Annotated in this window: 47 protein-coding genes and 1 pseudogene (2 of these 48 running past the window's edge); 15 read left to right on the top strand and 33 right to left on the bottom strand. The window is 65.8% G+C overall.

Going from position 1 to position 56,938, the window contains the following annotated elements; all coding sequences use genetic code 11:
• The 3 genes from ACQR1D_RS28800 to ACQR1D_RS28790 form a co-directional block, all read left to right on the top strand.
• On the top strand, window positions 1–128 hold the 3' portion of the coding sequence (locus tag ACQR1D_RS28800; protein WP_315802849.1) for a hypothetical protein. It extends 121 nt beyond the left edge of the window; the window shows 128 of its 249 coding nt (coding positions 122–249); the start codon falls outside the window, past its left edge; its stop codon occupies window positions 126–128.
• Window positions 129–244: 116 nt separating this feature from the next.
• On the top strand, window positions 245–751 hold the full coding sequence (locus ACQR1D_RS28795; RefSeq protein WP_315802848.1) for a tyrosine phosphatase family protein: 507 nt from the start codon (window positions 245–247) through the stop codon (window positions 749–751).
• A gap of 188 nt (window positions 752–939) precedes the next feature.
• Entirely contained in the window at window positions 940–3,621 is a 2,682-nt protein-coding gene (locus ACQR1D_RS28790) for a DUF2339 domain-containing protein (protein ID WP_434840433.1), read from the top strand.
• Between the two features lie 12 nt (window positions 3,622–3,633).
• On the opposite strand, the gene ACQR1D_RS28785 is transcribed toward ACQR1D_RS28790, so the two are convergent.
• Window positions 3,634–5,322: a methyl-accepting chemotaxis protein gene (locus tag ACQR1D_RS28785; RefSeq protein WP_434840434.1), complete on the bottom strand. Its 1,689-nt coding sequence runs from the start codon at window positions 5,320–5,322 to the stop codon at window positions 3,634–3,636.
• A 221-nt stretch (window positions 5,323–5,543) separates the two neighbouring features.
• Between ACQR1D_RS28785 and ACQR1D_RS28780 the strand changes: the two genes are divergently transcribed.
• Window positions 5,544–5,741: a hypothetical protein gene (locus ACQR1D_RS28780; protein WP_315802844.1), complete on the top strand. Its 198-nt coding sequence runs from the start codon at window positions 5,544–5,546 to the stop codon at window positions 5,739–5,741.
• Between the two features lie 170 nt (window positions 5,742–5,911).
• Here ACQR1D_RS28780 and ACQR1D_RS28775 read toward each other — a convergent pair whose 3' ends face one another.
• The 4 genes from ACQR1D_RS28775 to ACQR1D_RS28760 all read right to left on the bottom strand — a co-directional run bounded on the left by ACQR1D_RS28775 (window position 5,912) and on the right by ACQR1D_RS28760 (window position 9,400).
• On the bottom strand, window positions 5,912–6,145 hold the full coding sequence (locus ACQR1D_RS28775) for a DUF6894 family protein (RefSeq protein ID WP_015668557.1): 234 nt from the start codon (window positions 6,143–6,145) through the stop codon (window positions 5,912–5,914).
• 176 nt (window positions 6,146–6,321) lie between these two features.
• Window positions 6,322–6,987 (bottom strand): hypothetical protein, encoded by a 666-nt coding sequence (locus ACQR1D_RS28770; RefSeq protein ID WP_315802843.1) that lies wholly within the window; start codon window positions 6,985–6,987, stop codon window positions 6,322–6,324.
• A gap of 114 nt (window positions 6,988–7,101) precedes the next feature.
• Window positions 7,102–8,088 (bottom strand): acrylyl-CoA reductase (NADPH), encoded by a 987-nt coding sequence (gene acuI, locus ACQR1D_RS28765; RefSeq protein ID WP_434840435.1) that lies wholly within the window; start codon window positions 8,086–8,088, stop codon window positions 7,102–7,104.
• Between the two features lie 64 nt (window positions 8,089–8,152).
• A complete protein-coding gene (locus ACQR1D_RS28760; RefSeq protein ID WP_434840436.1) occupies window positions 8,153–9,400 on the bottom strand; it encodes an MFS transporter in 1,248 nt (415 codons plus the stop codon).
• 356 nt (window positions 9,401–9,756) lie between these two features.
• Here ACQR1D_RS28760 and ACQR1D_RS28755 point away from each other — a divergent pair, with 356 nt between their 5' ends.
• Window positions 9,757–11,355, top strand: coding sequence for an L-aspartate oxidase (locus tag ACQR1D_RS28755; protein ID WP_315802840.1), 1,599 nt, complete (start codon window positions 9,757–9,759; stop codon window positions 11,353–11,355).
• Here the strand turns inward: ACQR1D_RS28755 and ACQR1D_RS28750 are convergent.
• The 3 genes from ACQR1D_RS28750 to ACQR1D_RS28740 all read right to left on the bottom strand — a co-directional run bounded on the left by ACQR1D_RS28750 (window position 11,352) and on the right by ACQR1D_RS28740 (window position 16,487).
• Entirely contained in the window at window positions 11,352–12,833 is a 1,482-nt protein-coding gene (locus ACQR1D_RS28750) for a cell wall hydrolase (protein WP_434840437.1), read from the bottom strand. The two genes, ACQR1D_RS28755 and ACQR1D_RS28750, sit on opposite strands and share 4 nt — an antisense overlap.
• A 441-nt stretch (window positions 12,834–13,274) precedes the next feature.
• Window positions 13,275–16,238, bottom strand: coding sequence for a pyruvate, phosphate dikinase (gene ppdK / locus ACQR1D_RS28745; RefSeq protein ID WP_315802838.1), 2,964 nt, complete (start codon window positions 16,236–16,238; stop codon window positions 13,275–13,277).
• A gap of 93 nt (window positions 16,239–16,331) precedes the next feature.
• Window positions 16,332–16,487, bottom strand: a complete 156-nt coding sequence (locus ACQR1D_RS28740; RefSeq protein WP_012042558.1) for a DUF3096 domain-containing protein — start codon at window positions 16,485–16,487, stop codon at window positions 16,332–16,334.
• Window positions 16,488–16,736: 249 nt separating this feature from the next.
• Here ACQR1D_RS28740 and ACQR1D_RS28735 point away from each other — a divergent pair, with 249 nt between their 5' ends.
• Entirely contained in the window at window positions 16,737–17,090 is a 354-nt protein-coding gene (locus ACQR1D_RS28735) for a DUF1236 domain-containing protein (protein WP_315717233.1), read from the top strand.
• A 170-nt stretch (window positions 17,091–17,260) separates the two neighbouring features.
• Here ACQR1D_RS28735 and ACQR1D_RS28730 read toward each other — a convergent pair whose 3' ends face one another.
• The 7 genes from ACQR1D_RS28730 to ACQR1D_RS28700 form a co-directional block, all read right to left on the bottom strand.
• Entirely contained in the window at window positions 17,261–17,854 is a 594-nt protein-coding gene (locus ACQR1D_RS28730) for a class I SAM-dependent methyltransferase (RefSeq protein ID WP_434840438.1), read from the bottom strand.
• 2 nt (window positions 17,855–17,856) lie between these two features.
• Entirely contained in the window at window positions 17,857–20,064 is a 2,208-nt protein-coding gene (glyS, locus tag ACQR1D_RS28725; protein WP_434840439.1) for a glycine--tRNA ligase subunit beta, read from the bottom strand.
• Window positions 20,065–20,297: 233 nt separating this feature from the next.
• Window positions 20,298–21,236: a glycine--tRNA ligase subunit alpha gene (locus tag ACQR1D_RS28720; protein WP_434840440.1), complete on the bottom strand. Its 939-nt coding sequence runs from the start codon at window positions 21,234–21,236 to the stop codon at window positions 20,298–20,300.
• A 129-nt stretch (window positions 21,237–21,365) separates the two neighbouring features.
• On the bottom strand, window positions 21,366–21,557 hold the full coding sequence (locus ACQR1D_RS28715; RefSeq protein WP_315802833.1) for a hypothetical protein: 192 nt from the start codon (window positions 21,555–21,557) through the stop codon (window positions 21,366–21,368).
• Window positions 21,558–21,664: 107 nt separating this feature from the next.
• Window positions 21,665–22,567 carry a S49 family peptidase gene (locus ACQR1D_RS28710; protein WP_434840441.1) on the bottom strand — a complete coding sequence of 301 codons (903 nt, stop codon included), beginning with the start codon at window positions 22,565–22,567 and terminating at the stop codon, window positions 21,665–21,667.
• A 243-nt stretch (window positions 22,568–22,810) separates the two neighbouring features.
• Window positions 22,811–23,575 carry a tRNA1(Val) (adenine(37)-N6)-methyltransferase gene (locus ACQR1D_RS28705; RefSeq protein WP_434840442.1) on the bottom strand — a complete coding sequence of 255 codons (765 nt, stop codon included), beginning with the start codon at window positions 23,573–23,575 and terminating at the stop codon, window positions 22,811–22,813.
• Window positions 23,568–23,795: a DUF2007 domain-containing protein gene (locus tag ACQR1D_RS28700; protein WP_315802830.1), complete on the bottom strand. Its 228-nt coding sequence runs from the start codon at window positions 23,793–23,795 to the stop codon at window positions 23,568–23,570. The genes ACQR1D_RS28705 and ACQR1D_RS28700 overlap by 8 nt, the downstream gene beginning before the upstream one ends.
• 155 nt (window positions 23,796–23,950) lie before the next feature.
• Here ACQR1D_RS28700 and ACQR1D_RS28695 point away from each other — a divergent pair, with 155 nt between their 5' ends.
• Window positions 23,951–24,961, top strand: a complete 1,011-nt coding sequence (locus ACQR1D_RS28695; protein WP_315717243.1) for a polyprenyl synthetase family protein — start codon at window positions 23,951–23,953, stop codon at window positions 24,959–24,961.
• Window positions 24,962–25,246: 285 nt separating this feature from the next.
• Here ACQR1D_RS28695 and ACQR1D_RS28690 read toward each other — a convergent pair whose 3' ends face one another.
• From ACQR1D_RS28690 to ACQR1D_RS28680, 3 genes are all read right to left on the bottom strand, one after another.
• Window positions 25,247–26,149: a 4-(cytidine 5'-diphospho)-2-C-methyl-D-erythritol kinase gene (locus ACQR1D_RS28690; RefSeq protein ID WP_434840443.1), complete on the bottom strand. Its 903-nt coding sequence runs from the start codon at window positions 26,147–26,149 to the stop codon at window positions 25,247–25,249.
• A gap of 167 nt (window positions 26,150–26,316) precedes the next feature.
• Window positions 26,317–28,113, bottom strand: coding sequence for a tetratricopeptide repeat protein (locus ACQR1D_RS28685; RefSeq protein WP_315802828.1), 1,797 nt, complete (start codon window positions 28,111–28,113; stop codon window positions 26,317–26,319).
• 241 nt (window positions 28,114–28,354) lie between these two features.
• Window positions 28,355–30,013, bottom strand: a complete 1,659-nt coding sequence (locus ACQR1D_RS28680; protein WP_434840444.1) for an electron transfer flavoprotein-ubiquinone oxidoreductase — start codon at window positions 30,011–30,013, stop codon at window positions 28,355–28,357.
• 304 nt (window positions 30,014–30,317) lie between these two features.
• On the opposite strand from ACQR1D_RS28680, the gene ACQR1D_RS28675 reads away from it, so the two are divergent.
• On the top strand, window positions 30,318–31,136 hold the full coding sequence (locus tag ACQR1D_RS28675; protein ID WP_434840448.1) for a uracil-DNA glycosylase: 819 nt from the start codon (window positions 30,318–30,320) through the stop codon (window positions 31,134–31,136).
• Between the two features lie 148 nt (window positions 31,137–31,284).
• Here ACQR1D_RS28675 and ACQR1D_RS28670 read toward each other — a convergent pair whose 3' ends face one another.
• The 12 genes and pseudogenes from ACQR1D_RS28670 to ACQR1D_RS28615 all read right to left on the bottom strand — a co-directional run bounded on the left by ACQR1D_RS28670 (window position 31,285) and on the right by ACQR1D_RS28615 (window position 44,641).
• Window positions 31,285–32,793, bottom strand: a complete 1,509-nt coding sequence (locus ACQR1D_RS28670) for a glycosyltransferase family 39 protein (RefSeq protein ID WP_434840445.1) — start codon at window positions 32,791–32,793, stop codon at window positions 31,285–31,287.
• 208 nt (window positions 32,794–33,001) lie between these two features.
• Complete coding sequence (locus ACQR1D_RS28665) at window positions 33,002–33,814, bottom strand: ribonuclease HII (protein ID WP_434840446.1); 813 nt, start codon at window positions 33,812–33,814, stop codon at window positions 33,002–33,004.
• Window positions 33,815–33,908: 94 nt separating this feature from the next.
• Entirely contained in the window at window positions 33,909–34,937 is a 1,029-nt protein-coding gene (locus ACQR1D_RS28660; RefSeq protein WP_316217301.1) for a sialate O-acetylesterase, read from the bottom strand.
• Between the two features lie 4 nt (window positions 34,938–34,941).
• On the bottom strand, window positions 34,942–36,837 hold the full coding sequence (locus ACQR1D_RS28655) for an HAD-IIIC family phosphatase (RefSeq protein WP_316217302.1): 1,896 nt from the start codon (window positions 36,835–36,837) through the stop codon (window positions 34,942–34,944).
• A gap of 218 nt (window positions 36,838–37,055) precedes the next feature.
• The gene (locus ACQR1D_RS28650) at window positions 37,056–38,726 is read right to left on the bottom strand and encodes a radical SAM protein (RefSeq protein ID WP_316217303.1); all 1,671 of its coding nucleotides are present in this window, start codon (window positions 38,724–38,726) and stop codon (window positions 37,056–37,058) included.
• On the bottom strand, window positions 38,723–39,220 hold the full coding sequence (locus ACQR1D_RS28645; RefSeq protein ID WP_316217304.1) for a MaoC family dehydratase: 498 nt from the start codon (window positions 39,218–39,220) through the stop codon (window positions 38,723–38,725). The genes ACQR1D_RS28650 and ACQR1D_RS28645 overlap by 4 nt, the downstream gene beginning before the upstream one ends.
• Window positions 39,221–39,482: 262 nt before the next feature.
• A complete protein-coding gene (locus ACQR1D_RS28640; protein WP_042340243.1) occupies window positions 39,483–39,725 on the bottom strand; it encodes an acyl carrier protein in 243 nt (80 codons plus the stop codon).
• A gap of 23 nt (window positions 39,726–39,748) precedes the next feature.
• Complete coding sequence (locus ACQR1D_RS28635; protein ID WP_316217305.1) at window positions 39,749–40,951, bottom strand: hypothetical protein; 1,203 nt, start codon at window positions 40,949–40,951, stop codon at window positions 39,749–39,751.
• A 53-nt stretch (window positions 40,952–41,004) separates the two neighbouring features.
• Window positions 41,005–42,573 carry an MBOAT family O-acyltransferase gene (locus tag ACQR1D_RS28630; RefSeq protein ID WP_434894213.1) on the bottom strand — a complete coding sequence of 523 codons (1,569 nt, stop codon included), beginning with the start codon at window positions 42,571–42,573 and terminating at the stop codon, window positions 41,005–41,007.
• A 138-nt stretch (window positions 42,574–42,711) separates the two neighbouring features.
• Window positions 42,712–42,938 (bottom strand): annotated as a pseudogene (locus ACQR1D_RS28625) (ribonuclease HII); the annotation flags it as partial.
• Complete coding sequence (locus ACQR1D_RS28620; protein WP_434894214.1) at window positions 42,925–43,125, bottom strand: hypothetical protein; 201 nt, start codon at window positions 43,123–43,125, stop codon at window positions 42,925–42,927. The gene ACQR1D_RS28620 and the pseudogene ACQR1D_RS28625, both read right to left, overlap by 14 nt.
• Window positions 43,126–43,462: 337 nt before the next feature.
• On the bottom strand, window positions 43,463–44,641 hold the full coding sequence (locus tag ACQR1D_RS28615; RefSeq protein WP_315802880.1) for a PA0069 family radical SAM protein: 1,179 nt from the start codon (window positions 44,639–44,641) through the stop codon (window positions 43,463–43,465).
• Window positions 44,642–44,829: 188 nt separating this feature from the next.
• Here ACQR1D_RS28615 and ACQR1D_RS28610 point away from each other — a divergent pair, with 188 nt between their 5' ends.
• From ACQR1D_RS28610 to ACQR1D_RS28585, 6 genes are all read left to right on the top strand, one after another.
• Entirely contained in the window at window positions 44,830–47,247 is a 2,418-nt protein-coding gene (locus ACQR1D_RS28610) for a phosphoketolase family protein (protein WP_434894215.1), read from the top strand.
• A gap of 106 nt (window positions 47,248–47,353) precedes the next feature.
• Complete coding sequence (locus tag ACQR1D_RS28605; RefSeq protein WP_434894221.1) at window positions 47,354–49,279, top strand: hypothetical protein; 1,926 nt, start codon at window positions 47,354–47,356, stop codon at window positions 49,277–49,279.
• An 8-nt stretch (window positions 49,280–49,287) separates the two neighbouring features.
• Window positions 49,288–50,892, top strand: a complete 1,605-nt coding sequence (locus ACQR1D_RS28600; RefSeq protein ID WP_315802822.1) for a PEP/pyruvate-binding domain-containing protein — start codon at window positions 49,288–49,290, stop codon at window positions 50,890–50,892.
• Between the two features lie 128 nt (window positions 50,893–51,020).
• The gene (locus tag ACQR1D_RS28595) at window positions 51,021–51,593 is read left to right on the top strand and encodes a glycosyl transferase (RefSeq protein WP_434894216.1); all 573 of its coding nucleotides are present in this window, start codon (window positions 51,021–51,023) and stop codon (window positions 51,591–51,593) included.
• A gap of 66 nt (window positions 51,594–51,659) precedes the next feature.
• Window positions 51,660–52,589, top strand: a complete 930-nt coding sequence (locus ACQR1D_RS28590) for a bifunctional helix-turn-helix transcriptional regulator/GNAT family N-acetyltransferase (RefSeq protein ID WP_316217310.1) — start codon at window positions 51,660–51,662, stop codon at window positions 52,587–52,589.
• A gap of 138 nt (window positions 52,590–52,727) precedes the next feature.
• The gene (locus tag ACQR1D_RS28585; protein ID WP_434840451.1) at window positions 52,728–53,141 is read left to right on the top strand and encodes a hypothetical protein; all 414 of its coding nucleotides are present in this window, start codon (window positions 52,728–52,730) and stop codon (window positions 53,139–53,141) included.
• Window positions 53,142–53,181: 40 nt separating this feature from the next.
• On the opposite strand, the gene moaB is transcribed toward ACQR1D_RS28585, so the two are convergent.
• Window positions 53,182–53,742 carry a molybdenum cofactor biosynthesis protein B gene (gene moaB, locus ACQR1D_RS28580; protein WP_434840452.1) on the bottom strand — a complete coding sequence of 187 codons (561 nt, stop codon included), beginning with the start codon at window positions 53,740–53,742 and terminating at the stop codon, window positions 53,182–53,184.
• 12 nt (window positions 53,743–53,754) lie between these two features.
• Window positions 53,755–54,675 carry a KPN_02809 family neutral zinc metallopeptidase gene (ypfJ, locus tag ACQR1D_RS28575; RefSeq protein ID WP_315802817.1) on the bottom strand — a complete coding sequence of 307 codons (921 nt, stop codon included), beginning with the start codon at window positions 54,673–54,675 and terminating at the stop codon, window positions 53,755–53,757.
• A gap of 386 nt (window positions 54,676–55,061) precedes the next feature.
• Between ypfJ and ACQR1D_RS28570 the strand changes: the two genes are divergently transcribed.
• Window positions 55,062–56,195 (top strand): site-specific DNA-methyltransferase, encoded by a 1,134-nt coding sequence (locus tag ACQR1D_RS28570; RefSeq protein ID WP_316178181.1) that lies wholly within the window; start codon window positions 55,062–55,064, stop codon window positions 56,193–56,195.
• Window positions 56,196–56,198: 3 nt separating this feature from the next.
• On the opposite strand, the gene ACQR1D_RS28565 is transcribed toward ACQR1D_RS28570, so the two are convergent.
• Window positions 56,199–56,938, bottom strand: partial view of a hypothetical protein gene (locus ACQR1D_RS28565; protein WP_316238236.1) — the 3' portion only. Its footprint extends 274 nt past the window's final position; only the last 740 of its 1,014 coding nucleotides appear in the window; its start codon lies beyond the right edge, outside the window; the stop codon is at window positions 56,199–56,201.

Genomic DNA, 56,938 nt, shown 5'->3' with positions numbered 1-56,938 from the left:
CATCACAGGCACGGCGTGAGGGTCTGCGCGACGGTCTCGTGGACCACATCGAGCGGCTCAACGCGGAGATCGAGGGCAAGGCCCATCTGGTTCGCCAGGAGCTGCGGCAGCTCAAGAACACGCGCTGAGGGCTGTCGGCGCACACATGCGCCAGCCCGACGGCAGACATCCAAAACGCGCTTTTGCAAAACGCGCTTTTGCCCTTGTGCCCCCATTCGTATAATCGGGCGTTCAAAGGCTCGCCATGATCCACGTCTGCTCACTCGCCGCCCTGCCCGAGACCGTGCGCCTGACCGGCGCCAGCCACGTGCTGACCATCATGGCCAATGTCGAGCAGGTGCGGCGGCCGGAGACGATCCGCCCCGAGAACCATCTGCGGGTCTCGGTCGACGACATCACCGAGCAGCTGCCGGGCTTCATGGCGCCGAGCGAGGATCACGTCGCCCAGGTGCTGGAGTTCGTGCGCGGCTGGGATCGTGCGGCGCCGCTGGTGATCCACTGCTATGCCGGCATCAGCCGCTCCACCGCGAGCGCCTTCGCCGCGGCCTGCGCGCTCAACCCCCATCGCGACGAGCTCGATATCGCCTGGGCGATCCGGCAGGCCTCGCCGATCGCCTCGCCGAACCGGCTGATCGTCAGCCTGGCCGACAGGGCGCTGGGCCGCAACGGCCGCATGGTGCGCGCGCTGGACGCGATCGGGCCCGGCGCCATGATGGTCGACAGCGCGCCGTTCCGGATCGATCTGGACTGAGTTGCGGCGCTGCGTAGCCGCATACCGGCGCGCTTTGAACTTATGTTCCGCGGTTTGACACAGAGGGAACGACGGCCATCGTGCGGCCCGCCGGAGCAGTTGGCCGATTCGCCGGGGTCCGCAAGGGCTCGCAGCTTCCCTCCACCCGTGACGCCTCCCGGCGGCATCGATTTCAGGATTTCCGCGTGATGTTCGATTGGCCCCTGGATTGGATCGCCCTGCTGGTGGCGTTCGCGGCGCTCGCCTTCGCGCGACGGACGTCCGACCGATTGGCCGAGGTGCAGGCACGGCTGGCCAAGCTCGAGGCCGCCCCCCCGATCGCGGCCGCGCCGGTGGTCGCGCCGCCGCTCAGCCCGCTTCAGGAGCCCGCTGAAGCCCCGCCAATGCCGCCTCCATTGCCGGAGCTGACCGAGCCTGCTCTCCAGCCCGCGGCGCTGGCGAGCGACGCAGCGGCCGATCAGCCGCCGCTCGTGTCCCCACCACCCGTGCCGCAGCCCGCGGCCGGCTTCGAGGAGCGCATCGGCACCCGCTGGGTGGTGTGGATCGGTGGGCTGACCCTGGCGCTCGGCGGCTTCTTCATGGTGCGCTATTCGATCGAGGCCGGCCTGGTCGGCCCCGAGGTGCGCGTCGCGCTCGGCGCGCTGTTTGCGGCCGCGCTGCTCGCGGCCGGCGAATGGACGCGGCGAAGGGAGAGCATCTCGCAGATCGCGGCGCTGCCGATCGCCAACATCCCGGCGATCCTCACCGCGGCCGGCACGGCGGTCGCCTTCGCCACCATCTACGCGGCCTACGCACTCTACGACTTCCTGCCGCCCGCGATCGCCTTCGTGCTGCTCGGCGTGGTCGCGCTGGGCACGCTGGCGGCGGCGCTGCTGCACGGCCCGGCGCTGGCCGGGCTCGGCCTCGTCGCGGCATTCACGACGCCGGTGCTGGTGTCGACCGGCGAGCCGAACTACTGGGCGCTCTACATCTACCTCGCCATCGTCACCGCAGCCGCGTTCGCGCTGGCGCGCGTGCGGCTGTGGCGCTGGCTCGCGATGACCACGATCGGGCTGTCGTTCCTGTGGACCCTGCCCGGGCTCGACGCGGGCGTCGAGACGGTGGCGCCACACGTCTTCCATGTCGTCGCCGGCTTTGCACTGGCCGCGCTGATCGTGGTCTGCGGCTTCATGTTCGGGCCCGCAGCCGACAATGACGAGGTCGAGCCGATCTCGTCGGTGGGGCTCGCCGTCTATCTGCTCGGCGCCATGCTGGTCGTGCTGGCGAGCTTCCATGACGGCCTGGCGCTGATCGGCTTCACGGTGCTGGTCGCGGCGACGCTGGCGGTCGCCTGGCGCGCGCCGAGCGCAGCCGGCGCGGTGGCCGCCGCCGCTGCGACCGTGTTCCTCGTGTTCGCCGAATGGGCGCTGCGCGACAATCCGGACCTGCTGGTGCTGCCCGGCGGCGCGCTGCCGGGAATGGGACCGAACCCGCTCGGCGCATCGGTCACCTCGCATCTGGTCACGGCGGCGATCTTCGCGCTCGGCTTCGGCGGCGCCGGCTTCCTGGCGCAGGGGCGCTCGCACAACGCCGCCGTGCCGGTGGTGTGGTCGGCGGCCGGCGTGTTCACGCCGCTGGCGCTGCTGGTCGCGCTCTACGCGCGCATCGCCCATCTCGACCGCTCGATCCCGTTCGCGATCGTCGCCGTCGTGCTCGCCGCCGGCTTTGCCGTCGCCACCGAGGCGCTGACGCGGCGCGAGGAGCGTCCCGGCCTCAGTGTCTCGATCGCGCTGTTCGCGACCGGCACGCTGGCCGCGCTGGCGCTGGCGCTGACCTTCGCGCTGGAAAAAGGCTGGCTGACGATCGCGCTGGCGCTGATGTCGCTCGGCACCGCCTGGATCTACGAGAGCCGGCCGATCCCGTTCCTGCGCACGCTCGCGGCCGTCTTTGCCGGTCTCGTGGTGCTGCGCATCGGCCATGATCCGCGCATCGTCGGCGCCGATGTCGGCACCACGCCGATCGTCAACTGGCTGCTGTGGGGCTATGGCGTGCCGGCGGCGTCGTTCTGGGGCGCGAGCTATCTGATGCGCCGCCATGGCGACGACGCGCCCTTACGCGCGGTGGAGGCCGCCGCGATCCTGTTCACCACCCTGCTCGCCTTCCTGGAGATCCGCCACGCCGTCAATGACGGCGACATGCTGGCGGTGCCGTCGCTTGCCGAAATCGGCCTCGACGTCTGCGTGGCCCTGGCGCTGGCGATCGGGCTGGAGCGGTTGCGGGCGCGCAGCGGCAGCATCGTGCACAACATCGGCGCCGTGATCCTGACCGGCGTTGCCGGCGGCGCCACCGTGCTCGGTCTGCTGATGTTCGAGAACCCGATGATCTCGGACGTCGCGATCAAGGGCGGCCTGCTCAACATCCTGATCCTGGCCTATGCGTTCCCGGCGGTGCTGATGCTGCTGCTGTCCTACGCGGTCGCAGGCCGCCGTCCGCCGGCCTATGGCAATACGCTGGCCGCGGGCGCGCTGGTCATGGCGCTGTCCTATGTCAGCCTCGAGATCCGCCGGATCTATCACGGCCCCGATCTGACGGCAGGGCCGACCAGCGCCGCCGAGCAGTACACCTATTCGATCGCCTGGCTCGCCTTCGGCGTGGTGCTGCTCGGGATCGGAATCGTCGTGCAGTCGCAGCGCGCGCGTCTGGCGTCCGCCATCGTGATCGCGCTGACGATCCTGAAGGCCTTCCTGGTCGACATGTCGGCTCTGACGGGCGTGTGGCGCGCACTGTCGTTCATCGGACTCGGCCTGGTGCTGGTCGCGATCGGCTGGCTGTACCAGAAAGTGCTGTTCCGGCGGCAGCAGCAGGTGCCGCCGGCTCAGCCGGCGGCGTAGTCTCGCGAATGCTTACGCCGCGCGGACCGACTGCAGGAACGAGGCAACCTCGCGCTTGAGGCGGTCACTGTCGACGGCCAACGATTGCGCCGCGGACAGAACATGGGCCGACGCCTGGCCCGTCTCCGACGCTCCGCGCTGCACGTCAACGACGTTCGACGACACCTCCTGCGTGCCTTGCGAGGCCTGCTGGACGTTGCGCGAGATCTCCTGGGTCGCCGCGCCCTGCTCCTCCACCGCGGCGGCGATCGCGGACGAGATCTCCGACAGTTTCTCGATGGTCGTGGAGATCGCCCGGATGGCGCCGACCGATTCCTGCGTCGCCGCCTGGATACCGGACACCTGCTGGCCGATCTCGTCGGTCGCCTTGGCGGTCTGCTCGGCCAGCGCCTTCACCTCGGAGGCGACGACCGCGAAGCCGCGGCCAGCCTCGCCGGCGCGGGCCGCCTCGATGGTCGCGTTCAGAGCCAGGAGGTTGGTCTGTCCGGCGATCGTGTTGATCAGCTCGACGACGTCGCCGATGCGCGCAGCCGCCTTGCTCAGTTCGCTGACGCGATCGTTGGTCATGCGCGCCTGGTCCACGGCCTCGGTGGCCATGCGGGCCGATTCCTGCACCTGGCGGCTGATCTCGGTGATCGAGGACGACAGCTCCTCGGTCGCCGAGGCGACCGACTGCACGTTGGTGGAGGCCTCCTCGGAGGCCGCCGCGACCATCGTGGAGATCTCCTGCGAGCGCGTCGCGGTGGATGACAGCGCGCCGGCGGAATGCTCGAGCTCGGTCGAGGCCGAAGACACCGTCTGCACGATCTCGCCGATCGTCGCCTCGAACTGGCGGGTGATGTTGTCGACGCGACGGCCGCGTTCGATCTTGGCCTCGGCATCGTGAGCCGCGAGCTCGTCGGCCTCCTTCTTGGCGATCAGCGCCTCCTTGAACACCTGCAGCGTATCGGCCATGGCGCCGATCTCGGTCGGTTCGCCGCGATGCGTCACCTCCGCGCCGAGATCGCCCTTGGCGAGCTCCTGCATCGGCTTGATGATCGAGGCGATGCCGGACGAGACGTTCTGCACGAGATAGAATCCGACGCCGATGCCGGCAATGACGGCCGCGGCAATGATCGACACCACGAGCCAGATCGCACGCGTGAAGCTCTCGGCGGCCTGCCGCGTCGCGTTGTCGGCGCCCTTGTTGTTGAACTCGATGTCCTGGATGAAATACTTGTCGGCATCGCGCGCGATCGCGGCGGCCGATTTTTCCAGCATTTCGGTGGCTTCGTGCGGGATCTTTCCGACGCTCTTGTTGGATTCGTCCATCACCTGCTTGACCGCGACGACATACTTCTCCCAGGACTGCACCCAGTTGTTGTAGATCGCCCGCTCCTCGGTCGAGGTGATCATCGGCTCGTAGGTCTTGCGGTCCTTGTTGATCGTCTCGAGGATTCCGTTGACGCGCTTCTCCGCGCCCTGCTTGGCCTCGGCCGTCTCCGACATCACATGCGCGCGCAAGGCGATGCGCAGCAGGTTGATGTCGGCGCGCAGCTCGCCGATTGCGCGCACGCTCGGCAGCCAGTTTTGGGCGATGTCGACCGTGTTGGCATTGATCGACTGCATGCTGGTGACGGCGAGCACGCCGAGCCCGCACATGGTGACGAGCATGAAGGCGATGACCGATATGATCTTCGTACGGATGGACATTGTTGACACGGAGGACCCCAGCTGACTGCGTGGTTCGGCCGCGTTCTGCCAGCGCCAGGGACGGCCCGAACATCCAGGTCTGCGCTGCGCTGCGCGGTCGAAGGTCAGGAGATCGGCAGACTCCGAAAATTCCGGACCCGCACGTCGTCGCTGACGGAACTCATTGGGCGCGAAACAGGCTTATCGGAGGTTAATGCGGGAACCGTAAGATTACGGACAAACCGCATAAAATGATCATCGTGCGCAACGACGCGGTGCTCCGAAACCGGCCCGCGCTGGACCAGGTCTCCCGATACCGTTGCAGGATTGCGTCGAAGCAGGAGCTTCAAACGGTGCGCCGGGCAAAGGGCGATCACTGCCGCCACCCGCACTGGCAGGCGCCGCAGCTACCGACGACGCTGATCATCGTGCGTATCTATCGGAGATGAGGTGGCCGCGGCACGACGCGGAGCCAGGGCCGAACTCTACCGGGTTGCGGCCGACCCGCCCGGAGTGGACGCAGACTTCATCGAAAGATGCCCCGCACGAGCGATCGGCGCCACGGCAAACCGGACCGGGCTCCGACGGCCCACAACCCAATCACCCGGACAGCCGGACCTCAGCCGACCGCTTCGGACACGAGGCGAATCCGGAACACCGGTTGCTTGGCTTCGTCGAGCAGTTCCATCTGCCACTCGGCCCCCTGCTGCAACGACTTCGAGATCCCACCGATCAGGTCGGAGCAGACAGCCGTCAGCTCGTTCCAGGCGGTTTCCCGGTTGGCGAATTCATAAGGCTGGTCAGCAGCGCCAGAATAGCGGCCCTGGCTGATCCGGAAGAAATAAAGCGACATAACGACCCTTTCTCATGGGCCACCCCCCTGGTCGCAAACTGCACACGAGTCGCTACCGAGGCATGAATTTAAGATTCCGTACGACTACGGCGCAATGACCACTAACGTGCGGTCAGCTTAAAATATTGCTCTATGTTAATAGGGAGCTGGTTTTTCAATGATCGGTGAACTAACAACTAATCGGTCGAGCGACGCAGCTCCGGCGCCGCATCCGACTTCGCGTTATCGGATTTGGTCATCTCAGCCTTCGCGTTTTCGGCCTTGATGTTCTCAGTCTTGGAACTGTCCGCCTTGGCGGCCTTCGCAGCATCTGCCTTCAAGGGTTCAACCTTGCTGCGCTCCACCCGCGGCGTCTCGACCCGCGCCGCGACTTCGGTGTGCGAGCCGTCAGCCGCGGGCGCAGCAGCGCGTGCGCGCGGCCGCGCCACGGCGCGCGCCATCAGCATGGTGGCTCCGCCCTGGTGCTGGAAATCGCAATAGGCGAAGGCGCCGAGCCCGGAGACCGAGCCGCGGAAGCTGCGGTCGTCCTTCTTGTCGAGGTTGAAGCACGGCTCGAACGGCATGCCCTTGATGGCAGCGCAGACATTCTGGCCGCGAATCTGCAGGGTATTGCCGGGCAGACGGATGTGACGCACCGGGCCAGAGCCGGAGAACTGCACCGCGCCGGCGGCGCCCATGTCGTCGAGGATGCGGCCCGCGCCACGGGTGCCGTCGACACAGGTGAAGGCGAACACCTTCCCGGCGACGAATTTGCGGGCCTCGTCGGCGGTCATCGAACCCGCGATCGCGGGAGCAATCACGGCACCGGCAGTCACGGTCCCCAGCAATATACGCGCGAGCATGCATCAAACTCCCACTTAACCCCACGCAGCGGGTAAGGCGGTATCTTTACCCCATGCTTACCATACCAACCATGGCAACAATGGAGCAGCATGGTTTGAAAAGTCTGAACGTCCTCAGGATATTCTTACCACCGTACGGCCGCGGACCTGGCCCGCGAGGATCTGCGGACCCAGCGACGCCACCTGGTCCAGGGCAATTTCGTGAGTGATTTCAGCTAGTTTTGCGCGATCCAGATCGGTCGCGAGGCGTTGCCAGGCCGCCTTGCGCGCCGGCAGCGGGCACATCACCGAATCGATGCCGAGGAGGCACACGCCGCGCAAAATGAATGGCGCCACCGACGATGGCAAATCCATGCCGGCAGCGAGGCCGCAGGCGGCGATGGCGCCGCCATATTTGGTCATCGCCAGCAGGTTGGCGAGCGTATTGGAGCCGACGCTGTCGATGCCGCCCGCCCAGCGCTCCTTCGCCAGCGGCTTGGCCGGCCCGGACAGCTCGTTGCGGTCGATGATCTCGGCGGCACCGAGCGACTTGAGATAGTCGGCCTCGGCCGGCCGGCCGGTCGAAGCGATCACGTGGTAGCCGAGCTTGGCGAGCACCGCCGTCGCCACCGAGCCGACGCCGCCGGCCGCACCCGTCACCACCACCGGCCCGCTCGCCGGCGTCAGCCCGTGCTTCTCCAGGGCGAGCACCGCGAGCATCGCGGTGAAGCCGGCGGTGCCGATCGCCATCGCGTCGCGGGCCGACAGCCCCTGCGGCAGGCCGACCAGCCAGTCGCCCTTGACCCGCGCCTTCTCGGCATAGGCGCCGAGATGGGTCTCGCCCATGCCCCAGCCGGTGCAGATCACGGCATCGCCCGGCTTCCAGGCGGGATGGCTGGACTGCTCGACCGTGCCGGCGAAATCGATCCCCGCGATCATCGGGAAGCGGCGCACCACCGGCGCCTTGCCGGTCAGCGCCAGCCCATCCTTGTAGTTCAGCGCCGACCACTCGACCTTCACGGTGACGTCACCGTCCATCAGCTCGGCTTCATCGAACTGCGTCAGCGTCGCGGTCGTTCCCTTGTCCGCCTTGTCGATCCGGATCGCCTTGAACGTTCCCACTGCCGCACTCCCTGCGCTGTCTTCGTCTCACGCCATGTTTAGCCGATCGGATCGGCCGCGCAACTCAGGTCGCGGGAACGGCACGCGCGACCGGCTTCTCGACGATCGGCAGGTTGATCAGCGCCGACAGCACGCCGAACAGGATCGAGAGCCACCAGATCGGCGTATACGAGCCGTAGCGCTCGAACACGATGCCGCCGAGCCAGACGCCGAGGAAACCACCGACCTGGTGGCTCACGAAGGCGAAGCCATAGAGCGTGGCGAGCCAGCGGGTGCCGAACATGATCGCGACCAGCGACGAGGTCGGCGGCACCGTGGAGAGCCAGGCCAGCCCCGACACCGCGCCGAACGCGATCGCAGTCGCCGGCGTCACCGGGAACGAGATGAAGGCGAGCGTCGCCAGCGCGCGGGTGAAATAGATGAAGGACAGGATGTAGCGCTTCGGCAGCCGGCTCTGCAGCCAGCCGACGCTGAGCGAGCCGATGATGTTGAACAGCCCGATCGCCGCGATCACCCAGCCGCCGGTCTGCGCCGACAGGCCTCGATCGACCAGGAATGCCGGCAAATGCACGGTGATGAAGGCGAGTTGGAAGCCGCAGGTGAAGAAGCCGAGCACCAGCAGCACGTAGGAGCGGTGGCCGAACGCCTCCATCAGCGCCGTCGTGAACGACTGCTGCTCGGCCTCCGTCGGCTTGGCCTCGGCGGCCGGCGGCGTTGCCACGGCGAGCGAGAGCGGGACGATGAACAGCATCAGGCAAGCGAACACCATCAGCGCGCTCTGCCAGCCGAACTGGTCGATCAGCGCGACGCCGAAGGGCGCGAACAGGAACTGGCCGAGCGAGCCGGCCGCGGTGCCGGCGCCGAGCGCGATGCCGCGCCGCTCCGGCGGCAGCAGCTTGCTGAAGGCCGACAGGATGAGGTTGAACGAGCAGCCCGACAGGCCGAAGCCGACCAGCACGCCGGCGCCGATGTTCAGCGACAGCGGCGAGCTGGAATAGCGCATCATCAGCAGGCCGCCGGCATAGAGCAGCGCGCCGACACAGATCACGCGCATCACGCCGAAACGGTCGGCGATCGCGCCGGCGAGCGGCTGACCGAGCCCCCACAACAAATTCTGCACCGCCACTGCAAGGGCGAACACGTCGCGGCCCCAGGCGAACTCACGGCTCATCGGCTGCACGAAGAAGCCGAGGCTGGAGCGCGGACCGAAGCTCAGCAGCGCAATCGCGCAGCCGCACACGATGATGACCACCGGCGTGCGCCAGCCCTGGCTGCGGGACACCGTGCCGAGATCGCCTGCCTGTACCGACATCCGTGTCCTCCCTGCCGCGGTCGCTGTCCGCCGCGCCTCTCCGGTTAATGCATCTGCATTGAACTCCCAAGCTCAAAAGCGGAACCCAGCCATGAAAAATTTCGATGTGGCGGCCAGCCATGAGCAGGTGTCATCCGAAGCAAGTTCCGGCAGCGGAACTCGCTCCTGCGTCTTTGTCCCGGCGGGAAACGTCCTGATACGCGAGTCGCGAACGACGATTCATCCTGCGCGGGAGCGACCTTCAGAACGGCCGCTATTTGTCGCCAAACACCAATAAACAGCGAAGGAAGTCTCTGAAGAAGAACTAACAGGTACCGCGGTACACATGCGCACGGAATGTGGAATTTGGACAGCACATGGACCACGATCAGATCGAGACATCCGGCCACGTCGTGATCGTCGGCGCCGGAGTTGCCGGACTGTTCTGCGCGCTGAAGCTCGCCCCGCAGCCGGTCACGCTGATCTCCGCGACCTCATTGGGCGAGGCCTCGTTCGGCACGACGATGCAGGCCGACATCGCGGCAGCGGTGTCATCCGGCGACAGCCCCGATACCCACGCCGCCGACATGATCGCTGCAGGTGGCGGCCTGGTCGACGCGACGGCTGCGCTGGCGCTCGCGCGCGATGCTTCGGCCGCGATCGAGGACCTGGTCCGCCTCGGCGTGACATTCGATCGTGATCACGGCGGCAGGCTGGCGACGTCTCGTGCGGCTGCGCACGCCGCGCGACGGATTCTCAGCGTTCGCGGGGACTTCACCGGACAGGCGATCATCACCGCGCTGTCGCAAGCCGTGCGCGCGACGCCCTCGATCCGCATCATCGAGGGCCATGTCGCCGACGCGCTGCTGACGGAAGACGGCGCGGTGCGTGGCCTGCAACTCCGGCCGACCGATGACGACGCGGCCGCGCCGATGCTGATCGCGGCGCCGGCAATCGTGCTGGCCACCGGCGGCATCGGCCGGCTGTTCGCGGCGACCACGAATCCGCCGCACGCCACCGGCATCGGTCTCGCCATCGCCGCGCGCGCCGGTGCGGTGATTGCCGATCCGGAGTTCGTGCAGTTTCATCCGACCGCGATGATGACCGGTCGCGATCCGGCGCCGGTTGTGAGCGAGAGTCTGCGCGGCGCCGGCGCGATCCTGGTCAACCGGCGCGGCCAGCGCTTCATGCTGCCGCGCCATCCGCTGGTCGATCTTGCCCCGCGCGACACGGTGGCCCGCGGCGTCATGGCCGAGATCATCGCCGGACGCGGCGCCTTTCTCGATGCGCGCGACGTGCTCGATGACGACGTCGCCGAGCGCTATCCGATGCTGCATCGGGCCTGCGCCGCCGCGGGGCTCGATCCGACCCGCCAGCCGATTCCAGTGGCGCCGGCGGCGCATTTCCACATGGGCGGGATCGCGGTCGACGCGCGGGGCCGCAGCACGATCGAGGGGCTCTGGGCGGCAGGTGAAGTCGCCGCGACGGCAACGGATGGCGCCAATCACATCGCCGGCAACGCGCTGCTCGGCGCGCTGGTGTTCGCCCGGCGGATTGCCGACGACATCTCCGGCCGGACGTTCACCGCCTCCTCCACCCTGCAGCACGTTGCGTTCGCCGATCCGGCCGGATCCTGTGCGGGCGCTGCCGAGGTGTCGCTGCGCGAGATGATGACGAGCCAGCTCGGCGTCATCCGCGACGAGGAGCGGCTGGCCGAGGCCATCGCCGCGATTGCCAGGATGGAGCGCGACGCCGGCAGCCCGAGGCTGCGCAACATGGCGAGCGCCGCGCTGCTGATCGCCACCGCGGCCTGGAGCCGGCGCGAGAGCCGCGGCGCGCATTGCCGCGCCGATTGCCCGGCCGAGAATCCGGGCTTTGCGCAGCGGACGATGACGACGCTCACGGCGGCGCGCGAAATCGCCGACGAGCTCAGCGCGCGGCCGACGGTGCGCCTGCCACGCTCGCTCAGCGCCTAGCGCCGCGTCCAGTTCGGATTGATCTCGGCCTCGCTCTTGGCGGCCTCGGTCAGCTCGGCCGAAATGGCCGCCGTCTGCTGTGGCGTGCCCCAGCTCGGCGCGTCGCTGCCGTCGCCCCACTTCTTCGGCCGGTAGAAGGTGTGGACGCCGAACTTGTACATCCGCTTCATCTCGGCGACCCAGGATGGCCGCACCCAATAGGCATGATAGTGGGTCGACTTGCCAACCTCCGGCAGCCAGATCTGGCCGTCGAGCATGGCCTTCGCGATCTTTCTGGCGCGGTCCCACATCTCGGGCTCGCGAATGACCTCCGGATTGTTGTCGCAGGCGAAGGTGAACTGGCAGGCGAAGTGGCGGTATTTGTTCTGGTAGACGACGCCGCACACCGTGGTGGGATAGTAGCCGGAGAACGCCCGGTTCAGCACGACCTGCGCCACGGCCATCTGGCCGCGCACCGCCTCGCCGCGGGATTCGAAATAGACCGCTTCAGCGAGGCACTTCTCGGACTTGAAGCGCGCCTTCTCGTCGGTGAGCCCCAGGCGTTCAGCCGGAGTCCTGTCGCGCTGATTGTCGGCGTTGACCTCGCCTTTCGGCGCGATGCTCTCGCCGCCATCACCGGCCTTGGCAGCAGCCTCGGCCGGCTGTGACAGCACCGCCATCGGCTTGAGGTCCGGATCCGGCATCACGATCAGTGGCGCCTCGCCTGGCAGCCATGTCTCCATGGTGCCGGCAGCACCGCCCAGCGACGACGTGCCGAAATAGAGATTGGACGTCTTGACGTTGAGGCCGTCATAGCTGACGGCGCCGTCCACCAGGATCTGATCGGCTGCAGGCTTCAGCTCGCCCGAGGGCTGGATCTCGGACTTCGTCGCGTCGTACTGCGCGAGCGGCGGCGCGCTCAGCGCCTCCTGCAATTCGGGATCGAGTGCAGCGCGCTGCGGGAGCGGCGCCTGCGCCGGCGCTTCCGTCGTCTTGGCGCCGAACACGGAGGAATTCGAATCGGGTTGAGTCGATGGCGTGGGTGCGGGCTCGGAGGGTGCGGGCTCGACGGGCGCGGCCGATTCGGTCGGCTGCGCCGGCGGCGTCGGCGGCCGGACGACGAGACGATCGCCCTTCAGCGTGCGATCGACCTTGGGAAAATCGGAGGCCTGGTAGCGCGGCGGAACCTGCAGCACCGGATTGCGCGGCGTCGACCCGGTGATGTCGAGGCCGCGGCCATCGAGGCTCGCGAGGCGGATGCTCCCCGCCTGCGGCGCCGAGGTTCCGATCGGACGGCCGAAACTGTAGGTAGCGAGCTGAATGGAGGCCGCAGCCGAGAACACGCGCTTCTGCCAACGCTCGGCGACGCCCGGCTGGCGGGCGAGCAGAGAAGCGATGTCTTGATACCCGGTCTCTGTCGGCATCAGAGCGAAGACGCAGAGACCGAGTCCGAAGGACGCATATCGCGCGCCCTTCGGACCGGGACGCAGAACTAACATCGGTACGCTCAACGCAACGCTTACTGGATCGACCGAACAACAGTGCTTCCGTGCAATTCGATCTTCTCTCTTCGTATCGGGTTTAGGTTGCCGAGGAGTTAATCCGCGTTGCAATCGTGAGACAGGCAAGCGGGGAAGTTGCAGAGCGTTTTGCGATCGATATGTGTGGTAAACAGCGCGCCGACGAGAACGGTGAACATTCGGTCAACGAACGCGGTGAATGAAAATCATCTGCGCATGATTGACGGCGGCGGAGTGTTCCATCGGACCTGCGCCGTTGCTCTCTCCACTCGTCATTCCGGAGCGCCCCCAGAATGACGGCAGAGTCGGAGAAGGAGTGCGCCTTGCGTCACGTGCGCACCCCATCGTGACGAACCTCACCAATGAAAAAGGCCGGCAACATGTGCCGGCCTTCATCAGATCAGATCGATCGCAGCAAGATCAGGCCTGGCTCGCGATCTCCTTGCCGAGCGCGGATTGCGCGGCGGCGAGGCGCGCGATCGGCACGCGGTAGGGCGAGCACGACACGTAGTTCATGCCGACCTTGTGGCAGAACGCCACCGAGGCCGGATCGCCGCCATGCTCGCCGCAGATGCCGACCTTGAGCGTGGGCCGCGTGGCGCGGCCGCGCTCGACGCCGATCTTGACCAGCTCGCCGACACCCTCGCGGTCGATCGAGATGAACGGATCGATCTCGAGGATGCCCTTGGCGACGTAGGCGCCGAGGAAGCTGCCGGCGTCGTCGCGGCTGATGCCGTAGGTGGTCTGCGTCAGATCGTTGGTGCCGAACGAGAAGAACTCGGCGGCTTCCGCGATCTGGCCGGCCATCAGCGCGGCACGCGGCAGCTCGATCATGGTGCCGACCTGGTACTCCAGCTTGGCGCCGGTCTCGCGGATCACCGCCTGCGCCATCGCGTCGATGCGCGCCTTGACCAGATCGAACTCGGCCTTGGTCGCGATCAGCGGCACCATCACCTCGAGGCCGACGGCCTCGCCGGTGCGCTTCTCGGCCTCGACCGCCGCCTCGAAGATCGCGCGCGCCTGCATCTCCGCGATCTCCGGATAGGCGATCGCCAGGCGGCAGCCGCGGAAGCCGAGCATCGGGTTGAACTCGGAGAGCTCGCGGGCGCGGTCGGCCAGGCGACGCGGATCGGTGTTCATCGCGCGCGCGACTTCCTCGACCTCGGCCTGGGTGTGCGGCAGGAACTCGTGCAGCGGCGGATCGAGCAGACGGATCGTGACGGGAAGCCCCTTCATGATCTCGAACAGCTCGACGAAGTCGGCGCGCTGCATCGGCAGCAGCTTGGCGAGCGCGGCGCGGCGCTCCTGCTCTTCCTCGGAGAGGATCATCTCGCGCACCGTGCGGATGCGCGTCTCCTCGAAGAACATGTGCTCGGTGCGGCACAGGCCGATGCCCTCGGCGCCGAACTTGATGGCGGTGCGCGCATCCTCCGGGGTGTCGGCATTGACGCGCACGCCGGTCTCGCGCACGGCGTCCGCCCAGCCCATCAGGGTGCCGAACTCGCCGGACAACTCCGGCTCGATCATCGGCATGCGGCCGGCCAGCACCTGGCCGACGGAGCCGTCAATGGTGATGACGTCGCCGGTCTTGAAGGTGCGCGAGCCGATGCTCATCGTGCCCCGGCCGTAGTCGACGCGGATGGTGCCGCAGCCGGAGACGCAGGGCTTGCCCATGCCGCGCGCGACGACGGCGGCGTGCGAGGTCATGCCGCCGCGCGTGGTCAGGATGCCCTCGGCGGCATGCATGCCGTGGATATCCTCCGGCGAAGTCTCGATGCGGACCAGGATCACCTTGCGACCGTCGGCCTGCAGCTTGGTGGCTTCGTCCGAGGAGAACACGATCTCGCCCGAGGCCGCGCCCGGCGAGGCCGGCAGGCCGGTCGCGACCACATCGCGCTTGGCGGCGGGATCGATGGTCGGGTGCAGGAGCTGATCGAGCGAGGCCGGGTCGACGCGGAGCACGGCATCGTTCTCCGAGATCAGGCCCTCATTGGCGAGCTCGACGGCGATGCGCAGCGCCGCCTTGGCGGTGCGCTTGCCGCTGCGGGTCTGCAGCATCCACAGCTTGCCGCGCTCGACCGTGAACTCCATGTCCTGCATGTCACGGTAGTGCTGCTCGAGCAGCGTGTAGATGCGGGTCAGCTCCTTGAACGCGTCGGGCATCGCGACTTCCATCGACGCCTTGTCGGAGCCGGATTCGACGCGGGCATCCTCGGTGATGTCCTGCGGGGTGCGGATGCCGGCGACGACGTCCTCGCCCTGCGCATTGATCAGGAACTCGCCGTAGAGCTTGCTCTCGCCGGTCGAGGGATTGCGGGTGAAGGCGACGCCGGTGGCCGAGGTGTCGCCCATGTTGCCGAACACCATGGCCTGGACGTTGACGGCGGTGCCCCAGGATTCCGGGATGTCGTGCAGCTTGCGATAGGTCACCGCGCGCGCGTTCATCCAGGATGAGAACACCGCGCCGATGGCGCCCCAGAGCTGGTCATGCGGGTCCTGCGGGAAGTCCTTGCCGGTCTCGGTGGCGACGGCTTCCTTGTACTTGCCGACCAGCATCTCCCAATCCTCGGACGAGAGATCGGTGTCGAGCTGATAGCCCTGGGCGTCCTTGAAGCTGTCGAGGATATCCTCGAAATGATGGTGCTCGAAGCCGAGCACGACATCCGAATACATCGTGATGAAACGGCGATAGCTGTCGAAGGCGAAGCGGCGATCGCCCGACAGCGACGCCAGCGCCTCCACCGTCTGGTCGTTGAGACCGAGATTGAGCACGGTGTCCATCATGCCCGGCATCGAGGCGCGGGCGCCGGAGCGCACCGAGACCAGCAGCGGGTTCTCCGGATCGCCGAATTTCTTGCCGGTCAATTTGCCGATGTAGTCGAGCGCCTTGTCGACCTGCGACTGCAGCTCCTTCGGGTAGGTCTTGTCGTTGGCGTAGAAGTAGGTGCAGACCGAGGTCGGGATGGTGAAGCCCGGGGGCACCGGCAGGCCGAGATTGGCCATCTCGGCCAGATTGGCGCCCTTGCCGCCGAGCAGATCGCGCAGACCGGCCTTACCTTCGGCCTTGCCGTCACCGAAGGTGTAGACCCACTTGTTCGGCTTGATCGCGGTGGCCGCGCTCTTGGCCGGGGCCTTTGCCGCCGACGCCTTCGCGGCCTTGGCGACCGGCCTGGCAGCCGTTTTGGCCGGCTTCTTCGGAGCGGTTTTCACTGGCGCTTTCGGTGCAGACCTGGGCGCGACCTTGGCCGGGGCCTTGGCAACGGGCTTCGACGCCGTCTTGAGCGCCTTGCGCGGCGGAGCGAGTGCTGCGGTCTTGGCCTTGCCCGGCTTGGAAGGCTTTGATTTCGCTGTAACTTTCTTAGACTTCGCTACCGCTTTGGCCATGAGGTGCTTCGATCCGCAAATGGGAGGAGAAATCGCGCGCCTTACACCACTTTGGGCGCTGCGGCGCAAGCTCGGGGGTTCCCGACCTTGGGACTAGAAGTGCAGCCACTTCAGCAGGCCCATGCCGATCAGGCCGTTCAGGATGAGGAAGATCGCGACGATCAAATTCAAGAGGCGCGGCATGATCAGGATCAGGACGCCGGCGATCACGGACATGATCGGCGAGATATGGGCAACGGTCAGGGTCATCGACGAGCTCTGAATGATTGAAGGACGAGGCTGGGGCGATTCGATTTGGCCGGACTTTATCCTGGCCCATCGTGGCGGAATAGGAGACGCACGGCACGAGTTCCGGTTCCCCCACCACTCGATCTGCCGCAAAAATGCCGCCGGTTCCACCGTCCTCCGCGCGGAACGATGATCTGCTGCGGGCATTGGGAAGCAGGTGCCGGCACGCGCCGGTCTCTCTCAGCGATCAACAGCTCAGGAGTCCCGTCCATGCGAACCCATCTCACCCTTGCTGCCCTCGTGGCCGCACTCGTGATTCCGGCGGCCGCACAGGCGCAATCCTACACCACGGGCGTCGGCCGCAGCGTCGTGGTCGAGGAGGACGCTCCAGTGATCACGGTCGAGCGGCGGCCGGAGTTTCGCGAATATGTCGTCCGCGAGCGCGTTCCCAACTATGTGATCCCCGATCGCGTCGTTGTTGGCACCGTGCTGCCAGAGTCCGGTGTTACATATTACGACGTCCCGCAGCGCTTCGGTGCGACACCTTACCGTTACACCGTAGTCAACGGCGAAACTGTTCTCGTCGAACCGCGATCCCGGCGGATCATTCAGGTTGTCGAGTAGTTATAGAGCTGCATTTGGTCGCCAACGCCCCCGCAAGCGGCCAGATGTAAAAGGCCCTGCCCGGTTCCCCCCGCCGGGTGGGGCTTACTTTTTTCACCGTCATCGCAAGCGTCACGACGCGATCCAGGGGCGGTCGACGACGCCTGCTGTGAGCCAGGGCGCAGTGGCGCTCAGGCAGCCGTCTTCACCACTAGGCGATGGATGACCTTGCCCGAGGAGGCGCTGACCACATCCTCGTCGAGCAGGCTCGTGTCAGCTTCGAAGAGTGCGCGGATGGTTGCGAGGTCGACCACCGCATAGAGCCGGCCGTGGGCATCGCGCTGATCGGCCTGCTTTGTCACCCGCCAGCTCAGATACAGGACACCGCCGGGCTTCGTGATCGCGCGCATCCGCCGCACCGACGGCACCACGTCGCTGCGATCGAGATGCATCAGCACGGTCTCGCACAGCAAATTGTCGAAGCTTGCATCTGCGATGTTGGCGAGGGCGGGCAGTTCGGCATGCGTGAACGACGCGTTCGGATAGCGCGTGCGCGCTTCAGCCAACAGTCCCTCCGACGCGTCGAAACCTTCCGCAGGATACCCGTTGGCATTCAGCCAGCCGACCTCGCGGCCGCTGCCGCAGCCGATGTCCGCGGTGCGGCCACCGGACACGAAGAAGCGCCTGATGATGGCGTGGAGATCGGCCGGCGCCGGCTGCGCATGCCAGTCGGCCGCGAACGCCGCCGCCTCACGGTCATAGGCGGCGAGCGTCGGGCGGTCCATCCTCAGCCCTCGATCTTGGAGAAATCCGCGACCGCGCGCGTGGCGCTACGGATCTCGTTGAGCAGCCTGAGTCGGTTCTCGCGGATCGCTGCGTCGTCGTCGTTGACCTTCACCTTGTCGAAGAACGCATCGACCGCCGGACGCAGCTTCGCCAGCGCACGCATCGCCGCGGCGAAGTCCTCCTTGGCGACGGCGGCGCCCGCGTCCGCAGCGACCTCGCCGATCGCCTGGGCCAGCGCCTTCTCCTCGTCGAGCTTGTAGAGCGCGGCATCCGGCGCACCCTCGAACTTGCGCTTGTCCTTCTTCTCCTCGATGGCGAGGATGTTGGAGGCGCGCTTGGTGCCGGCGAGCAGGTTCTTGCCGTCGTCGCTGTCAAGGAACTTGCCGAGCGCCTCGACGCGGCGGACGACCATCAGCAGGTCATCCTGGCCGCCGAGCGCGAACACGGCGTCAACGAGATCGTGGCGGGCGCCCTGCTCGCGCAGTTGCACCTTGAGGCGGTCGGCGAAGAAGGAGAGGAGGTTAACGGCCCTCTCATCCAAGAATCGCCCACCGAAAGAAACCTCACTGCGGTGTCCGCCGCTAGCAATCGCTCCAATGGTGATGCCAAGTTTTTTTGAGGCCTCGTCTCGAGCCTGTATATCCCGCATGATATTGGCGAGATCTATCTTCTCAAAAAGCGGACTAACAAGAGTACCAATTGATATGCGAAGATCGCTTTCCAAGACTAGCCTGATCACGCCCAGCGCCGCGCGCCGCAGCGCATACGGGTCCTTCGAGCCCGTCGGCTTCTCGTCGATCGCCCAGAAGCCGACCAGCGTATCGAGCTTGTCGGCGAGGGCCACGGCCACCGCGACCTTGTCGGTCGGCACGCGATCACCGGGCCCCTGCGGCTTGTAGTGCTCCTCGCAGGCGGCGGCGACCGAGGCATCTTCGCCCTGGGCCAGGGCATAGTACTTGCCCATCAGGCCCTGCACCTCCGGAAATTCGCCGACCACTTCGGTCAGCAGATCAGCCTTGGCGAGCTTCGCCGCACGCACGGTCTTTGCGGCGTCGGCGCCCACCAGCGGCGCGATTTCTGCGGCGAGCTTCTCGATCCGCGCGATGCGCGCGGCCTGGGTGCCGAGCTTCTCGTGGAACACGATCTGCTCGAACTTCGGCAGCCGGTCCTCGAGCTTCGTCTTGAGGTCGGTCTCATAGAAGAACTTCGCATCCGACAGCCGGGCGCGGATGACGCGCTCGTTGCCGGCGATGATGGTCTTGCCGCCGTCGGTCGCCTCGATGTTGGCGGTCAGGATGAACTTCGGCGCCAGCCCGCCGGTCTTGGGATCGCGGACCACGAAGCATTTCTGGTTGTTGCGAATGGTGGCGCGGATCACCTCGCCAGGGACCTTCAGATACTCCGGATCGAAGGAGCCCATCAGCACCACCGGCCATTCGACCAGGCCCGCGACCTCATCGAGCAGCACGGGGTCCTCGACCAGCTCATAGCCTTGCGCAAACGCGAGCTGCTTGGCGTCGGTGACGATGGTGTCCTTGCGGCGGTCAGGATCGAGCACGACCTTGGCGTCGAGCAGCTTCGCCTCGTAATCCTCGAAGCGGCGCACCGAGATCGGCGCGGGCGCCATGAAGCGGTGGCCGAACGTGGTCTGTCCCGCCTCGATGCCGTCGACGGCGAAGCTGATCACGTCGGGCTCCTCGGTCTCCAGGCCGAAGGTCGCGGTGATCGCGTGCAGCGGACGCACCCAGTTGAGCGCACCCGGCTTTTCCGAGCGCTTGCCCCAGCGCATCGATTTCGGCCACGGGAATGTGCGCACGATCACCGGCAGCATCTCGGCGAGCACGTCCAGCGTGGCGCGGCCGGGCTTCTCGATCAGCGCGACGTAGAAGTCGCCCTTCTTCGGATCGCGCTGGATCGTGGCCTCCTCGATCGAGGACAGGCCGGTTGCTTTCAGAAATCCCTGGATCGCCGCGTCAGCGCCGCCGACGCGCGGACCCTTGCGCTCCTCTTTCAAGTCGGCCTGCCGCGCCGGGATGCCGTGCACGGTCAGCGCCAGCCGCCGCGGCGTCGCGAACGCCTTGGCGCCTTCATAGACGAGCCCCTCGGCGACCAGCTTGTCGGTGACCATGCGGCGCAGATCGTCGGCCGCCTTGGCCTGCATGCGCGCGGGGATTTCTTCGGAGAACAGTTCGAGGAGAAGGTCGGGCATGTCTCAGGTCTCTCTGCACGAAGAACCACCTTCCCCTGGAGGGACAGGCCATCGCGAATTGCTAAACTCGTGGAAAGCAGCTTGCCTCCCACCGTCCTTCGAGACGCCCGCCGAAGGCGGGCTCCTCAGGACGAGGTCTGATTTTGCGGCGAGATCCGAAAGACCGTCATGGTGAGGAGCGCCGCAGGCGGCGCGTCTCGAACCATGAGGCCCCGGACGCAGCCGCGTTCGTTCTAACCAGCGCCCGCCCCGCCCGCTTCCGTATGCAGCCAAGCTTCACCGCAGGCCTTGGCGAGCTCGCGGACGCGCAGGATGTAGCTCTGGCGCTCGGTGACGGAGATGACGCCGCGGGCGTCGAGCAGGTTGAAGACGTGGCTGGCCTTGATGCACTGGTCGTAGGCCGGCAGCGCCATCAGATGCTCCTTGCGATTGCCGTCACGCCAACCGGCGTCGAGATATTTGCGGCAGGCGCCCTCGGCCATCTTGAACTGCTCGAACAGCATGTCGGTGTCGGCATGCTCGAAATTGTGCCGCGAATATTCGCGCTCGGCCTGCAGGAAGACGTCGCCATAGGTGACCTTGGCGTCGCCGTCGCGGCCGTTGAAGTTGAGGTCATAGACGCGGTCGACGCCCTGGACGTACATCGCCAGGCGCTCGAGGCCGTAGGTGAGCTCGCCCGCGACCGGCGCGCATTCGAAGCCCGCGACCTGCTGGAAATAGGTGAACTGCGACACTTCCATGCCGTCGCACCAGCACTCCCAGCCGAGCCCCCAGGCGCCGAGGGTCGGGCTCTCCCAATCGTCCTCGACGAAGCGGATGTCGTGCACGGCGGCGTCGATGCCGATCGCGCCGAGCGACTTCAGGTACAGCTCCTGGAGGTTCGGCGGCGACGGCTTCATGATCACCTGGAACTGGTAGTAGTGCTGCATCCGGTTCGGATTCTCGCCGTAGCGGCCGTCCTTCGGCCGCCGCGACGGCTGCACGTAGGCGGCATTCCACGGCTTCGGCCCGAGCGCGCGCAAGGTCGTCGCCGGGTGGAAGGTGCCAGCGCCCATCTCCATGTCGTAGGGCTGCAGGATCACGCAGCCCTGCTCGGCCCAGAACCGTTGCAGGGCCAGGATGAAGCCCTGGAACGAACGTTCGGGGCGCATGTGCAGAGGCAGCGAGTCCATCGTCGGTATCGGTCTTTCGCAGGCGTCGGAAAAGCGCGCGGACCGTATCGGCGGGGCCATCAGGAATCAAGGCAATAGGGCCCTCGAAACGACGGCGACGTCCCGTCGTTCGAAGGTCGGCGGAGCGTGTCAGCCCGGCCGGTAGGCGCCGGTGACGGGATCGCGGCGCAGAGTCTTGATCTCGGCGGCCCGCGCGGCCTCGGCGACGCGTGACAGCCGCGCCTCTTCGAGCTCGCGGTTGATCTTCTGCGCGGCCTTGTAGGCCCAGCGAACCACGGCTAGCCCGCCCAGCATACCCGCGAAAGCAACGAACGGCGGCATTGGTCGATCCTCGTTCATGAACAGAGCCACCCCGATTCCCATTGTCGCCGATCCCGGTTCCCCCCGCAATCGGATTGCGAGGGGCGAAATGGCGCGCCCCCCGGGTTCTAGAACCCGAAACGAGCCCAGATCGCCCGGGTTTCGACCGCGGAGATCAGCTCCTCCGCTAGCCCGGTCCAACCGATCCCCAGGCTCCCGGCGCCTGCCGCCCGCCGTCCGAGCAGCCCGGACAGCAGGCCGCCGGCCGGCGCCACCACGGGCGTCGCGACCTTGTCGCCGAACCGGGCGCGCAGCACCGCACGGAGGTCGCCGATGGCGTCCGCCAGCCCCAGCGTGACGGCGCTGTCGCCGGCCCAGTACTCGCCGGTGAACAGCACATCGTCGGCGCCCTTCAGCCGGGTGGTGCGGCTCTCCTTGACCAGCGAGATGAACAGCGCGTGGATCTCGCGCTGGATCTTCTTCAGCCGCGCCACGTCGTCGGGATTCTCCGGCAGGAACGGATCGAGCATCGCCTTGTGCTCGCCGGCGGTATAGAGCCTGCGCTCGATGCCGATCTTCTTGATCAGGTCCTGCAGCCCGAACGAGCCGCCGACCACGCCGATCGAGCCGAGGATCGAGGACGGATCGCAGAAGATCTCGTCGCCGGCGCACGCAATCATGTAGCCGCCGGACGCCGCGACGTCCTCGACGAACACCAGCACCGGCAGCTTCTTCTCCGCCGCGAGCTGGCGGATGCGCAAGTAGATCTGGCGCGACTGCACCGGCGAGCCGCCCGGCGAATTGATCACCAGCGCCACGGCCTTGGCGTTGCGCATCGAGAACGCCCGCTCCAGCACCTTGGCGACGCCCGCGAGCGTCAGCCCCGGCCGCAACGGCGTCACCGCGCCGATCACGCCGGACAGACGGACGACCGGCACCACCGGGACGCCGCGCAGCCGCGCCGGAAGCAGCGCCTTCAGCCGATCGAATAGCCCGGCTGCATCGCTGGGTTGTGTCAAATTGTCCACCATTCAGTTACCTCGGATTTACCATTTTTTATCGCGCCGCTGCCATCCAAAGGGCTGGAACGAGCCTTGCAATGCCCTGGGCAATTGCACGGCGAGCACAAGGTGCAGAGTGCGGCGGAGGAATACATGAAGGTCTACCTGTTGATGCTGCTGATCGGTACTCTATTGACTGCGATCCGTTTCACGACGGTAACCGAACGCCAGTCGGAAGCTCAGACGCAATAACGCCCGACCACGATCAACCGTTCAGGGGGTGCTCAAGGCCAGCGCCCCCTGCCCCGACAGCACGCGCACGGCCTCGTCATTCGGCACACCTGCCACCTCATTCAGCACCACTCCGGCGAGAATCTGGGTCGGCGCCCGCCCTCCCTTAACGGCCCGGACCAGGAGACGGATCGCCGGCTTGCCCGCCTGGCCATGAACCGGTTGAACGGCAAGACTGCCGAAGCCGCGCGCCAGCGCCGCGACCACCTCGCTCAAACCATCGGCCCGCCAGATCAAGGTCAGCACGCCGCCGGATTTCAGCATCCGCCGCGCGGCATGCGTCCAGATCTCCAACGTCGTCGCCGTTGCCATGTGCGCGGTCGCGCGCGCGGCGTCGGGCGAGGCACGGTGACGGGCAACATCGTGGAACGGCGGATTCATCAGCACGACGTCGACACTATCGGGCCCGAGCCCTGCGGCAGCGAAAGCAGCCGCGTCCGCGGCGACGTCCAGCGCCACGACCTCCGCCGGCAACGCATTGGCGCGTGCGTTGTCGCGCGCGAGCCGCGCCAGATCCGGCTCGCGCTCGACCAGCGTCAAGCTGAGACCGCCCACGCGCCGGGCCAAGGCCAGCCCGGCCGTCCCCACGCCGGCACCGAGATCGACCACGCGATCGCCCGAACGCGCGGCCGTCGCCGCCGCCAGCAGGATTGCGTCGTGGCCGGCGCGATGGCCCGTCGTGGGCTGCCGCAGGCGCAATTGGCCGCCGAGCACGGCGTCCTCCGAAATGTCGACAGCGTCACTCATCAGGGCGCAGTTCATGCGCCAGACCGGCGTCGGTGAGAAGCCGCCGGGCCTGGAGAATGTCGTCCTCATGCACGAGGATCCGCCGCGGCAGGATGCCGAGCGAGCCCTCGATGATGCTCATGTTCTGATCGAGCACGAGGTGATGGATGTCGGCGCCGTCGAGCAGCGCCCCTATCGCCGAAACCAGCACGATATCATTGGTCCGAACCAATTCCTTCAATCGTTATGTCTCCATGCGGGCCTGGGTCAAGAAGGGCTTGGGTCAAGAAGAAGGCTTGGGTCAACAAGGCCTGGGTCAAGGTTCCGTGTCTGCCCTTGCCGCCTGCGGCCGCAGTTTCTATTGTCGTTTCGAGCATAGCAAAATCGGAGACCAGAGTGGCGGTTATCGTACCTTTCGAGAGTCCATCGGGAGCCTCCATCGATGGGCTGGTCGCGCTGGTCGCAGCCGACATGGAACGGGTCAACGCTACGATTTTGTCGCGCACCGGGTCGGACGTCACGATGATCCCGGAGGTCGCAAACCACCTGATCTCCTCCGGCGGCAAGCGGCTGCGGCCGATGCTGACGCTGGCGATGGCTCATCTCACCGACTACACCGGCGACGGTCACGTCAAGCTCGCCGCGGCCGTCGAGTTCATGCACACGGCGACGCTGCTGCATGACGACGTGGTTGACGAGAGCGAAATGCGCCGCGGCAAATTGTCCGCGCGCATGCTGTGGGGCAACGAGGCCAGCGTGCTGGTCGGCGACTTCCTGCTCGGCCAGGCGTTCCGCATGATGGTCGAGGTCGGCTCGCTGCGCGCGCTCGACATTCTCTCCGCCGCTGCCGCCACCATCGCCGAGGGCGAGGTGATGCAGCTTGCCGCCGCCAAGAACACCGCCACCACCGAGGACGAATATCTCGCCGTGATCCGCGGCAAGACCGCCGAGCTGTTCGCCGCGGCCTGCGAGGTCGGGCCGGTGCTCGCCGATCGGCCCAAGGCCGAGCAGACCGCCTCGCGGTCCTTCGGCATGAATCTCGGCATCGCCTTCCAGCTCGTCGACGACGTGCTCGACTATGGCGGCAAGGCCGCCAAGCTCGGAAAGAATGTCGGCGACGATTTCCGCGAGGGCAAGATCACGCTGCCGGTGGTGCTCGCGTTCCGCCGCGGTAGCGACAGCGAGCGTGCCTTCTGGATCAAGGCGCTGGAGCGCGGCGAGATCAGCGATCACGATCTCGACCATGCGATCGGGCTGATGAACAAGCACCGCGCCCTGGAGGACACGATCAGCCGCGCGCATCACTATGGCGCGATGGCCGTCGATGCGCTGGCGCTGTTCCCGGCCTCACCGATGAAGACCGCGCTGGAGCAGGTGGTGGCGTTCTGTCTGGCGCGGTCGCATTAGTTGCTTCTAGCGACTGCCGCTGCGACTGCGGTGCTCGTGAATGCGCCCTCGCCCCCAAGGCGAAGCGAAGCTTCGCCAGGGTGGGAGAGGGCATCGCCGGCCCATCCACGTGCTCGGCTGGGTGAGGGGTATTTCTCCGCGAACATCGCGCGTGCGGAAGCATACCCCTCACCCAACCGATCTTGTCGCTCCGTCCTAAATGCCCTCTCCCACCCTGGCGAAGCTTCGCTTCGCCTTGGGGGCGAGGGCGCTGTATTGGGCAGTCGTTTCGCAGATGCTGATGAGTTAGCTCAGCGTCCCCGCATGCACCCACCATTCGGGATGCGCGGCGGCGATCGCGGCGCCGGCGGCCTTGGCGTCGGCCTTGCTGCCATAGATCGCAAAGCACGTCGCGCCGGAGCCCGACATCCGCGCCAGCAGCACGCCCGCGCTCGTGCGCAGCGCCTCGAGCACGGTGCCGATGATCGGCTGCACCTTCAGCGCCGGCGGCTCGAGGTCGTTGTGCACCTGATCGAGTGCATCGACCCAGCCGCCGACCGAGGCTCCGGCCTTCGGCCAGGACGGCGCGGTGAGAACATCCGTCACCCCGATCAGCAGATCGCCCGGCTTGAGACCAAGCGCCTGGAACACGTCCTTGGTCGCCACCGGCACGCGCGGATTGATCATCACGCAGGGCAGGACGGGAAGCGCGAGCGGCTGCAGGTTCTCGCCGACGCCCGTCATGGTGCAGGCGCGCGAGGGCACGCAAACCGGCACGTCGGCGCCGGTCTTCAAGGCCACCGCCGCGAGGCGCGGGTCGTCCAGGGACAGGCCATTCAGTTTCGCCAGCAACCGCAGCGCCGCCGCCGCATCGGCGGAGCCGCCCCCAATGCCCGCCGCGACCGGCAGCACCTTCTCGAGGGTGAAGGCGCCGAGCTTCAGGCCGGGAACGGCCTCCGCCAGCAGCCGCGCCGCCTTCAGCACCAGATTGTCCGTGGTCTCGCCGCAGGCGTCCGCCAGAGGACCGGTCGTCGTCAGCGTCAGCTCCGGGCCCGGCACCAGCGTCAGCTGGTCCGCGCAGTCGGCAAAAGCAACGACGCTTTCGAGATCATGATAGCCGTCGACCCTGCGGCCGACGACCCGCAGGGTCAGATTGACCTTGGCGCGCCCCTGCTCCTGCAGCGCGCCGGTGACCGTGGACGCCAACATCGGCGCAATGCCCCCAGCATGTTCGGTGGTGGAGGTCGGTTGCCAACGCGCTGCGGCCCAGGCCGAAACGGACGTGGCCGACAACCGCCACCCCTTCATCAAAATCATCCGGGCTCCCCGGCAAGCCGAGGAGCCCGTGATGGCTCTCATATCGCGATCAGGACGAACTAGCCGCCCTTGCCATCGTCCTTCTTGGCGTCGGACGGCGTGTCCTTGGTGTCGTTGCTGGCCGCAGCGGGCGCCGGATCATCGGGCAGGCCATTCTGGATCTTGGCCTCGATCTTCGGCAGCTCCTCGGCCTCCGGCTTCAGGTCGCGGGCATGGGCCCACTGGAACTTGGCTTCCAGCTTGCGGCCGACACGCCAATAGGCGTCGCCGAGATGGTCGTTGATGGTCGGATCCTCGGGCTTGAGGTCGATCGCGCGCTCGAGGTTCTTGACCGCCTCCTCGTAATTGCCGATGCGGTAATAGGCCCAGCCGAGCGAGTCGACGATGTAGCCGTCGTCGGGCCGCTGCTCGACGGCGCGCTTGATCATCTTCATGCCTTCGTCGAGATTGATGCCCTGGTCGATCCAGGAATAGCCGAGATAGTTCAGCACGTGCGGCTGGTCGGGCTGCAGCTCGAGCGCCTTGCGCATGTCGGCCTCGGCCTTCGGCCACTGCTTGGAGCGCTCCAGGCAGATGCCGCGATAGTAGTAATAGACGCTGTTGGCCTTGTCGTTGTTGGCGGGCAGCGAATCGACGCCGAGCGAATAGGTCTTGGCGCAATCGGCGAACTTCTTGCGGCCGCGCTCGATGTTGCCGAGCGCCATGATCGCCTCGAGATCCTTCGGATCCTGGGCAATCACGTCCTTGAGGATCTTGATCGCCTCGTCGCTGCGGTCGGCGCTGTCGAGATCGGTGGCGAGCTGGATCTGGGCGTTGCGCTTCAGCGGCGAGCTCGCCGGCACGCGCTCATAGACCTTGATCGCCATCTGCGGCTTCTTCACCGTCTCGTAGAGATCGGCGAGCGATAGCAGCGCCAGCGGATGATTCGGCTGCAAGTGCAGCGCGAGCTGCAGATAGACCAGCGCCAGATCCTCGCCGCCGCGGCGGCTCAAGGTGGCGCCGATGCCGTACAGCGCCTCGGCGGCGCCGGCCTGCGGCGAGTCGACCAGCGGCGGCAGCTTCTTGCCGGCCTTGGTCTCGCGCAGGCCCTCCTGCACCAGCGGATGGCGCGCGAGCTTCTTGTCGAAGGCTTCATAGATCGCGGTCGCCGCCGCCGCATCCTTGTTGCGCGACAGCCAATGCGCATAGGCCTCGGTGATGCGCAGCATCGAATCGTCGAGCTTGTAGGCGCGCTCGAACCGGGTGCCGGCGTCCTTCTCCTTGCCGGCCAGCTCCAGGATCATGCCGGCATGAAGGTCCTTGAACAGCGGATACCATTCGGGACCGGTCAGCTTGTCGATATTGGCGACGGCGGTCTTCGAATCGCCCGCGCCTGCCGCGGCCCACGCCGACAGCAAGGTGGCGACGAGATCGGTGATCGGCCCGCGCACCGACTGGTTGATGTTGGTCTGGGCAGCCGCGTATTTCTTCTGCTTGATGTCCTGCACGCCGACCACGAGCCGCGCGATGCGGTTCGACTTGTCGATCGTGAGCACGCGCTCGGCGAGCTTCACGGCCTCGTCGATGTCGCCATCGGCGACCGAGGAGATGAAGGCGCGGTCGAGCAGCTCGTTGTTCTTCGGGTCGCTGCGTAGCGCCGAGCGGTAGAACGCCGCCGCCGAGGCTGCGTCGCGCTCGACGCTGGCGTGGCGGGCCGCCAGATAGCTGCCCGATGTGGTGAGCGACTTCAGATCGACGCTGGTTGGAAATTTTGCGGCGTTATCCGCAGGATGATCCGGCGTCTGGGCCAGGACGGCACCGGGGAGCAGCAAGGCAGAAACGGCAATTGCGGTCCAGCGATTGCGAATTGACAACATCACGGTGCGCTCTGGTTGTTGGAAATGACGGATCGGTACGGACACGAACCCGATCGGCAGCTCTTCAAGGCGCCGACAATGCCGCGTTTGGCGGCCAACCGCAAGGATTTGCAGGATATTCGGGTCAGCCGGGAGCCCCTTTGGCGAAGGTGACCTGCGTCAAACCGCGCCAGTATGGCCGTATCGTGGCCGGCTGCCCTCCCCGGGGCAGCCGACTCACGCAATCGTGCGCATGCGGAGGCTACATCGCCTCGTAGTTCGGCCCGCCGCCGCCTTCCGGAGGAACCCAGGTGATGTTGCCGTTGGGATCCTTGACGTCGCAGGTCTTGCAGTGGACGCAGTTCTGCGCGTTGATCACGAAGCGCGGGCTCGTGCCCTCCTCGACCCATTCGTACACGCCCGCCGGGCAATAGCGGTTGGACGGCCCGGCATAGACGTCGTGCTCGGAGCTTTTCTGCAGCGCGATGTCGGCGACCTTCAGATGCACCGGCTGGTCTTCCTCGTGATTGGTGTTCGACAGGAACACCGAGGACAGCCGGTCGAAGGTCAGCTTGCCGTCCGGCTTCATCGCAGGCTTCGGCTCATGCGCCTTGGCGGGATCGAGCGTGGCGCGATCGGGCTTGGCGTGCGACTGGGTGCCGAACAGCGAGAAGCCGAGCGTGTTGCACCACATGTCGAAGCCGCCGAGGACGACGCCGAGCACGGTCCCGAACTTCGACCACAGCGGCTTGACGTTGCGCACCTTGAACAGGTCCTCACCCACCGGCGAGCCGCGCCAGGCGTTCTCGTAACTCACCAGCTCGTCATTGGCGCGGCCGGATGCGAGCGCGGCATTGACGTGCTCGGCCGCGAGCATCGCGCTGCCCATCGCATTGTGCACGCCCTTGATGCGCGGCACGTTGACGAAGCCCGCCGCGCAGCCGATCAGCGCGCCGCCGGCGAACGACAGCCGCGGCACCGACTGATAGCCGCCCTCGGTGATCGCGCGCGCCCCGTAGGCAAGCCGCTTGCCGCCCTCGAACACGCCGCGGATCGAGGGATGGGTCTTGAAGCGCTGGAATTCCTCGAACGGCGACAGATAGGGATCGTCGTAGTTCAGGTGGACGACGAAGCCGACCGCGACGAGGTTGTCGTCATAGTGATACAGGAACGAGCCGCCGCCGGTCTTCATGTCGAGCGGCCAGCCGAACGAATGCTGGATCAGGCCCTTCTGATGCTTGGCCGGATCGATCTGCCAGACTTCCTTGAGACCGATGCCGAATTTCGCCGGCTCGCTCTTGGCGTCCAGCGCGAACTTGGCGATCAGCTGCTTGGACAGGCTGCCGCGCGCGCCCTCGGCGAACAGCGTGTACTTGCCGAGCAGCTCCATCCCGCGGGTGAACGAGGCTTTCGGCTTGCCGTCCTTGCCGATGCCCATGTCGCCGGTGGCGATGCCGCGCACCGCGCCCTGCTCGTCATACAGCACCTCGGTGGCCGCGAAGCCCGGATAGATCTCGACGCCGAGCGCCTCGGCCTTGCGCGACAGCCAGCGGCAGACATTGCCGAGCGAGCCGACGTAGCAATGATGGTTGTCCATCAAGGGCGGCATCGCGAAGCCCGGCAGCGGGATCGCGCTGCTTTCGGTCATCCAGAAGAACTTGTCGACCTTGACCTGGGTCTTCAGCGGGCAATCATCGTCCGAGCGCCAATCGGGAATGAGCTTGTCGAGCGCAGCCGGATCGATCACCGCACCGGACAGGATGTGCGCGCCGACCTCGGAGCCCTTCTCGACCACGACGATGTTGAGGTCGGCATTGAGCTGCTTCAGCCGGATCGCGGCAGTCAGGCCCGACGGGCCGGCGCCGACGATGACAACGTCGAACTCCATGGATTCGCGCGGAGGTAACTCTTCGGTGCTCATGTCTCTCAATCTCAGGCCCGGCCGGTGCAGTGGATCTGGCCTTTGCATCCCCCTGGCGCGTGCAAAGGTCAAACCCGGAGCTGCAACAGCAACAATGACTTAACTAGGGTTCCTGGAGGCGCCGGCGGTTCGCTGATGGGCAGGTCCCGAGGGGAGCGAAGGCTGGCGCCGGAACACTAGGGCGTTCCGTCCCTTTTTTGGGTTATTCCAAGCTCTTGTTTCCGATTTTTCGGGGCAGGACAACCACCGAAATGCATTCCGCCATGCGCCGAGGCGGCGTACACTATGGCGACGATCGATCATGATGACCCCCGAGCCCCTCCCCGACGTCCGCCAATTGCTCGCCTTCTATCTGGAGGCGGGAGTCGATTGCGCGCTCGCCGACGAGCCGATCAACAGGCTGGTGGAGCCTGAGGCCGCGGCTGCTGCCGCTCCTGCCGCCCGTCAGGCGGCGGCGCCGCAGGCTGGCCGGCTGTCGGCGCCGGCGATCATTCCGCCGCGCGGCGAACCCCCGCCTCCGCCGGAAGCGGCCGTCGCCTCGGCCCGCGAGGCGGCGCGGACAGCGCCGACCCTGGAGGCGCTGCGCGCGCTGCTGGAGAGTTTCGACGGCTGCGCGCTGAAGCAGACGGCGTCGCGGCTGGTGTTCGCCGACGGCAATCCGCAGGCGCGCATCATGCTGGTCGGCGAGGCGCCCGGCCGCGACGAGGACATCGAAGGGCTGCCGTTCGTCGGCCGCTCCGGCAAGCTGCTCGACCGCATGATCGCCGCCATCGGGCTCGACCGCAGCAAGGTCTACATCGCCAACGTCATTCCCTGGCGCCCGCCCGGCAACCGTACGCCGACGCCGCAGGAGACGCAGATCTGCCTGCCGTTCATCCGTCGCCAGATCGAGCTGGTCGATCCCGATGTGCTGGTGACGCTCGGCAACCCCTCGACCCAGGCGCTGCTCGGCACCACCGAGGGCATCATGCGCACCCGCGGCAAATGGCGCGACTACGACACCGGCAAGCGCACCATCCGCGCGATCGCGACCTTCCACCCGGCCTATCTGCTGCGCTCGCCATCCTACAAGCGGCTGTCCTGGCAGGACCTGCGCGCGATCGCGACGATGCTGGCGGTCTGAGCGCCAGTCTCTCCACGTCATTGCGAGCGAAGCGCCTTGTCCGCCGAAGCCTTCTTGGGCGTAGGCAGACGCAATCCAGAGTCCCGCCCACGACTCTGGATTGCTTCGTCGCTGCGCTCCTCGCAATGACGGAGAGCGCGGCGAAGCGCTACGGCCCTTTCGGTCGCACGATCGCCCAGCCGATGCGCAGCACCGGCTGGCGGCCGTTGATCAGCCAGTCGAAGCTGCGCGGCACCTCCGGCACCAGCCCGGGAAAGCGCTGGGCGATCTCCGGCGGGGGGGTGCCGACCGTGTCGGAGGCGCGCCACACCACGACGCCGCCGCTCTCGGCGAATTTGGCCGGCGTGACCCAGGGTGTCCGCTGCGGGGTGGCATCGAGGAACAGATGCGCGCGGCGGCGGCCGAGCGCGACCAGGCTGGCGAGTTGCGGATCGCCGGCGACCGCCTGCAGCCGCTGGTTGGTACGGCGCTCGAAACTCTCGACGAAGAAACGGGAGATGTCGCGGGCCGGCATCGCCGTCGCGACCTCGCGGTCGCCGAGCAACGGCAGCACCACAGCGCTGCCCGCCGCGAGGATGGCGGGCGCGGCGACCGCAACCGCCCAGACCAGGCGCAGCAGCCGCTGCCGCCGCAGATAGATCAGATCGCCCGACGCGACCACCAGGGCAAGGCCGACCATGGTCAGGGTCACGGCAGTGCCGCCGTACACGGTCGGGAGGCCGAACAGAGCGGAGATCAGACTGCCCGCCAGCGCTGGTGCAATCGCGAAGCAATAGACGAAGTCGCGCGCGAGTGGCGGCACCGAGCGGCGATAGATGATCGGCGCATCGGTCTCGCCGCGATCGATCCAGCCGGCGTCGAGCAGCACCAGCAACAGCACGGCCGAGATCGCCAGCAGCAGTCCCCCCGCCAGCGCGAGCCAATGCCAGGCGCGCACCGAAAGCTCGGCGAGAACGGGCAGCGCCGGTAGGCCGACGCTGTCGGAACGCAGCACGAAAATGAGATAAGGCAGTGCCAGCGCCACCACCACAAGCAGCGCGAACAGCGGATCGAACGAGCGCAGCACGCGGCGGCCCTGCGCGGTCGAGACCACGAAGCCCGCGATCAGCAGCAGCAGGCCGGCGGCGGCCGGCGTGGTCAGCAGCAGCAGGCCGGCCTCGATCGACCAGGCAAACCAGGCGTTGCGCCGGCCCTCGCCGAGAATCCGCCAGCTATGGAGCAGCAGCAGCGCCCAGAGCGGACGCGCCAGCACCTCCGGACCGAATTCCAGCGTGGGCGCACCGAACGCGGTGATGGTCATGGTCAGCAGCACGGCGAGCACCGCCTGCTGGCCGCCGACGATCGCCGCCGCGAGGAGATACATCACCCACAGGCTGAGCGCCGAGCACAGCACGGCCAGCACGTAGACGCCGAGTAGATGATTGCCGGCGAGGCGATAGGCGATGTCCGACAGCCAGAACGACAGTGGCGGGCCGAGATCGGTGCCGACCTGGTACTCGCCTCCGAATGCGATGGTGGTGGCAAGCTGGCCGGGCGAGCTGCGATAGAACAGCATGGCCACGCCGAGCCACATCAGGGCCTGGCACAGCACCACGATGACGACGACCAGCCGCGGCCTTGCGCGGATCAGTTCGACAACCAGGGACGTGAAACGCATGAACGGCTGGATCGCTTGGCTGAATCGCTGACGACGTCGAGGAGGCCGGCAGGACCGTCGCTCATCCGCAGCAGCCTCGCTGTCCGACGCCCGCAATCGATACCGCATGATCGGGGCGCACAAGACCGCCCCCGCTGCGAGGAGTGACACTTCGTGCCGGTTCGCTATCTCAAGCTTTAAGACCGCGGCGCGATCGAGGCAACCAGCATCAGGCCCCGAGCGAGATTTCGGTGGACGTGACCACGGTCACCTCTGCGAAAAGGTCGGGCTCCGGCACCTCGGTCCAGGGCTGATGCTTGCGCCGGGCGGCGACGACCGGCGCAAACAGGCTGCGATGATGTACCGAGGGGCCGAGCCGGTCCAATGCGGCGAGGTGTTCCGGCACAGCATACCCCTTGTGCTGCTCGAATCCGTAACCGGGGCAATCCTGCGCCAGCGCGCACATCAGCCGGTCGCGCGTGACCTTGGCGACGATCGAGGCGGCCGCAATCGACATCACCAGACCATCGCCGCCGATCACCGCCTCGCACGCGCAATCGACGTCGATGCGGTCGCGACCGTCGACGAACACGTGCTTCGGCGCCTCGGGCAGCGCCCTCACGGCGCGAGACAGCGCCCACAGCGAGGCACGCAGGATATTGTCGCGGTCGATTCGGGCCGGCGAGGCGACGGCCACCGCAAACGCAGACGTCTTGCAGATCTTGTCGAACAGCGCCTCGCGCTGCTCCGCGCTCAGCCGCTTGGAATCATCGAGCCCCTTCGGAATGCGCGCGGGATCGAGAATCACGGCAGCAGCGACCACCGGACCAGCCAGCGGCCCGCGTCCCGCCTCGTCGCAGCCCGCGACCGGCCAGATCCCCTGCTTCAGCAGCGCACGCTCCCGCCGGAAGCTCGGCGGCGCCACCGCGATGACGCCCTTGCCGAGCTTGGCGGCCGCACCACCTGTTTTGGGCGAGCCCTTAGCAGCGCCCTTCGCGGCGTTCAGAGCCTTGGCTGATTTCTTGGCCTTATCGCGAATCATGTCCGCATGCTGCTGAAGCCGATGCATGAGCGCAACCGGGAACCGGCGGCCGTCCCCGGCATTCCGCCCGTCGGGGCGGAGATTGTATCCGCAGCTATCTGGCGGCAGGCTCTGCCGCCTGGATCGCCGCATGCCATCCCGACACGAACGCCTTCATGCCCGCCTGCGATAGATGGCAGGTATCGGTTCGCTGCTCGGGCAGGTCAATCGCGTCGAGATCGGGTCCGCTGAACACGACTCCCGAATTCTCTTTGACGATCTCGGTCTGCGCCCAGCGAATCTCCGGCGCAGGCCCTCGTTGCTCACCCCGGCATGACGAGGTCGGCGACACGAAGACCTTGGCCTGCGAATATCGCCGCACCAGATTCACGATGGCCTGAAGGCCGTCGAAATAATCCGCGCCCCCGTTGCGACGGTACCGGCTATCGTCGAAACGTTCCGCCTCGCCCTGAACCCAGAACACATGAGTTGGTGGGATCCCAGACCGGGCAAGGCGTCGCAGCGTGCTCTCGGCCAGCATGTAGAGATCGCCGCCCGCGCTCCATCGGGTCATGCCGCTGCCACCGAGGGTGACCGGCACCAATAACACTCGGTCAAAAACCTTGGCTTGGAGCATTGTATTGGCCAGCGCGATCCAGGGACTGCCGCCGTTGCCGTCGGATCCCATCAGCGGCTCGGCGGCAACCGCACATTGCTGGCTGAAGTAGTTGGCCAGATCAGCATCATGACGATTGGGCGAGCGCCCTTCGCCATAGTTGCCGCCATTGCTCTGGCCAAGGATGAGAATGACCGCAGAACGCGTCCGGGCAAAGGTCCGACAATCGACCTTCAGGGCCTTGGCGAAGAGTGCGGCTCCTTCAGCGCTGTAGGCGGGCGTCCGCATGTCGGACAGCAATTGGTCGCTCTGCAGGGCCTCGAGCTTCAGCAGCAGCGCCTGCTGCTGATCCGACGCCTGCGCCAAGCGCGCCTGCTGAGCCCGGACGTCGGCCAGAGCAGCGGAAATGTCGCGGAGATCGCGCAGAGTGGTTTCACTCGTCACCGCGCGCGCACCGATCCACACGACCAGCAAACCAACGAGCACGATCGACGACCTGACGACATCATATCGGTCGAACGGTGCCATTTTCTCAGGCCGCGTCGACCGTCTCGTCGCGAGGGGCCGGCTCGCTCCCGACCAGCTTGATCTTAGTGTCCAGCAACACCGGCGGATTCACTGGACGGATCCAATCGGTGACGCCGTCGACCTCGCCGACCTTCTCGAAACGGAGACGCTGGTAGAGCTGAGCCACCAGCTTGTTCTTCTTGCTCGGCACGTAGCGGCCCCGGATGACCTCGCAACCGCGATCGAGCGCGACGCGCGCGATCTCGTTGGCGATGAACTCCTCCATCGCCCTGCCAAGCACGCGACAGCTCATCACCCATGTATCGACGACGAGTGCCGGACCATCCTGCCGCATCAGGACCACCGAGATCAGGCCGTTGTCGCCAAAGCGGTCACGCAGAATGAAATGGCGGCAGATCCAGTTCTCATCGCGCTGAAACGCACTTACCTCGGCTTCGCTGTAGCGCGTGCCAGTCAGATGAAACTGGTTGCTCTTGTTGATCAATTGTGCCGAGCGGGCGAGATACATCCCGTCGGCGCAGCCGATTTCGGCCTCCATCAACAGGCTTTCCTGGAACTGAGCCTGGTCGGCGAAAGACCCCTGCAGCTCGCGGCGCTGCGCATTGGCGCGGTAGTACTCCGTACGAACGGCATCTTCCTGCGAATAGGCGGCCGTCTCGAAATAGCGCAGGCGATGCACGAGCCCGACATATTCCGCGGGATCGTCGGACAGCTCGGGAACGGCGACCATCGGCAAGTACTGGCGCACCACGTCGCGTTCGACGGGATTGTCGTCGATGAACACCATCGAATCGAGCCCGATGTTCAGGTTCTCGGCGATCGTGCGTATGTTGTCGGCCTTGTTGTTCCAATTGGCCACGAACTCGGCGATGTCATCGAGCTTCAGGCGCATATCCGGATGTTGCTCGAACGGCTCCCTGGCATTGGCCGCCTCGTTCTTGCTGCAGACGGCGAGGATGACACCGCGCTGCTTCAGGCTTTTGAAGTAGTCCTGGATCTGGCTGAATGCCTCGCCGGTGGCGCCGTTGCCGAGCTTGATCCCCGCCAGCCCATCATCGCCGATGACCCCGCCCCACAGGGTGTTGTCGAGGTCGAGCACGACGCATTTCTTGGCCTGGCCCTTGATCGCCGCGACCAGCCGCGCGAACGTAAAGCCGACCAGCCCCATGGCATCGAACGTCATTGGCTGCTTGGAATGATGCCAGTGGCGATATTCGAACCAGCGTGACTGTCCATAGAGCGCCGACAGGTGATCATAGTCGAAAATCACCACGCCGCCTGAGGCTCGGTCGGCGAGCCGGCTGTTGAATTTGCGGATGACCGAGCGCCGGCTCCAGCCGACAGAGCCCTCGAAATTGCCGAGGACGTCGATGGAGGGCGTATCAGCATTGTTCTGGATGACGAGGGCTGGGCAGTTCTTGCGCAGCTCCGCCCACAAGCCTTCCGCCATGTCGACCTCGGCGGCCACGGCTTCATCGACGACGTCGACCGCGCTTCCGGGCGGCATGTCGATCCGCAGGTCTCGTCCGGTCGTGAAGATCCACACGATCTCAGGCTGAAACGCGTACAGGTCCCCATCCTTGTCGAGGATGGTCGAAACGACGGTGTCGAAGGGCGCGATGTAGAACTGCGCGGCAAAGCCTTCGCAGGCCAACCACAAGCGAACCATTTCGGAGACGTGATCGACCGTGGCACTCGACAGAATCGCGATCCGGATCGGCTTCAGGCCGAGCGCGTCCCGGTCCATCGTATCGAACACCTTGAGGTATTTGCGCAAGGTGACGAAGCTGTCATTCGGGTCGATCGCGCTTCGCAGCGTCGCGAAGGCATCCTGGATCTCTCCCCGCCGCGCCTGCGCAGCGAAGCTGGCAAAACGGTCGTTCGAACGCGTGCTGTTCATGTCGGATCGGCTCATCGCAAATAGTCAGTACAATTCCCCACGCCCCGAAGTCGGCAAGCTCCAGCCACACCGCTCATGTGCGAACCTCGGAAATCGCGAAAGTCCGAAAAACCATGAGCCGGTAAACTCGTTGCTTCGGCGCCGAATTGGGCCACCGCTCTCGATTTGACGTCCCCGTCGGGGGCCGTCGAAAAGTCGCGGCGGCCGCCGCTGTCGATCTAAGCCCCGAAGGCGCTCGTGAGGAGCTCCGGACGGCTTGCCTGCAACACCGATCCCGGCAACCGGTTTGCGTGAAGCGCCTTCAGCGAGGCAACGACGTCGTCATTGTCACCGAAGTCCCCCGCAAGCTGCCTCTTCATGATGGTGTTGATGCCTTCCTGCAATTGCCTGATCTCGCGGAAGTCGTAACCCTGGTCGTAGAGATAGGCCATGTACCAAAGGCTGGTGTCCGGATCGACGAAGCAGGCGTTCTTGATGGACTGGAACATCTCGAGCTTGATGCGGCCGGCGTCCTCATGGGACATCGTGTTGTGCTTCCAATTCGCGCCCATCCCCGTCAAACCGAACTCTTCGCGCCGGTTGTGGATGTCGGTGTGCTCCATATAATAGAATTCCTTCAGCGAATAGAACTGGACGCCGCAGTTCTCGATGAAGTCCATGTTGTCCTGGATGGTCTTGTCCGTCTCGCCGGGGAAGCCGAGCACGAAGGCCGCCAGCGAGTTGATGTCGTATTTGTTCAACAACTCGATGCCACGCTGGAAATCGGCGCGTCGCGCCTTCTTGTTCATATTTTCGAGCACGGTGTCGTTGGCGGATTCGACACCGAGATAGACCCCTTTGCACCCGGAATCCTTCATCGCCCGCACGATGTCCTCGTCGACATATTGCACGCGGAGGAACGAGAACCATTCGAAGTCATATTCCTGGAAGATCTTGAGCAGAGCCTTGTAGCGGTGCGGGGGCACGTTGAAGGTGTCGTCGATGAAGATGATGCGATCGATGCCGCCGATGCGCTTGACCGCGTCGAGATGCATCCTGACCTTGTCGCCTCCCAACGTCTTCCAGCCGCCGGCCGTCGTCGGATAGGAACAGAAGGCGCAGGAGAACGGGCACCCCGACGCAGTCCTGATCTGGACGGTGCGATTGAGGAACGGCGCGTCCAGTTGATCCCACAAGGCCGGGCAGTCGTCGAGCAGCGGCGTATTCCATTGCACCGGACCGGCCGTGAAGCTGCCTCCTTGGTAGCTGCAGAGGTTCTTGACCTGATCGAAGCCCTCACCCTTGCGACGGGCCATGAGCAGATCCCGGAGATCGAATTCCGAGTTGAAGGCATGCAGCATGTGCTTGATGCCGTATTTCCGCATCGGCTCCGCCAGATCGGCCGGCGACCCGTTGATGATGTAGGAATTCGCGAACGCGCCGCCGACGATGATCTCCATATCGGGATCGAGCTTCTTGAGGCGCTTGCAAATGCGCCCGATCTCCTTGAAGCTCAGGAAGAACGTGGAGGAGATGCCGACCGGGATGTCACCGCCACAACTGCGGTAGGCCTCCTCGAACAGATCCCAGTCGCTGTCGATGTTGTTGATGATCTTGGTGCGGATACCGAACGAGAGCAGGTAGTTGGCCACGTGCAGACCGCTGGCCGACGGCAGGTTCCATATGTTCAGCGACTGCCGGCGCCCGGGATAATCGGCCTCGAAATAGTTGGGCCGGCCCGAGATCGAATTGATGAAATCGAGATGGCCGACGAACTTCCCCTCGTGCCGAACCATCCGCGGGTAGACCAGCGACCGGAACAGATCCAGCCGATCGATGGGAAGCGCCGAAAACGCGTCGTACTCGACGACGTTAGATTGGCAGATAAGTATAAAATCCCAATCCTTCATGTTCGGCTCCTGGTAAACCCTGCTTGGACCTTGCCCTTGGCGACGATCGTCTGAGTGCGCGGGCGGATGACTTCGACGTTGGCGACGAAGACCTCGGCTGCGCTCGACCATTGCGCCACCGTTGCCTGGATGCGGATCGTATCGCCGATGTACAACGGCTCGATCCACCGAAGATTGATCGATTGCAGGATGCAGTCGAGGCCCGGCAGGCGGAGCCCGAACAGCCGTGAGATGAATCCCCCGATCAGCATGCCGTGGACGACGCGCCCTTCGAAACCGCGTTCCCTGGCCGCGCCGTCGTCCATGTGGATCGGGGATACGTCACCGGTCAGCGCTGCAAACTGATCGACATGCTGACGCTCGACGCATTGTTCGATCTCCGCCGTCAAGCCGACGAAGATATCGTCAGGCTTCAGGCAGAGAACCGGGCTCGCGCCGCCGGCCAATTTAACCATTCCCCCGTCCTGCCCGTCATCAGCGTCGAAGCTCGGCATGGTTTAGAATAAGGCCGAGCACACCCCTAAGGCTCACAAACTAGCTTTTTCAAGTCAGCCGGTCGAGAAAAAATAACAGTTCCTGCTCAGACCACTCAGGATTGCAGATCTATCGGCACCCGGACGGCCCAGTCAGAGCTGGCCGGGTCCTATTCAATCACCTGGACCAAGTCGCACAGGGAACACAGGCTGGGACCCGAATCGAACGATGGACCGACCAATTCCGGCTTCTTGTGCCAATGACCCAGCCGATCATCGGCAACTAACGCGCCATCTTCTTCTGGAGCAAAGCGACCATCGCCGCGACATTCTCGAGATTGCCGATTTCCGCGGCATTGAGGCGTTGCCCGAACTCCTCCTCGACCGCCAGCACCAACGAGATGTGCGTGACGGAATCCCATTCATCGAGGTCATCGGCCGTCATCTCGGGGGTTATCTTGATGGTCTCGTCACCGAACGTCTCGATGAAGACCTTGTTCAAACGCTCGTAGATCTCAGCCGTCATTTTGCACTCCGCCCCAAAGGCCATTACTTCACGAAAGTCGATCTGTAGAGATGGTAGTGGTTGACATAGTCATTGGCGCGACCGAGGTCGTCTCGCAAACCGGGAATATCCAGCCTCGGCAGCGCCGCTGCGAACCCGGCAGTATCGCTTGCCTCAATCAAGGCGGCAACCATGCCGGCCTCGGATGGATGAGAGGTGTCGACGAAATTCTCGGGATCCTTTGACATGACGGCGCGGCTCAAATCGATGTGGACGATCCCCATTTCGGCGAACCTCTTTTTCATCGCCTCGCTCTCGAAATCGCGCCACGTTCCTGCGTAAGGTCTGTATCCCTCGTCGTGGTCGAGAAAATCGACGGTCGGCGCATAGATCGGAAACTGGATTCCAACCAGCAGAACGCCCTTGGCCTTGGCATCGGCCGCCATTCCCGCCAGCTCGGCGAGTTGCCCCTCATCAGCATGGGGCGCTCCGGGAATGGCATTGACCAAGCCATTTTTCAGATCGAGCATCACCTGCTTGGCGCCGTCATATTGCGCGACTTGGTAGATCAGCGATCCATCCCAACGAAAGCCGGCTCCGGTTCGCGCCGCGGTAACTCCGACCATGGTCAGATCCTCTCGCGGGTGCCTCGGATAGCGGCCGGCAAGGCACTCCCACAGAGCTTCGAGCCCATGACCGCTGGCATCCATCGCCTGACCGATCAAGGAGCCGATCCCTCCGATGTGCGCCCCGATCGTGTAGCGGAACGCCCCTGCCCGCTTAGCCTCGATCGTCTGGTAGGAATTCGAGAGCTGGAAATAATCCATCGAGAAAATGACGACGCGGGGATGGGAGACCTCGGTGATCCTGTTTAGAAAATCGCGCAGCTGCGAAACCGTCCAGGCCGTCAGACAGGCGTTGTAGAACTTGTAGGGTCGGAACATCGCTGAGCGCAGCTGACTGCAGCGCGAATTTCCGATGGCGATGATCTCCGGCTGTTCGTCGGCAATCCGCTGCAGTTTGAAGGCAGCCCAGTTGCGTGCATCAGTGGGAAAGAAGACGACGGGCACGTTGCCCTGCTGCAGGCGGGCTGCAGCGGAGGGGGGGCGTCCCTCCAGCGTGGTCCAGCCGAGATATTCCATCAGCGCGATTTGGACGAGCGCAAACCCTGCCACCCATGCCAGGAAGCGACGACCTCGGCGCGCTCCCGTTTGCTGCTGCGTGGTTGACGTGACGGACAACTGCATGGCTTATCCTGCGGAGCTCATCGGTCGGACGGGCATGGCCAATGTGCACTCGGTCAGAAGTGGAAATAGAGCAGCGCGGCGCGATCGTTGCTCAAGAAGGCGACGACCGACCAGACGAGCAGACATGACACTGAGAGCGCCCAGGCCGGGGATAAGGACAGCTTGAGCGCCTCGGTCGAAGGCGCGATCTTGGGGTAGCCGCCGCCTTCGAACACCGGATTGAACCGCGACAGGGTTTGATTGCTGTTCGGCAACACCCAGACGATCAGGAAGAGCGCGAGCAGCAAGGCAATATCGGCAACCGTGATCGGCATCGCCCCGCCGGTGGTGAGAAGCGGGTCCGCCAGATGGCTTGGCCAGGCGCTGCTCGCCAGCGTGGCCCCGGTCCACTCTGAACGCCCGAGCAATGTCCCGAGCATCGCGAACGCGCGCCCCGGATTGCTGGCACGGAAGATTGCCCACCCGGCCGCGACCGCGAGGAACGTCAGTCCGAGCGCTATTGTAGGCCACCAGTCGGAGGCGAGCGCTGCCTTGCGATAACGTCCGCCGAAGTTTCGCCAAGCGTGGTTCACGACCAGCAGAACGCCGTGATACAGGCCGAACATAGCAAATGTCAGGTGATCGCCGTGCCAGATGCCCATAAGGAACATCACGAGCGTGGTCGGATAGGCGATGCGCCAGACGAATTGCTTGACCGCGCTGGCCTTGGCTCCGATCTTGCGCGCCATGGTCAGAGTGACCGTATTGTAGACGTAGATCGTCAGAAAGCGTGTCAATGAGACGTGCCAGCGCTGCCAGAAATCGACCATGCTGCGCGCCTTGAAGGGGGAATGGAAATTGGCTGGCAACTCCACACCGAGCAGACGCGCGACGCCGATAGCCGCGTCGCTGTAGCCCGAGAAGTCGAAATACACCTGGAATCCGTAGGCGATCATACCGATCCAGGCACCGGTCACGGGAATCGGTTGCTCGGCAAGCCAAGGCACAAAGACCTTGTCGGCCACAGCTGCGATCGCGGGCGAGATCATCAGGTTCTTGAACATCCCGATGCCGATCAGTGCCAGCCCAATGGACCAGTCAACGCTGGTCGTACGACCGAGCCGGTCCTGGCTCATCATCGCCTCGTAGCGGATCAGCGGGCCGCACAAGATCGCCGGAAAAAACAATGCATAGCACAATAGGTCCAGCGGAGAGCGCGCGACCTCGCCGCCGGCGTGTGCATCCACGAGATGCGACACCAGGCGGAAGACGATGAAGGAGAGCCCAAGCGGAAAGCCAAGTCCCAGTTCAACGGAATAGGTCGGGCCCAGTCCGGCGATAATGGCACCAAGATATTTGTACGCAGCAAGCAGTCCGAGATCGAGCGTCAAGCCACAGATCAGAAGCGTGGATTTTCTGTGGTGTGGTGACAGCACGATTGCACGCCCCAGCACCCAGTTGATTGCGACCAAACCGAGACAAATCGGCAACCCGTGCGGATCAAATCCATAGTAAACGATCGTCGAGCCGATCGCCACGATTCCACGACGGACCTCAACACTGGCCCGGCTCGTCAGCCTGAGGGCAAGCGAGACTGCCGACAACACCAAGATAAACAGGGTGAAGTAGTCAGAATTGTGCATCGCGTGTCCATGTCCCCCGGGGCACACTCGTCAGCTGGCAGGCACCTCCCTAGCGTCCCAGCCCGCTCGACACAACTTCGTTTCGGGCTCTTGGGAACAATTCACTTGAAGCGAACTTCCGCCCCTATCGCCCTGCAACTCGAACACCGCCTGGCGGTGCTCCGCGGTCAACCGCTTGGAATCGTTGAGGCCCTTCGGGATAAGCGCGGGATCGAGAATGACGGCGGCGGCAGCAGCGCGCGCTCGCGCCGGAAGCTCGGCGGCGCCACAGCGATGACGCCCTTGCCGAGCTTGGCGGAGGTCTTGCCTGTGGCACTCTGCGGCGCAGCCTTGGTCACGGCCTTTGCAGCGTCACTCTTCACCACGGCACCGCTCGCGGCCCTCACCCTGCCCGGCTTCTTTGAATGACGGCGGCGGCAGCAGCGCGCGCTCGCGCCGGAAGCTCGGCGGCGCCACAGCGATGACGCCCTTGCCGAGCTTGGCGGAGGTCTTGCCTGTGGCACTCTGCGGCGCAGCCTTGGTCACGGCCTTTGCAGCGTCACTCTTCACCACGGCACCGCTCGCGGCCCTCACCCTGCCCGGCTTCTTTGACTGATCGCGAATCATGGCCGGCATGGTGCGAAACCGCCGGCGGCGGCCAACCCGAACGGACCTCAATTCCCTGCTATTCAAAAGCCGCGACCGCGCCTCTTGACCTCGCAGAGCTGATAGAGGCAGGCGGCTCGACGGCTTGCCCCTCTTTCCAACCACTGGAAAGTTCCTGCGTTTTCGACCGCAACCGCCAGACGCAGATAGTCTCCAGTGGCAGGCGCCGCATGACTATCGCCCCAACACCCCGGCCGCAAACACTTCGTGGACGTCGATGGCAGCAATTCAATGCAGCTTGACGCTAGAACAAACTCAACTGCTGCCCGCCGCCCTTTGGCCGGACGAAATGATCGGTCGTCAGCTTGGTCCGGCGCTTGTTCAGCCCCAGCTTTTCGCAGGCGATCTCGAAGCGGCGGCCGATCATCCAGGCCATCGGGCCTGTCCCCTTCATCCGCGTGCCCCATTGCGAGTCGTAATCGCGGCCGCCGCGCATGTCGCGGATCAGGGTGAAGACGTGGCGGTAGCGGTCGGGATAATGCTCGAGCAGCCATTCGCGGAACAGGTCGCGCACCTCCAGCGGCAGCCGCAGCAGCACATAGGAGGCTTCCTTGACCCCGGCATGGGCGGCGGCATCGAGGATGCGCTCGATCTCGCTGTCATTGAGCGCCGGGATCACCGGCGCCACCATCACCGTCGTCGGGATGCCAGCCTTGGACAGCGCCTGCAGCGCCTCCAGCCGCTTCGATGGCGTCGACGCCCGCGGCTCCATGGTGCGCGCCAGCTTCGGATCCAGCGTGGTCACTGATATCGCGACCTTCGCCAGGTTCTTCTTGGCCATCCGCGCCAGGATGTCGGCATCACGCATCACCAGCGCCGACTTCGTGACGATCCCGACGGGATGGCCAACCTTTTCCAGCACCTCGAGGATGCCGCGCATGATCTTCCGCTCGCGCTCGATCGGCTGGTAGGGATCGGTGTTGGTCCCGATCGCGATCATCCGCGGCTCGTAGCCGCTGGCCGCGAGCTCCTTCTCCAGGAGCGCGGGCGCATCCGGCTTCACGAACAGCTTGGATTCGAAGTCGAGGCCAGGCGACAGCCCGAGAAACGCATGGGTCGGGCGCGCGAAGCAGTAGACACAGCCGTGCTCGCAGCCGCGATACGGATTGATCGAGCGATCGAAACCGATGTCCGGCGAGTCGTTGCGGGTGATGACCTTGCGCGAGGTATCGGTCGCGACCGTGGTCTTGAACGGCGGCAGGTCTTCGAGGCTCTGCCAGCCGTCGTCGAAGACAACGCGCGCCTCCGCCTCGTAGCGGCCGCTCGCATTGGATTGTGCACCCCGGCCGCGGCGCCGGCCCCGTTCGATGGCGACCGCGAGTTCCGGGAAGTCCTTGTCAGGACCGAAAGAAGGCGCGCCCGCCGGCTCGGAGGGCACCGGGACCGGCGGGCGCTTGAGGGCATGTGAAGATGCTCGGCTCATGGCCAAGACATAGCACACAAAAAGAACATTACAAGAACAAAAGAGAACATCTGCGTGGTGGTTCTGAGCCGGCGCAAGGCCAACCATCACATTCCCGTTCTATCCTCGCAGCGCACTGGAACGGGACGGTGCGGCGTTACTCTAATGCACTCTCCCGCGGGCGCGAAGCGGACGGCAAGCGAGGTTACATGAACATCACGTCTTCCCACCAGACGATCCCGGCCGATGACCTCGACCTGCTCGACCGCTACTGGCGTGCGGCCAATTATCTCTCGGTCGGGCAGATCTATCTGCTCGACAACCCGCTGCTGCGCGAGCCGCTGAAAGCGGAGCACGTCAAGCCGCGCCTGCTCGGCCACTGGGGGACGACGCCCGGACTGAATTTCATCTACGCCCATCTCAATCGCGCCATCCAGGCCCAGGATCTCAGCGTCATCTATATCTGCGGTCCCGGCCATGGCGGTCCGGGCATGGTCGCAAACACCTATCTCGAAGGCACATACAGCGAGATCTATCCGGATATCACGGGCGATGCCGATGGCCTGCGCAAGCTGTTCCGGCAGTTCTCCTTCCCTGGCGGCATTCCGAGCCATGCGGCGCCGGAAACGCCGGGCTCGATCCATGAAGGCGGCGAGCTCGGCTACGCGCTGGTGCACGCCTATGGCGCGGCGTTCGATAATCCCGATCTGATCGTGGCCTGCGTGGTCGGCGACGGCGAGGCCGAGACCGGCCCGCTCGCCGCGTCCTGGCATTCGAACAAGTTCCTGAACCCGGCCCATGACGGCGCGGTGCTGCCGATCCTGCATCTCAACGGCTACAAGATCGCCAATCCCACCGTGCTCGGCCGCATGGGCGACGCCGAGCTCAAATGCCTGTTCGAAGGTTACGGTTATGAGCCGCTGTTCGTCGAAGGCGCCGAGCCCAAGGCGATGCATCGGCAGATGGCGGACGCGCTCGATGTCGCGCTCGCAAGCATCCGCTCGATCCAGCAGAATGCGCGTCAGCCGGATGCAACGATCCAACGGCCGCGCTGGCCGATGATCGTGCTGCGCAGCCCGAAGGGCTGGACGGGCCCGAAGGAGGTCGACGGACTCAAGGTCGAAGGTTTCTGGCGTGCCCACCAGGTGCCGATCGCCAATCCGCGCGGCAAGCCGGAGCATCTCGCGCTGCTCGAAGCCTGGCTGAAGAGCTACGAGCCGGACACATTGTTCGACGCGCAGGGCCGGCTGATGCCGGAGCTGCAGGCGCTGGCGCCGAAGGGCGCGCGGCGCATGGGCGCCAACCCGCACGCCAATGGCGGCTTGCTCAAGCGTGAGCTCAAGCTCCCAAACTACCAGCATTTTGCGGTCGACGTGTCCTCTCCGGGACAGACCATCGCTGAAGCCACGCGCGAACTCGGCAAGTTCCTGCGCGACGTGATCACGCTGAATGCAGAGACACGCAACTTCCGCATCATGGGCCCGGACGAAACCGCCTCGAACCGGCTCGATGCCGTGTTCGAGGTCACCGAGCGGGTGTGGATGGAGGGCATCGAGCCCTACGACGTCCACCTCGCCCATGACGGCCGCGTCATGGAGGTGCTGAGCGAGCACCTCTGCCAGGGCTGGCTGGAAGGCTATCTGCTCACCGGCCGCCACGGCCTGTTCTCCTGCTACGAGGCGTTCATCCACATCGTCGATTCGATGTTCAACCAGCACGCCAAATGGCTGAAAGTGTCACGCGAGCTGCCGTGGCGGCGCCCGGTCGCGTCGCTGAACTATCTCCTGACCTCGCATGTCTGGCGGCAGGACCATAACGGCTTCAGCCACCAGGATCCGGGCTTCGTCGACCTCGTCGCCAACAAGAAGGCGGACATCGTCCGCATCTACTTCCCGCCGGACGCCAACACGCTGCTGTGGATCGCCGACCACTGCCTGCGCACCTATGACCGCATCAACGTCATCGTCGCCGGCAAGCAGCCTGCGCCGCAATGGCTGTCGATGCAGGATGCGGCCATCCATTGCGACGCCGGCATCGGCATCTGGTCGTGGGCCGGCACCGAGCCCGCCGACGAGGAGCCCGACGTGGTGATGGCCTGCGCCGGAGACGTCCCGACTTTGGAAACGCTCGCTGCCGTCGATCTGCTGCGCAAGGAATTGCCCGACCTCAAGATCCGCGTCGTCAACGTCGTTGACCTCATGACCCTGCAGCCGAAGCAGGACCATCCGCACGGCCTCAGCGACCGCGACTTCGACAGCCTGTTCACGACCGACAAGCCGGTGATCTTCGCCTATCACGGCTATCCGTATCTCATCCATCGTCTCACCTACAGCCGCACCAACCATGCCGGCATGCACGTGCGCGGCTTCATCGAGGAAGGCACCACGACGACTCCGTTCGACATGGTCGTGCTCAACGAGCTCGACCGTTTCCACCTCGCCATCGAGGCGATCGAGCGCGTGCCCGGCCTCAGTGTGTCGGCGGCCCATGTGAAGCAGAAATTCCGCGACGCACTGATCGAGCATGCCCGCTACATCCGGGCGCATGGCGAGGACATGCCCGAGATCCGCGACTGGGTCTGGCCGAACAGCACCGGCGACACCACGCCGACACAGGCAGGCGACTGACGTCGCCCGCACACCTTGTATGACGGTTCGATGAATGATCCAACGCAAGGACTTGCGTGCGGTGCTGAGGCACGGTGACGGCATCGGAAACCTGATCGATGCCGTCATGAAATCCCAGATCATCAAGGAGCTCGGCGAAGCCGACATCCTGCTGCCGTCACTGATTGCCGACGGTCTCGCTGCCAACGACCGTGTCAAGGTGCGCATGAGCGCGCTGCAGGCCGCCGCCCAGCACGCTCAGGCGCCGGAACAGCGGCCGACCGATCTCTCGACCGAGTGCCGCGCCGCGCGCATCGCACCGGCTGATCTCGCGAGCCTGATCGGCGGCGCGCATCGCACCGCGACCGGACGCCTTGCCGCTCCCGGTCTCGCCGCGCTGATCGGTGATATCGAAAACGATACGCGCGCGATGATCCGCGCGGTCAACGCCGGACGAAGCTCCGAGGGCCAGTCTGCCGAACGCCGGCTCGGCACGATGCAACGCGCGGGCCTGCTGACGATAGGCGACGAAATCGATTTCACGCGCGTCGCGCGTCTGACTGGCGCCCAGGAAGAAGCGGACAGCCTGCACCGGCTGGTGATGGATCTCCACAAGGCGCTCAACCGCATCGCGGCCGACTGCGCCGAGGACACGCTCGACGGAGCTCATGTGTACGGGCTCGCCGCTGACGATAAGCCCGCTGTCGTCGCCTTCATGCGTGGGCTCAACGCGACGCGCGCACTCAAGTTCGACCATCCCGGCCTGGACACGATGGCGACCCGCGCCGGCGAACGCCTCCTAATCCAGAACGACATCGGCACCACCGATGCGCATGTCATGGTGATCGCGGTCCAAGGTCTGACGGTCACGGTCAACTACACCGACGTTCACCTCGCCCGCGCGAAGTTCTTCGTTCGCCTGTTCGATGGTTTCGCGGCGATCTGGAGCGGTCTCGACCGTCACACCGGGACGAACCTCGCGGACGAGAACGCGTTCTACCTGGTGACCGGCCAATTCCAGGGCAACACCGCGCAAGCGCGCGACGATTTCCTCACGGCACTCGGCGCCGCGCTGGTGTTCCTGATCGACTGGAACAAGGCCCGGAAACTGCTGCGGACCTGGCTGTCCAAGGATGATGCGATCAGACTTCTCGACTGGGCGGCGCGCAACCGGATCGGCCACCGCGCCTTCCTCGAGCTCGGCGGCAACGAACTGTTGGGTGCGGCCGTCCGGAACGCTGCGCCCCATCGTATCGGCTTCGGCGAACGTCTAGATCGCGCCCTGGGCCGCACCGCTGCAGTCGAATTTCTCAAGGCCGCGTTGCGTGCTGCGACCGAGGGCCTGCAGGCCGGCCGCTCGGTGCGGCTGGTCCGCGACCAGATCGAAGCCGATCTGGTGCGGCATCTCGATCGTGCCGACGGTGCGCTGCTCGCGATCGTGATGCGCCAGCTCGGCCTGGCCCACGACCTCGCCGCCGCGCTGAACCGCGATCTCAGTGCGCTGCAGTCCGGTGTTTCCGGCGACCGCAAGCTGCTGGCCGCACGCGCCAGCAGGATCGAACAGAAGGCCGACCGGATCGCGATCGAGGCCCGCGAGGAGATCACGCGGCTCAAGGCCGAGCCGCTGATCGCGCAACTGGTCGACCGGGTCGAAGAGGCCGTCGACGAGCTCGAACAGGCGGCGTTCATCGCCTCGCTCGCGCCGGCTGCGATGCCGCCAACGCTGTCGGCGGCCTTGGCCGAGCTCTGCAAGGTCGCCATTGGCGGGATCGAGGCGGCCGCGAGCGGCCTCGCCGCCGCTGCCGAGGTGCCCGAAGGACGGCGGGCGGATTCCGATGATGCGCTCGCCGCCGTGCTGCGCCTCATGGACAGCGAACACGCGGCCGATGCGCAGGAACGCGCGATCACCGCCCTCGTGTTCACAGCGGGCTTCGACGTCGCGACATCGCTGTCCGGGCTGGAGCTGGCGCGCGCCATCGAGCGTGCGACCGACCGCCTGGCGAGCTTCGGACATCTGCTGCGCCAGTACATCATGATCGATCTCGCGGGTTAGGAACTGCCATGTCCATCATTTGCATTTTCGGCACGAACACCGAGCCATGCTCGGCCGAGACCGTCGGCGCCAAGGCCGCCAATCTGGCGCGCATGGCGACGCTCGGACTGCCCGTGCCGCCGGCCTTCGTGCTTCCCGTCGAGCTCTGCGCCGACATCATTGCGAACCAGGCCGATGCCGAACGGCGCCTGCGCGACGGCCTGCGGGCGGGCATCCGGTTTCTCGAACAGACGACCGGCCGGGTCTTCGGCGATCATCGCCGGCCCTTGCTTGTATCCGTCCGCTCCGGCGCTGCGCGATCCATGCCGGGCATGCTCGACACCGTGCTCAATGTCGGCTGCACCTCGGCTGCCATGCGCGGCCTGATCCGCAGCACCGGACGGCCGCGCCTCGCCTTCGACTGTCGCCGGCGCTTCATCGAGAGCTTCTCCGAGACCGTGCTCGGCTTCGATGCCGGGACGCTCGCGGCGCGGCGCGACGAGCTGGTTGCGCACGAAGGTGTTGCCAACGACCGGGATCTGGACAGCGAAGCCATTGCGCGGCTCGCGGCCGACGAACAGGCGCTGGTCGAGACCGGCAGCGATGGCTGGCTGGAGGATGCCGAAGCGCAGCTCATGGCCGCGGCGCGTGCCGTCTATGGTTCGTGGAGCAGCGAGCGTGCGCAGACCTATCGCAAGCTGCAGAACCTGGAGGACCTGCGCGGCACAGCCGTCACCGTGCAGACGATGGTGTTCGGCAATGGCGGTCTCGGTTCGGGCGCGGGTGTCGCGTTCTCGCGCGATCCCTCCACCGGGGCGCGGCAGCCCATGATCGACCTCGTGCTCGATGCGCAGGGCGAGGACGTCGTCTCCGGTCGCCGCATGCCGGACAGCGAGGATGCGATCACGCGCGCACTTCCCGCTCTGCGGGATGAGCTCGGTGCGGTGCTGCGGCAGCTCGAACAGGCATTCGGCGACGTGCAGGACGTCGAGTTCACCGTTGAAGATGGCCATTTGTGGATTCTCCAGACCCGGGCCGCCAAGCGCACGCCGCGCGCTGCGTTGAGGTTTGCGGTGGATTTGGTTCGCGAGCGGGTCATCGCGCCTCATGAGGCCCTGGAGCGGCTGGCCGACATCGATCTGGAGCGGCTGGTCGAGACGTCGCTGGTCGCGGCCGGCGCCCCGGTCGCAACAGGCATCGGTGCCTCCGGCGGCATCGCCACAGGGCGCGCCGCCTTCGACGCGGACGGCGCCAAGCGGCTGGCCGCCAGCGGCGAGCCGGTCATCCTAATGCGCCCGGATACCTCGACGGCCGATGTCGCGGGCTTCGCCGTCGCAGCCGGCATCGTGACGTCGGTCGGCGCACGCACCGCCCACGCCGCTCTGGTCGCGCGCCAACTCGGGCGGCCCTGCATCGTCGGCTGTCGTGCGCTCGAGGTGCGTGTCGAAGCCGGCTGCGCGACACTCGCCGGAACGCCGGTCGGAAGCGGCGACTGGGTGACCATCGACGGCGATCGAGGCTGCCTCTATCTCGGACGGCTGGAGATCGTGGCGACTCGACCCGACGCCGAGCTGGCCGAGGTCGCGGCCTGGCGCAGCGGTGCGACCCAGCCCGACAAACGGCTGTCCGCCTGACCCTCCCTTTTCCTCCCCGTGCCGCCAAACCGGCATGCTGCAAAATTCCGCAGCGCAGCGGGCTGATTTGGCTATGACAAGATGATAACAATCATGCCGGAGGCGCGACAGATAACGATGCCAGGTTCATGCTGAGCGTGATCATCCCGACCGAAGGTGTCGAGCAGACCGCCGTGGCCACCCTGTCGGCGCTGGTGCCCGGCGCTGCGGCCGGTGTCGTCACCGAGGTGCTGCTGGTCGATCGCTCGCCCGATTCCAGCGTGATCGAACGTGTCGCCGACGTTGCCGGCTGCCACTTCATGAAGTTCGAGGGCTCCCAGGCCGCTGCCCTCGCGGCAGGGGCGGCGAAAGCGCGTGCGCCCTGGCTGATGTTTCTGCCGGCCGGCGCGATGCTCGATCCCGGCTGGATCGACGAAACCATGCAGTTCGTCCAGAGCGTCGCCGCCGCTGGCCGGCCGCGCGCCGGCGTCTTCCGTTATGCCTGGTCTCCCTATGCCGCCATCAGCCTGCGCGACCGGCTGCGCGCGGTTGCGCGGGTCCTGGTCGGACCGCTCGGCGATCAGGGCCTGCTGATCGCCAGGGATCACTACCGGCAGCTCGGCGGATACAAGCCCGACCACAAGCGCGCCGAGACGCGGCTGCTGCGTCAGCTCGGCCGGTCCTCGCGGACGATGCTGCGCAGCCGGATCGTGATGGTGTAAGCGGCACGACCATACTTGCCAAAGTCAACCAATTGGTTGACAATGGCAAATATTGGAGGCGCCCCCATGAATTCCACCCCAGCCGACGGCCAAGTCGCCGCCATCCGCGCGTTCAACCGCTTCTACACCAGGAAGCTCGGCGCACTGGACCAGCATCTGCTCGACAGTCCGTTTTCGCTGGCCGAGGCGCGTGTGCTCTATGAGCTCGCACAGTACGAGGCCATCTCGGCCAAGGAGATCGGTCTCTCGCTCGGCCTCGATGCCGGCTATCTCAGCCGCATCGTCCAGAGCTTCGACGAGCAGGGGCTGATCACCCGCACGCCTTTGCCAACCGACCGCAGGCAGCAGCAGCTCGGCCTGACCGCGAAGGGACGGCAGGCCTATGCCAAGCTCGACCGCAGCTCGCAGAAGGAGATCGCGGCCATGCTGGCGCCGCTGGCGCCCTCCGTGCGCGACCGGCTGGTCGGTGCAATGACGACGATCGCGACCGCCCTGGAGCCGCAGCAGCCGGGCCGCTCCCCGGTCCTGCTGCGCAGCCATCGTCCGGGCGACATCGGCTGGGTGGTTTCAAGGCATGGCGCCGTCTACGCCGAGGAATATGGCTGGGACGTCTCGTTCGAGGCGCTGGTCGCCGAGATCGGCGCACAGTTCATCAGGAGCTACGATCCGGCGCGCGAGCACTGCTGGATCGCCGAGCTCGCGGGCGAGCCGGTCGGCTCGATCTTCCTGGTCAAGGGCAGCGGCGAGGTCGCCAAGCTGCGGCTGCTGCTGGTCGAGAAGAAGGCACGCGGGCTCGGCGTCGGCCGGGCTCTGACCGAACAATGCATCCGCTTCGCGCGCGAGAAGAACTACAGGACGATCGAGCTGTGGACGCAGAGCATTCTCACCGCCGCACGCGACATCTATGCCCGCGCCGGGTTTCGCAAGATCGCCGAGGAGCCGCACGCCATGTTCGGCGTCCCGCTGACCGGCGAGACATGGCGGCTGGAGCTGTAGCCCGCGCTGCTTGTGATCGTAACAACCGCCGGTAGGCCGAGATCACCTCCACAACAGGCTGCGCATGCCGATTGCGAAGTTCCGTCGCGCCGGTAGTATCGCGCCAAACCGGGGCGGGTATTGGCAGTGATGCAATCGATGGTGCGTTCGAAGCTTGCGGCGCTAGTCGCGCTGGCAGGCTTGTTTGGGGTCGAGGCCGGGACGGCGGCGCACGCCGCACCCAAAGGGCGCGCAACGGTCGCGATTACGCGCACGACGGACTTCCTCTATCTGGCGGCGCCGGCGGCGATCGAAATCAATGGCGTTAAGGTGGCGAGCCTTGGCCGCGGCGAGAGCTATAGCGGCCCGATTGCGCCGGGCGCCACCACGATCACCGTATCGACATGGTCCTCGCCGGGCTCGTCGAACATTCGTTTCACCGCCGTGCCCGGCAAGACCTATCGGATGGTCGTGGGGCCGCGCGGCCAGAATTTCGCGGCCAGCATGATGGGCGGCCTCATCGGCGCGGCGATCGAAGGCGGCGGCGCTTTCGATATCGTACCAACGAAGTGAGACGCGCGATCAACGCGCGATACGGCATCGCGCCGTGGCCCTACGCCGTCGCGCCCTGCGCCTTGGGCCGGCGCAGATGCTCGTCGAGCCGCGGCATGATCTCGACGAAGTTGCAGGGTCGCGTGCGATAGTCGAGCTGGGCGGCGAGGATGCCGTCCCAGCCGTCACGGCAGGCGCCCGGTGATCCCGGCAGGCAGAAGATGTAGGTCGCCCCGGCGACGCCGGCCGTGGCCCGGCTCTGGATCGTCGACGTCCCGATCTTGGCGTAGCTCAGCATGTGGAAGGCGATCGAGAAGCCGTCCATGCGCTTCTCGAACAGGGGCTCGATCGCTTCCGGCGTGACGTCACGGCCGGTGAAGCCGGTGCCGCCGGTGGTGATGACGACGTCGACGCCGGGGTCGGCGATCCACGACTTCACCACCGCACGAATCTTCTCGACATCGTCGGTGACGATCTCGCGCGCCGCGAGCTTGTGGCCGGCGGCGGTCAGGCGGTCGCTCAAGGTGGTGCCGGACTTGTCGTCGGCGAGCGAACGCGTGTCCGACACCGTCAGCACGGCGATGTTGAGGGGAATGAAGCTCTTGCTCTCGTCGATCGCCATGAGCGCGTCTCCCTACAGCGAACCGGCGCTGAACGTATTGCAGGCCTGCACCGTGCCCTGCTGGTAGCCGACCATGAACCAGCGCTTGCGCTGCGCGGCAGAGCCATGGGTGAACGAATCCGGCACCACGCGTCCGGTCGCCTTCCGCTGCAGGGTGTCGTCGCCGATCGCCGAGGCTGTCGTCAGCGCGGCGTCGATGTCGCCATCCTCGAGGAAGCCCGGACGCTTCTTGGCCTCACGATTGACCCACACCCCGGACAGGCAATCGGCCTGCAGCTCGACCTTGACCTGCAGCGCGTTGGCTTCGGCCTTGTTGTCCGACTGCTGCTGCATCCGCGTGACGCGCGGCAGGATGCCGAGCAGGTTCTGGACGTGGTGTCCCGCCTCGTGGGCAATGATGTAGGCCGCGGTGAACTTGCAGGCGCTGCCCGAGCAGCCCCGGAAGCGCGTCTCGACCTCGCGGAAGAAGTTGGTGTCGAGGAAGATCTGCCGGTCCGGCGGACAGTAGAACGGCCCCATCGCCGACTGCGCCATGCCGCAGCGGCCGCCATTGGTGCTGTTGCGAAACAGCACGATTTTGGGCCCGGTATAATTCTGGCCGCTGGCCTGGAAGATCTCGCTCCAGCGGTCGTCGATCTCGCCGAGCACACCGGAGATCATGTCACCCATCTCGTCCTTCGGCGCGCCGGTCTTGCCGGGCGACCGCCGGTCGGCCTGCTCCATCGGCGCGCCGCCACGGGTGATCATCTCGGCGCCGCCGATCAGGATGCGCGGGTCGATGCCGAAGGCGTAGCCGATCAGGCCGAGCACGATGATGGTGCCAATGCCGAGCCCGCCGCCGCCGATCGGCAGACCCATACCGCCGCCCATCCCGCCGCCTTCGTCGCGACGGTCGTCGATGTCGTCGCTGCGACGGAAATCATCGTAACGCATGGCGGCCTTTCCTCACTGTCCTTGCGCGGCTCTGCGCGAAATGCCTAACGCGGCAAACAGGTAAAATTTCCACTGTGTTAATCAATAACCCGGCCGGCAAATTTTGCCTAGCGCGAGCCGAAAAATCCGGCATGTGCAACCTCCCCTCGCCGGGCGGCGGCGTGCGCGCGAAGCGAAAAAGCCCATCGCAATCGCCACGTTGCGCAGAGATCATCGCGCATCGACGAACGGCTCATCATCGTCGGTGCGCGTGATGAACGCGTGCGCATCGATGCGAAAAATTTTCCCGATTAAGTCCATTTTTACTTTGCCACGTCAATGTGTGGGCAGTCGGTTGTTAGGTCCCGCGTCGCCGACAGCGTCGCCTGAGTCAGAGTTCTTGAGTCATGGTAGAGTCGCGTCGCGGGGCGTCTGCAAAGGCGCCCCGCACTAAATTTCAGCCGCTTGAAGAGCAACGAATCATCGTCGGCGACTGCGTCGCCGAGATGTCGAAACTGCAGGCCGCATCCGTCGACCTGGTGTTCGCGGATCCTCCCTACAATCTGCAGCTCAAGGGCGAGCTCAAGCGTCCCGACGAATCGCAGGTCGATGCCGTCGACGACGATTGGGACAAGTTCTCCTCGTTCGCCGCCTATGACGACTTCACCCGCGCCTGGCTGCTCGCCGCGCGCCGCGCGATGAAGCCGAGCGCGACGATCTGGGTGATCGGCTCCTATCACAACATCTTCCGCGTCGGCGCGATCATGCAGGATCTCGGCTTCTGGATCCTCAACGACATCGTCTGGCGCAAGTCCAACCCGATGCCGAACTTCCGCGGCCGCCGCTTCACCAACGCGCACGAGACCATGATCTGGGCCGCGCGTGACGAGAAGGCGAAGGGCTACACGTTCAACTACGAAGTGCTGAAGGCCGCCAACGAGGACGTTCAGGCGCGCTCGGACTGGCTGATTCCGTTGTGCACCGGCGAGGAGCGGCTGAAGGACGGCGACGGCAAGAAGGTTCATCCGACGCAGAAGCCCGAGGGCCTGCTGGCGCGGGTGCTGCTGTCGTCATCGAAGCCCGGCGATCTCGTGATCGATCCGTTCAACGGCACCGGCACGACCGGGGCCGTGGCAAAACGCCTCGGCCGCCGCTATATCGGCTTCGAGCGCGACAAGGTCTATGCGAAGGCAGCAGAGCGGCGCATCGCCGCGGTCGAGCCGCTGCCGGAGGCCACGCTCGCACCATTCATGACGGCGCGCGAAGCGCCGCGCGTCGCCTTCTCGGAGCTGATCGAACGCGGCATGATCGCGCCCGGCACCAAGCTCGTCGACTCCAAGCGCCGCCACGGCGCGCTGGTGCGCGCCGATGGGGCCATCATGCTGGGCGACAAGGTCGGTTCGATCCACCGCATCGGCGCGGTGGCACAAGGTCTGCCGGCCTGCAACGGCTGGACCTTCTGGCATGTCGAGACGAAGGGCGGCCTCAGGCTGATCGACGAATTGCGCGCCGAGATTCGCTCCGAGATGTCCGTCGCCTGACGCTCACGAATTCCGGCGTTCCTGTCCGGAATAACGCGCCAGCAGGTCTTCGACCTCGTACTGCTCATCGTAGCGAGCGTCGTCGCGCGGCACGACCGAGACCTGCGCAGTCGACTGCGACGATTTACCCCTGCGTCCCGCCAGGGCCGGATAGTAGCTGTCCACCGGCGGCAGCTGCATGCGATCGAGCTCAGGCTCCGCCGGCCAACGCGTGACGCGCCGGGCGGCCGCCGGCTCGATGCGGAGCTGCCGCCTGCCCCGGGCGCGCGCAAACAGCACGCTGATCGAGAAGCCCGCAATCGCGACTGCGCCGAGGAAAGCGAACATCCGCGTCTTGGACGCATCGTCCCCGGACATGCCGATCGTCACGGCCGGCGACGCATCCGCAGCGGCCAGCGCCGGCGTCGCGGGAGCAGCCGCTTCCGCGGCGCTGGTGTCGCTGGCGGCAGCGAGCGTGTAGGAGGATGCGCGCGGCGCGCCGGGCTCCGCCGCTGCCTGCAGCGTGCCGGACTGGTCGGGCCAACGCGTCGCAACAGCAGATTCGTTCACAGCCGCGCCGACCGGGTCGGGCGCACCCGCCGACGCTGACGCGACGGGCGCCGGCGCGGCGACCGGTGCAGGCGCGGCCGGAAATGCAGCAACCGACGGAAACGCAGACGTCGCCGGCACAGACGCCGCAGCGGTCGGCGTCGAGGACACGACCTTCACCTCATCGGCGGCGTCCTTGGACGACGATTGGATCT

This window comes from Bradyrhizobium sp. HKCCYLRH2047 (assembly GCF_051168175.1).
Lineage (GTDB): Bacteria > Pseudomonadota > Alphaproteobacteria > Rhizobiales > Xanthobacteraceae > Bradyrhizobium.
This window is presented reverse-complemented; position numbering and strand designations above follow the sequence as displayed.

Bases quoted from the DNA above. Each gene is read 5' to 3' on its own strand.
- ACQR1D_RS28795 (WP_315802848.1), top strand. From the start codon at position 245: ATGATCCACGTCTGCTCACTCGCCGCCCTGCCCGAGACCGTGCGCCTG.
- ACQR1D_RS28790 (WP_434840433.1), top strand. From the start codon at position 940: ATGTTCGATTGGCCCCTGGATTGGATCGCCCTGCTGGTGGCGTTCGCG.
- ACQR1D_RS28780 (WP_315802844.1), top strand. From the start codon at position 5,544: ATGATCATCGTGCGCAACGACGCGGTGCTCCGAAACCGGCCCGCGCTG.
- ACQR1D_RS28775 (WP_015668557.1), bottom strand. From the start codon at position 6,145: ATGTCGCTTTATTTCTTCCGGATCAGCCAGGGCCGCTATTCTGGCGCT.
- ACQR1D_RS28770 (WP_315802843.1), bottom strand. From the start codon at position 6,987: ATGCTCGCGCGTATATTGCTGGGGACCGTGACTGCCGGTGCCGTGATT.
- ACQR1D_RS28760 (WP_434840436.1), bottom strand. From the start codon at position 9,400: ATGTCGGTACAGGCAGGCGATCTCGGCACGGTGTCCCGCAGCCAGGGC.
- ACQR1D_RS28755 (WP_315802840.1), top strand. From the start codon at position 9,757: ATGGACCACGATCAGATCGAGACATCCGGCCACGTCGTGATCGTCGGC.
- ACQR1D_RS28750 (WP_434840437.1), bottom strand. From the start codon at position 12,833: ATGTTAGTTCTGCGTCCCGGTCCGAAGGGCGCGCGATATGCGTCCTTC.
- ppdK (WP_315802838.1), bottom strand. From the start codon at position 16,238: ATGGCCAAAGCGGTAGCGAAGTCTAAGAAAGTTACAGCGAAATCAAAG.
- ACQR1D_RS28740 (WP_012042558.1), bottom strand. From the start codon at position 16,487: ATGACCCTGACCGTTGCCCATATCTCGCCGATCATGTCCGTGATCGCC.
- ACQR1D_RS28735 (WP_315717233.1), top strand. From the start codon at position 16,737: ATGCGAACCCATCTCACCCTTGCTGCCCTCGTGGCCGCACTCGTGATT.
- ACQR1D_RS28730 (WP_434840438.1), bottom strand. From the start codon at position 17,854: ATGGACCGCCCGACGCTCGCCGCCTATGACCGTGAGGCGGCGGCGTTC.
- glyS (WP_434840439.1), bottom strand. From the start codon at position 20,064: ATGCCCGACCTTCTCCTCGAACTGTTCTCCGAAGAAATCCCCGCGCGC.
- ACQR1D_RS28720 (WP_434840440.1), bottom strand. From the start codon at position 21,236: ATGGACTCGCTGCCTCTGCACATGCGCCCCGAACGTTCGTTCCAGGGC.
- ACQR1D_RS28715 (WP_315802833.1), bottom strand. From the start codon at position 21,557: ATGCCGCCGTTCGTTGCTTTCGCGGGTATGCTGGGCGGGCTAGCCGTG.
- ACQR1D_RS28710 (WP_434840441.1), bottom strand. From the start codon at position 22,567: ATGGTGGACAATTTGACACAACCCAGCGATGCAGCCGGGCTATTCGAT.
- ACQR1D_RS28705 (WP_434840442.1), bottom strand. From the start codon at position 23,575: ATGAGTGACGCTGTCGACATTTCGGAGGACGCCGTGCTCGGCGGCCAA.
- ACQR1D_RS28690 (WP_434840443.1), bottom strand. From the start codon at position 26,149: ATGTTGGCGTCCACGGTCACCGGCGCGCTGCAGGAGCAGGGGCGCGCC.
- ACQR1D_RS28685 (WP_315802828.1), bottom strand. From the start codon at position 28,113: ATGTTGTCAATTCGCAATCGCTGGACCGCAATTGCCGTTTCTGCCTTG.
- ACQR1D_RS28680 (WP_434840444.1), bottom strand. From the start codon at position 30,013: ATGAGCACCGAAGAGTTACCTCCGCGCGAATCCATGGAGTTCGACGTT.
- ACQR1D_RS28675 (WP_434840448.1), top strand. From the start codon at position 30,318: ATGACCCCCGAGCCCCTCCCCGACGTCCGCCAATTGCTCGCCTTCTAT.
- ACQR1D_RS28670 (WP_434840445.1), bottom strand. From the start codon at position 32,793: ATGCGTTTCACGTCCCTGGTTGTCGAACTGATCCGCGCAAGGCCGCGG.
- ACQR1D_RS28665 (WP_434840446.1), bottom strand. From the start codon at position 33,814: ATGATTCGCGATAAGGCCAAGAAATCAGCCAAGGCTCTGAACGCCGCG.
- ACQR1D_RS28660 (WP_316217301.1), bottom strand. From the start codon at position 34,937: ATGGCACCGTTCGACCGATATGATGTCGTCAGGTCGTCGATCGTGCTC.
- ACQR1D_RS28655 (WP_316217302.1), bottom strand. From the start codon at position 36,837: ATGAACAGCACGCGTTCGAACGACCGTTTTGCCAGCTTCGCTGCGCAG.
- ACQR1D_RS28650 (WP_316217303.1), bottom strand. From the start codon at position 38,726: ATGAAGGATTGGGATTTTATACTTATCTGCCAATCTAACGTCGTCGAG.
- ACQR1D_RS28645 (WP_316217304.1), bottom strand. From the start codon at position 39,220: ATGCCGAGCTTCGACGCTGATGACGGGCAGGACGGGGGAATGGTTAAA.
- ACQR1D_RS28640 (WP_042340243.1), bottom strand. From the start codon at position 39,725: ATGACGGCTGAGATCTACGAGCGTTTGAACAAGGTCTTCATCGAGACG.
- ACQR1D_RS28635 (WP_316217305.1), bottom strand. From the start codon at position 40,951: ATGCAGTTGTCCGTCACGTCAACCACGCAGCAGCAAACGGGAGCGCGC.
- ACQR1D_RS28630 (WP_434894213.1), bottom strand. From the start codon at position 42,573: ATGCACAATTCTGACTACTTCACCCTGTTTATCTTGGTGTTGTCGGCA.
- ACQR1D_RS28615 (WP_315802880.1), bottom strand. From the start codon at position 44,641: ATGAGCCGAGCATCTTCACATGCCCTCAAGCGCCCGCCGGTCCCGGTG.
- ACQR1D_RS28610 (WP_434894215.1), top strand. From the start codon at position 44,830: ATGAACATCACGTCTTCCCACCAGACGATCCCGGCCGATGACCTCGAC.
- ACQR1D_RS28605 (WP_434894221.1), top strand. From the start codon at position 47,354: ATGAAATCCCAGATCATCAAGGAGCTCGGCGAAGCCGACATCCTGCTG.
- ACQR1D_RS28600 (WP_315802822.1), top strand. From the start codon at position 49,288: ATGTCCATCATTTGCATTTTCGGCACGAACACCGAGCCATGCTCGGCC.
- ACQR1D_RS28595 (WP_434894216.1), top strand. From the start codon at position 51,021: ATGCTGAGCGTGATCATCCCGACCGAAGGTGTCGAGCAGACCGCCGTG.
- ACQR1D_RS28590 (WP_316217310.1), top strand. From the start codon at position 51,660: ATGAATTCCACCCCAGCCGACGGCCAAGTCGCCGCCATCCGCGCGTTC.
- ACQR1D_RS28585 (WP_434840451.1), top strand. From the start codon at position 52,728: ATGGTGCGTTCGAAGCTTGCGGCGCTAGTCGCGCTGGCAGGCTTGTTT.
- moaB (WP_434840452.1), bottom strand. From the start codon at position 53,742: ATGGCGATCGACGAGAGCAAGAGCTTCATTCCCCTCAACATCGCCGTG.
- ypfJ (WP_315802817.1), bottom strand. From the start codon at position 54,675: ATGCGTTACGATGATTTCCGTCGCAGCGACGACATCGACGACCGTCGC.
- ACQR1D_RS28570 (WP_316178181.1), top strand. From the start codon at position 55,062: ATGGTAGAGTCGCGTCGCGGGGCGTCTGCAAAGGCGCCCCGCACTAAA.